The organism is Terrisporobacter othiniensis (assembly GCF_000808015.1).
Taxonomy (GTDB): Bacteria; Bacillota; Clostridia; order Peptostreptococcales; family Peptostreptococcaceae; genus Terrisporobacter; species Terrisporobacter muris.
This window is the reverse complement of the sequence record NZ_JWHR01000161.1, coordinates 1-57671: the sequence shown is the minus strand read 5'-3', so window position 1 is coordinate 57671 and position 57671 is coordinate 1. Positions and strand designations below refer to the sequence as shown.

Below are 57671 nucleotides of genomic sequence, written 5' to 3'. Positions count from 1 at the left end.
ACTTTAATAGCCCTTTTAAATAGTTTACAAATGGGATTCAAGACTTTAGCAATAGAAAGACATTCTAGTGAAGTATGGAAAGTTTTAGGCGCGGTTAAAACCGAGTTTTCTAAATTTGAAACAGTATTAAATGCTGCACAAAGTAAATTAAACCAAGCTAGTTCAGAAATAGATAAATTAGTAGGAACTAGAACTAGACAGATTAATAGAAAGCTAGAAAGTGTTGAAAAACTAAGCCATGACCAGGCTTATGAATATATAGCACCATCAAAAGATGATGAATTTTAAATAAATATTTAAGAGTGGTTAAAACTATAATAATAAAGTATGATTATACATAATTAAGTTAATATTTAATATTAAATCATGACTTTTTATGTTAAAATGTATAATAGTATAATAATACAATGAGGAGAGATGCATAGAATGGGTTTTTTAGATAGTTTATTTAACATGGCTGATAAAAAAGAATTAAAAAATTTCCAAAAGATTGCTGAAAAAATCGATGAGATGGAATCAAGGTTCGAGTCTATGAGAGACAAAGAACTTAAAAATATGACAAATGAATTTAAAGAAAGATTATCAAATGGTGAAACACTAGACGATATATTACCAGAAGCTTTTGCAGTAGTAAGAGAAGCATCTAAAAGAGTTTTAGGACTTAGACAATATGATGTTCAGCTTATAGGTGGTATGGTACTTCATCAAGGGAGAATAGCGGAAATGAAAACTGGTGAAGGTAAAACTTTAGTTGCTGCAGCACCAGTGTATTTAAATGCCCTTGAAGGTAAAGGTGTGCACGTTGTTACAGTAAATGACTACTTAGCAAAACGTGATAAAGAAGATATGGGTAAAGTTTATGAATTTTTAGGGCTTAGCGTAGGTGTTATAGTTCATGGACAAACTCCAGAAGTAAGAAGAGAACAATATAATTGTGATATTACATACGGAACTAATAATGAGTACGGATTCGATTATTTAAAGGATAACATGGTTATTCATAAAGAACAAAGAGTTCAAAGAGAATTAAACTATGCAATAGTGGATGAGGTTGACTCTATATTAATAGATGAAGCTAGAACTCCTCTTATAATATCTGGACCTGGGGATAAATCTACACATTTATATACAGATGCAAATACATTTGTATTAACATTAAAAGCTCCAAGTAAAACAGAACAAGAAAAAACTAAAGAAGAAAAAGAATCACATTTCTCAGACGGAGATTATGATATAGATGAAAAACAAAAAGCTGCATCTTTAACTGAATCAGGTATAAAGAAAGCAGAAATTTACTTTAATGTTGAAAATATAACTGATATAGAGCATACGGAACTATATCACCATATAACTCAAGCATTAAAAGCACATGCCATAATGAAAAAAGACGTAGATTATGTAGTTAAAGATGGCGAAATTATAATAGTTGATGAATTTACTGGACGTTTAATGTTTGGTAGAAGATATTCAGAAGGTTTACATCAAGCAATAGAAGCTAAAGAAGGATTACATGTGCAAAGAGAATCTAAAACTCTTGCAACTATAACATTCCAAAACTTCTTTAGAATGTATAAGAAACTTTCTGGTATGACTGGTACAGCAAAAACAGAAGAAGAAGAATTTAAATCAATATACAAAATGGATGTTGTTGTAATTCCTACAAATAAGCCAGTGCAAAGAGAAGATTTACCAGATGTAGTTTACAAAAACGAAAATGGTAAATTTAATGCAATAGCAGATGAAATATTAGAGAGAAATAAAAAACAACAACCAGTACTAGTTGGTACAGTATCAATAGATAAATCAGAAAAATTAGCTCAAATTCTTAAGAAAAGAGGAATAAAGCACGAGGTATTAAATGCTAAAAACCATGAAAAAGAAGCTGAAATAGTTGCTCAAGCTGGTAGACTAGGTGCTGTAACTATAGCGACTAACATGGCTGGTCGTGGAACTGACATTATGTTAGGTGGTAACCCTCTATTCTTAACTAAAAAAGAACTAAAGAGACAAGGATTTACTGAATCTGCGATAAAAAGAGTAGATACTCATATAGAAGAAAGTGAATTAGCAGAAAATGAAGAATTAGCAAAAGCTAAGCATACATTTGATGATTTATATGAAAAATATAAAGAACAAGCTAAAAAAGAGCAAGAAGCAGTTAGAGAAGCTGGTGGTTTAGCAATCATAGGTACAGAAAGACACGAATCTAGAAGAATAGATAACCAGTTAAGAGGACGTTCTGGACGTCAAGGTGATCCAGGTAGTTCAAGATTCTATATTGGATTAGACGATGAACTTATGAGATTATTTGGAAGTGAAAGAATACAAGGTGTAGTAGAAAAAATTGGATTAGAAGAAGATATGCCAGTTGAACATAAAATGCTAACTAGATCTATAGAAAATGCTCAAAAGAAAGTTGAAGGAAGAAACTTCGGTATAAGAAAGCACGTACTACAATATGACGATGTTATGAATAAACAAAGACAAGTTATATATGATGAAAGAGGAAGAGTTTTAGAGGGCGAAGATATAAATGAGCAAGTTCAAGGTATGATAAAAGAAATTATTAACTCTTCAGTTACTGCTTATGTAGGAGACAAGGGTATAGAATTAGAAAACTTAAAATCATATCTATATGGATTATTTATGCCAACGGATAGTTTAGAAGTAGAAGGGCTAGAAGAATTAAATACACAAGAACTAAGCGATAAAATTTATGAAATAGCTCATGATATATATAGAGAAAAAGAAGAGCTAATAGGTTCTGAAAGAATGAGAGAAGTAGAAAGAATTATACTTCTTCAATGTGTTGATAATCACTGGATAGATCATATAGATGCAATGGATCAATTACGTCAAGGTATAGGTCTTCGTGCTTTAGGACAACAAGATCCAGTTATAGCATACAAAATGGAAGGTTTTGATATGTTTGATGATATGGTTAAGCATATTCAAGAAGATACAGTAAGATATTTATTCAATATAACTATAGAGCAACAACCAAAAGAAAGAAAATCAGTTGTAGATGTTGATAAATTAGCATCACCAAGCGATTTAGCTGATAAATCTCCTGTAGTTAAAGAAAAAACTGTAGGAAGAAATGAACCTTGCCCTTGTGGAAGTGGTAAAAAGTTCAAACATTGTTGCGGAAAATAGTATGGAGGGTTCCAATGCTAAATGAACAAGAATATAGACAAGAATTACAACAAATGTCTTCAAATTTAAAAGATTTGAGGGTTTCTCTTTGACATAGATGGTTTGAATAAAGAAGTTGAGTCGTTAGAGAATGAAATATCAAAGCAAGAGTTTTGGAATGATAATGAAAGAGCTCAGAAAATATTACAAAAAAATAAATCTTTAAAAGATACTATAGAAGAATATGAAAGTTTACAAAATGGACTGGAAGAAATAGAGATATTGCTAGAGATGGCAATGGAAGAGGATGATGATTCTATTGAAAAAGAAATAGAATCATCTATCCAAAGTATTCAAAATGAATTAGATAAGGTAAGAATAAAGACTCTTTTAAATGGAGAATATGATTCAAATAATGCCATATTATCTATTAATGCAGGTACTGGTGGGTTAGATGCTCAAGATTGTGCACAAATTCTTCTTAGAATGTACACAAGATATGCAAATAACAAAGGATTTAAAGTTAAAACTTTAGATTACTTACCAGATACTGAGGCGGGAATTAAAAGTGTAACCTTATTGATAGAAGGTTTAAATGCTTATGGATATTTAAAAAGTGAAAAAGGTGTTCACAGAATTGTAAGGATATCGCCTTATGATACATCTGGAAAAAGACATACATCTTTTGTTTCAGTGGATATTACTCCAGAATTGGATGATGATATTGATATTGAATTAAATCCATCAGATTTAAAAATTGATACTTATAGAGCTTCTGGTGCCGGAGGTCAGCATGTAAATACTACAGATTCTGCAGTTAGGATAACTCATATACCTACAGGAGTAATTGTTCAGTGTCAAAATGAAAGATCTCAGCTAATGAACAGAGAGACAGCTATGAAAATGCTAAAAGGGAAATTAATTCACCTTAAAGAATTAGAACAAAAAGAAAGAATAGAAGATATACAAGGTAAATATTCTCAAATTACTTGGGGAAGCCAAATAAGATCCTATGTTTTTCAACCCTATAAATTAGTAAAAGATCACAGAACAAACTGCGAAGTGGGCAATGTGGATAGTGTACTAGATGGAAATATAGATTTATTTATAAATGAGTATTTAAAAATGAACAAAATTAATAAATAATTAAAACATAGGGCTTGAGAATGATAATATTCTTAAGCCTTATTTTTAGAAAGAAGGTTCAAATTGAATATTAATCAAATTTTAAAATCAGAGTTTAATCTAAGAGATGAACAGATTGAAAATACTATTAAACTTATAGATGAAGGAAATACAATACCTTTCATTGCTAGGTACAGAAAAGAGATAACAGGAGAAATGAGTGATGTTATCTTAAGACAGTTTAACGATAGATTAACTTATTTAAGAAATTTACAATCTAGAAAAGAAGATGTAAAAAGAATCATAGAAGAACAAGGAAAACTTACAGAAGAAATCCTAAAAAGCTTAGTAAAAGCGAATACTTTACAAGAGGTTGAAGATATATATGCTCCTTTTAAACAAAAAAAGAGAACAAGAGCAACAATAGCTAAGGAAAAAGGATTAGAAGACTTGGCTTTATTAATTTTAGAAAAAAATATAGTTGATATAGATTATGAGGCTGAAAAGTTTATAGATGAAGACAAAAAAGTTTTATCTGTAGAAGATGCACTTAAAGGTGCTAACGATATAATTGCAGAAATAATTTCTGATAATGCAGAAATAAGAAAGTATATAAGAGAAAATGCTTTAAAATATGGGGTTATAGTAACAAAAAATGCTAAGGATGAAAAATCTGTTTATGATATGTATTATGACTTTAGTGAGAGAGTAAGTAATATGGCCTCTCACAGGGTTCTAGCAATAAACAGAGGAGAAAAAGAAGAGTTCTTAAAAGTTAAGCTAGAAATAGATAATGAGAGAATTTTAAAATATATAGAAAACCAATATGTTAATAAAAATAACTTTAAGAATAAAGAAAAATTAGTTGCAGCCATAGAAGATGCTTATAAAAGATTAATTTTCCCATCCATAGAAAGAGAAGTTAGAAATCATTTAACTGAGTTAGCTCAAGAAAGAGCAATCAATGTATTTGGAGAAAATATAAAAAATCTTTTATTACAGCCACCTTTAAAAGGAAAGGTAGTTATGGGATTTGATCCTGGCTATGTAAATGGATGTAAGATAGCTGTAGTTGATGCAAGTGGAAAATTCTTAGATGAAGCTATAGTATATCCACACAAACCACAGGGTAAAGTAGAGCAAACTAAGAAAACATTAAAAAGATTAATAGAAACACATAAAATAGATGTTATAGCGATAGGAAATGGTACTGCTTCTAGAGAATCAGAAGGTCTAATATCTGATTTAATAAAAGAGTTAGGTGTAGATACTCAATATATTATAGTAAATGAAGCTGGAGCATCGATTTATTCTGCATCTGAACTTGCTGCTGAAGAACATCCGGATATAAATGTTTCCATAAGGGGAGCTATATCTATAGGTAGAAGACTTCAAGATCCTCTTGCAGAACTTGTTAAAATAGATCCAGAAAGCATTGGTGTTGGTCAATATCAGCATGATTTAAATAAAAAAAGACTAAAAGAAGTTTTAGACGGCGTAGTAGAAGATTCTGTAAATAAGGTAGGTCTAGACTTAAATACAGCTTCATACTCACTTTTAGAACATATAGCTGGAATAAGCAAAGCTGTAGCAAAAAATATAATTACTTATAGAGAAGAAAATGGTTCTTTTAAATCAAGAACAGAACTTAAAAAGGTAAAGAGATTAGGACCTTCAGCATTTGTTCAATGTGCTGGATTTATGAGAATAGAAGACGGTAAAAATCCATTGGATAATACAGGTGTCCATCCTGAAAGCTATGATACTTGCAAAAAAATGTTAGATATATTGGGATATTCTTTGGATGATGTAAAAAATAAAAATATATCTGATATAGAAGAAAGAGTAGAAAAAATAGGTTTAAAACAATTAAGTGAAAATCTAGGTACTGGAGAAGTTACTTTAAGAGATATCATTTTAGAAATTAAGAAACCAGGTAGAGACCCTAGAGAAGAAGATGGAATGAAACCTATACTTAGAACGGATGTATTAAAAATAGAAGATATAAAAGAAGGTATGATATTAAAAGGTACAGTTAGAAATGTTGTAGATTTTGGTGTTTTTGTTGACATAGGGATAAAAAATGATGGTTTGGTTCATAAATCACAAATGAGTAATAAATTTGTAAAAGACCCAATGGAAATTTGCTCTGTTGGAGATATAGTAGATGTTAAAGTAATTGGAATAGATTTAGATAAACAAAGAGTTGCTTTATCTATGAAGCTTTAATAATGGAGGAGAATAAGTGATATTCATAAAAAATGGAACAATAAATACAGTAACTAAAGGAATAATAAATAGTAATATTCTTATTGATAATAAAAAAATAGTAGAAATAGGAAATGAGATAGTAGCGCCTTTAGATGCTCAAATAATAGATGCTAAAGGATGCTTAGTATTCCCAGGATTTATAGATGCACATACTCATTTAGGACTTTGGGAAGATGGTATGGGGGCTGAAGGAGCTGATGGTAATGAAGAAACAGACCCTGTGACTCCTCATCTAAATCCTATTGATGGAATAAATCCAATGGATAGAAACTTTACAGAAGCAGTTCAAGGTGGAATAACAGCGGTTTGTACAACTCCTGGTAGTGCTAATGTAATGGGTGGACAATGCATAGCTATAAAAACTTTTGGTAGAATTATTGATAAAATGGTAATAAAAAATCCTGTAGCAGCTAAAATTGCTTTTGGAGAAAATCCAAAGAGTGTTTATGGTAGTGACGATAAAACTCCACAAACAAGAATGGCTATAGCGGCTTTAATTAGAGAAAATTTAAAAAAGGCAGAAGAGTATCTAGAAGAAGTTGAAAGATGCGAGTTGGAAGAAGATGATGAAAGTAAGCCAGAGTATGATATTAAATACGAAAGCTTAATACCTGTACTAAAAAGGCAAATTCCTCTTAAAGCTCATGCTCATAGATCCGATGATATGTTTACAGCAATAAGAATTGCGAAAGAGTTCAATTTAAGGTTGACTTTAGATCATTGTACAGAAGGGCATTTAGTATCAGAAGAATTGGTTGAGGAAGGATATCCAGTAATAGTAGGACCTTCACTTTCAGAAAGATCTAAAATAGAGCTACGTAACTTAACTTTTGAAACAGCAGGAATTCTTTCAAATGCAGGTTTAGAAGTTTGTTTGATGACAGATCATCCAGTTGTCCCTATACAATATCTTCCTATATGTGCAGGGATAGCAATAAAGCATGGAATGAAAGCAGAAAAAGCGTTGGAAGCTATAACAATAAATCCAGCGAGAGTGCTTGGAATAGATAATAAGGTTGGATCTATTGAAGTTGGAAAAGATGCAGATATAGTTATTTGGGACAATAATCCGTTTGAAATAAATAGTAATGTATTATACACAATAATAGATGGAAAAATAGTTTATAAGAAAAATAAATAAACTTAAGTCATACTTTGGATTTTGATGTCTAAAATATTATGTTGACATAATGAATTCATTTAATTATTATAATAATATAAGTGAGAAATTAAAAAAACAGAAGATCTTCGGGGCAGGGTGAAATTCCCTACCGGCGGTTATAGCCCGCGAGCTACTTAGGTAGCATGATTTGGTGAGATTCCAAAGCCGACAGTACAGTCTGGATGAGAGAAGAGAATTATGATATATACCATAATCCATTTTGAATATTCATAAGACTCGAAGGTTTTAATTCTTCGAGTTTTTTTAATTTCAAGAAAATATTTAAAATTGGAGGTTATATTATGCAAAATGCAGCTAGAAAACCAGGGTTATCATCTACTAAAACTATAGCAAAGGTTGGTATTTTATCAGCAATAGCTTATGTTCTTATGTTTATATCAGTACCCTTGCCCATATTCCCATCATTTCTAAAAATAGATGTATCGGATATACCAGCAATATTTGGTGGGATGTCTTTAGGTCCAATGGCAGGACTTGTAATAGTTGTAGTTAAAAATTTTCTTCAAGGAATAACAGCTAGTACTACTGGAGGAGTGGGAGAATTTGCAAATGTAGTAATAGGTGGATCTTATGTATTAATGATATGTCTATTTTATAGAAAATTTAAAAGTACAAAAGGTGTATTATTCGGAGGATTAATAGGTATAATAGCAATGACTATTGTGGGATGTATAGTGAACTATTATATAATGATGCCTTTATATGCAACAGTATATGGTATGCCATTAGAACAAATAGTACAAATGGGTACAGTAATAAATCCAAGAGTCACAGATTTATTTACTTTTGTAATATGGATGATTGCACCATTTAATATAGTAAAAGCTGGTCTAATGACAATAGTTACATTGCTGCTGTTTAAGAAAATGGAAAAATTACTTAGTAAATAATTAATTTTATAAAATAAAGAAGAGCTTATAAAGCTCTTTTTTTAATGTAAAAAAAGTAGAATATAGATAACCCCTTTATTATAAGGGAAGGTTATTATATAATAATATCTAGTTGTATAGGAAAGAAATGACTTAAATAATAGATAATTTGACAATAATAATTAATAAGATAAAATTTAAAGATACATAAATAAAGGATTTTAATGGTGATATAAATGAAAAAGATTTATTTAGATAGAGAAGATAAGACTAGAGCGATTGGAGAAAAGTTAGGTAAACTACTTTTTCCAGGTGCTATAATTTGTTTAATAGGAGATTTAGGAGCGGGAAAAACTACAATGACACAAAGTTTAGCTAAATCTTTAGAAGTAGAGGATTACATTACAAGTCCAACTTTTACTATAGTAAATGAGTATGAAGGTCGTATGCCTTTATATCATTTTGATGTGTACAGAATTGGATGCAGTGAAGAAATGTACGATATTGGATTTGATGAGTATATAGATTCAGAAGGTGTATGCATAATAGAATGGGCAAATATAATTGAAGATATACTACCAGAAGATTACTTAAAAATAGAGTTAAATTATAAAGAAAATGGAAGAGAAATGGTATTAACACCATTTGGCAAAAAATACGAAGAAATAGTTGAGGAGTTGACTAAATAATGAAAATATTAGGAATAGATACTTCTACTATGGCTGCAAATGTAGCAGTTTTAGAAGATGATAAATTAATTTGTGAATATACTATAAATACTAAAAAAACTCATTCACAAAAACTAATGCCTATGATAGAAAATATGTTGAAACTTAGTGATATAGAAGTAAGGGATATAGATGCTATAGCTATATGCGTTGGACCAGGTTCTTTCACGGGACTTAGGATAGGAATGGCTACGGCAAAAGCCATGGCTCATGTAAATAATATTCCTTTAATAGGTGTAAATTCTTTAGAAATACTAGGAGCTAATATGGACCTTTGTAATAAAAAGATATGTTCTATATTAGATGCACAGAGAAATCAAGTTTATACTTGTAAATACATAGTTGAAGGAAATAAAATCAAAGCATTAGAGGAAATAAACATTATCCCAATTGATGATTTGTTAGAAGAATTATCTAGTACAAATGAAGAATGGGTATTAGTAGGTGAAGCTGTATATAAATATAAAGAAAAAATACAGGCTATATCAAATATCACTATACCATGTCCATCAAATAACATAACGAAGGCAAGTAGTTTATGTGTTGTAGCAAGAGATAAATTTGAACAAAATATAGAAGTACATAATTGTTATGATATAAATCCAATGTATATAAGAAAATCTCAAGCAGAAGAACAATACGAAGAGAAGCAAAAGAGGTTAAGAGATGGAAAATAATATAATAATAAGATCTATGACAAAGGACGATGTGGACTCAGTTTACATAGTTGAAGAAAATTGTTTTACAGATCCTTGGTCAAAGGAATCAATTAGAAAAGAGTTAAAAAATGATTTAGCTAGGTATTTAGTAGCTGAATTGGACAATAAAATTGTAGGATATGTGGGCGTTTGGTTTGTAGTAGATGAAGGTCATATTACAAATGTGGCAGTACATAGTGACTATAGAGGAAAGAAAATCGGAGATAAGCTTGTAAAAGAAATGGTAAAACTATGTGAAGAAAGTAAATTAGTAGCTATGACTTTAGAAGTAAGATCATCTAATACAGTAGCCCAAAATTTATACAGAAAGTATGGATTTAAAATGGGTGGCATAAGAAAAGAATATTATAGTGATAATAAAGAAGATGCCATCATTATGTGGAACCAATTAAATGAGGTGTAAAAATGAAGGATATAATAACGTTATCGATGGAAAGTAGTTGTGATGAAACAGCAGTTGCAATCTTAAAAAATGGTAGAGAAGTATTAGCAAATATAGTATCTACTCAAATTGAATTACATAAAAAATTTGGAGGCGTTGTACCAGAGGTAGCTTCTAGAAAACATATAGAAAATATAGATGCAGTATTTCAAGAAGCGATAGATACAGCAAACATTAAATTAGAAGATATAGATCACATATCTGTTACGTATGGACCTGGACTTGTGGGAGCATTACTAGTTGGACTTTCTTATGCAAAAGCATTAGCATTTTCGCTAAATAAACCACTTGTAGGAGTTAATCATATGCAAGGTCATATATGTGCAAACTATATTGAACATAAAGACTTAAAGCCACCATTTATAACTTTAGTTGTATCTGGAGGGCATACTCATTTAGTACAAGTTAAAGATTATAATGATTATGAAATTCTAGGAAGAACAAGAGATGATGCATCAGGGGAAGCTTTTGATAAAATAGCAAGGGCTATGAATTTAGGATACCCAGGTGGACCAATAATAGATAAGTTATCCCAAATAGGAAATAAAAATGCTATAGATTTCCCAAGAGCTTATATAGATGATTCGTATGACTTCAGTTTTAGTGGACTAAAATCGGCAGTACTAAATTATTTAAATGGTCAAAAAATGAAAAATAAAGAAATAGTAGTAGAGGATGTGGCAGCATCTTTCCAAGAAGCTGTTGTAGAAGTACTTGCTACAAAAGCAATAAAAGCTGCTTTAGAAAAAAATTATAAAATAATTGCCTTGTCAGGTGGAGTTGCAGCTAACTCAGCACTTAGAGAAAAAATATCTGAAATGGCAAAAGAGCATAATATAGAAATTAAATATCCATCATTATCGTTATGTACAGATAACGCAGCCATGATAGGTTGTGCAGGATATTATAATTATATAAATGGCAAAAGAGATGATATGTCTTTAAATGCTGTACCAAATTTAAAAATTGACACAATTTAATTTTAGGAGGAAATTTATTATGAGTATTCAAAGATTTGAAGGTAATGGAAGAATGAGCAATGTTGTTATAAACAATGGAGTAATGTATTTATCAGGACAAGTATGTGCAGAGGGAGATATAAAAGAACAAACTGCTGGAGTTTTAGCTAAAATAGAAGACCTATTAAATAAATATGGTTCTGACAAAGAAAATATATTATCAATAACTATATACTTAAAAGATATAATAAAAGATTTCGCTGATATGAACTCTGTTTATGATGCATGGACAGTAGATGGGCATGAGCCAGCTAGAGCTTGTGTAGAAGCTAAAATGGCTAGAGAACAATTATTAGTAGAAATGTCAGTTGTTGCAGCTGTAAAATAGAAAAAGTCCCAAAAGGGACTTTTTTTATACTAACTCTTCCCAAGCTTCATAAAGGGAAGATAGCTTTTCTTCGAAATTAGTTTTTTCTAAGCTAACTTCTTTAGATTTAGACGGATTAGAATAGACCTCTTCTTGACATAAAAGATGATCTAATTCTTCTATTTTTGCTTCAGTTTCTTCTATTTCTTGCTCGATGTTTTTAATTTTATATCTATTTTTCTTTTCTTTTTCTCTTTGTTCTTTTTCTTTTCTTTTTTCATCTTTTAACTGAGTTTTAGTTTTTTCTTCAACTTCTACAATGGCAGACATTTCTTCAGTTTCTCTTTTTTTATTAATATAATAATCATAGTTTCCAAGATACTCTGTTATACCATCTTCACCTAAAACTAGTATTTTATTTACAACAGTATTCAAGAAATATCTATCATGAGAGATAGTAAATATAGTACCAGTATAGCTTTCTAGAGATTCCTCTAAAACTTCTTTAGAATCTATATCTAAATGGTTAGTAGGTTCATCTAATAGTAAGAAGTTTGCCTTAGATAATATTAACTTAAGGATGGCAATTCTAGCTCTCTCTCCACCACTTAAAGTAGAAATCTTTTTAAACACTTCTTCGTCTTCAAATAATAAAGAACCTAACATATTTCTTATTTCTGTTTGAGTTAATTTTTCATTACTATCCCAAATTTCATCTATAATAGTATTATCTAGATTTAGAGTTTTTTGTTCCTGATGGAAGTAAGAAACATTAACATTAGTTCCAAGCTTGAAATCACCACAAATAGGCGTAAGTTCTTTCATTATTATTTTAAATAATGTGGATTTTCCTATACCATTAGGACCTATAAGAGCAACTTTTTCGCCTCTATATATATCAAAATTTACACCTTTAAATAAAACTCTTTCATCATAAGCCATAGATAAATCTTCCACATGAAGAACATCATTACCACTAGATACAGCAGGGTTAAAGTGAATCTTGGCTTTTTTTCTATATGCCTCAGGCTTATCTAAAACATCTACTTTATCTAAAGCTTTTTCTTTACTACGAGCTCTTTTTAAATGTTTTTCCCTTCCATAGGCTTTTAACCGATCTATAGATTCTTCTTGTTTCTTTATATCTTTTTGTTGGTCTTCATATTTTTTTAACTCAAGTTCTTTTTCAACTTTAGATAATTCTATAAATTTAGAGTAATTACCATTGTAAGTTTTTAATTTTTTGTTATGAATCTCAAATACTCTATCAACAACTTGGTCTAAGAAATATCTATCATGGGATATTAGCATAACAGTTCCTTTATATTGTTTAAGGAATAACTCAAGCCATTCTATGGCTTCTGAATCTAAGTGGTTGGTAGGTTCATCCAATAGTAATAGAGTTGGTTTTTTAAGAAGTAGCTTTCCTAAAAGTACCCTAGTTTTTTCACCACCAGACAAAATATTTATGGGTTTGTCCATATCTTCATCCTTAAAACCTAACCCTTTAAGAACACCTTTCGCTTCTGATTTATATCCGTAACCATTTTTAGAAGCAAAATCCTCTAGAGTATGAGAATAATCATTCATAAGTTTTTCTAAAATAGGAGAGTTATCTTTGCTACCTTCTTCAGCAATTTTATGCTCCAACTCTCTTAAATAATTCTCCATATCTATTAATGGTTTGAAAACCTCTAAGACTTCTTCTAATATAGTATTATTAGAAAGGAAGTTAGTATTTTGTTGTAAATATCCGATCTCGCAATCTTTAGAAGTATATATATCCCCATCATCGTATCCATATTCCCCAGATATTATTTTCATCAATGTAGTTTTACCAGTACCATTTATACCGATAATACCAATTTTATCTCCTTCATTTACTGTAAAGCATATATTTTCTAAAATAGAATCTATTCCAAAACTCTTATATAAGTTATTACACGATAAAACAATCATAAATTTATACCTCCTTGAACTATCTAAAATTATAATGTTTTGATATAATATAATCAAGAGTGTTATACTATTAACAAGAATAAAAATAACTAAATAATTATACTGGGGGTGGACTAATGGCTAATAAAAATATTTCAATGGCCGTTATCAGAAGATTGCCTAAATATTATAGATATTTAGGAGACTTATTAAGTAAGGATATACAAAGAATCTCTTCTAAAGAGTTAAGTGATATAATTGGATTCACTGCCTCACAAATTAGACAAGATTTAAATAACTTTGGAGGATTTGGTCAACAAGGATACGGGTATAACATTGAAGACTTGCACAAAGAAATAGGAAAGATATTAGGTTTAGATACGTCATATAGTGCAGTGCTTATAGGTGCGGGAAACTTAGGTCAAGCTATAGCTAACTATTCAGGATTTAAAAATGCAGGATTCGAAATAAAAGCATTATTTGATGCTAATCCTAAAGTAATTGGATTAAAAATAAGAGATTTTGAAATATTAGATTCGGATTTTATAGAAGAATATATAAAGTCAAATAATATAGATATCGGAATTTTATGTGTTCCTAAAAATGGAGCTCAGCAATTAGCTGATAGATTAGTTAATGCAGGAGTAAAGGGGATTTGGAATTTTGCCCCAATTGATTTAAATGTTTCTAAAGAAGTAATAGTAGAGAATGTTAACTTAACTGAGAGTTTATTTACACTTTCATATTTAATGAAAGAAGACGAGCTATAAGAAAAATAATGATTTATAATTAAAAAAGCTATTCAAATTATTAAATAATTTGAATAGCTTTTTTATTAGTCTTGTTGTGGAGCTTCCACTGGACAAACACTATTACATGTACCACATTCGATACACTCATCTGCATTTATTACGTATATATCATCTCCAGCAGATATGCATTCTACTGGACATTCATCTGCACAAGCACCACAGCTTATGCAAGCGTCACCTATTTTGTAAGCCATTTATAGGTCCTCCTTGTTATGTAAAATTATAATGCAATACTATTATAACAAAGTTTACTAAAAAAGTGCAATGCTTAAAAATATATAAAAAAAACTATTCAAGACAATTTATTATCTTGAATAGTTTTTATGTAGATGCTACTCAGATACTATAGCGTCGTTTGGACATGCATCAGCACAAGAACCACAATCTAAGCATTCATCTGCATTTATTGAATATTTATCGTCCCCAGATATTATAGCATCATTTGGACACTCGTCAGCGCAAGATCCACAAGCTATACAATCATCAGTTATTTTATAAGCCATCGTAATACCCCTCCTTTACTATCTTATAATTAAGTTCATTATAGCAAAATTTACCAAATATAACAATAAAAACTTAGACTTGTCAGATTAGAATGGAAGGAAAGGAAATACCTTATTAAGCATGTTAAATAGATAATAAATAAAAATGAAATCTTAAAAATAACTTATTCAAAAAGTTATAAATTATATAAAAATTTAATTAAATTATAATTTAAATATATTTTTTTATAATTTAATTAAAAATTTTTTAAAAATTTTTATCGTTATAAAATATAAAATACTAGGTGGTTTGTGAAGAATAATAAATAAATATACTGATTATTTATAAAATGCTATATTATTTATACATAAATTCGACAAAAAATAAAAAATATGTATTATGAAATTTATTACTATATATAATTCAAATAATCTGAATATTGAAAAACTATAAGGAGTATGAATATATAGAAATTGAATAAAAATTAACTAAGTATTTGTTAGAATTGAGATCATAATTAAACTTAATAATATAGGCTTAAATAGGGGGTGAGTATTGGATTTAAAGTAAAATAAAAAAATATACTGGATAAGGTTTTCCTAATGAAGTTCATATATTATAAATAAATTATATATAACTACATAAAAATTTTGCTATGAATGAGTAAGAATTAACAATCTTATTCTTAATAATATAATAAATAAATATATTTAAAATAATAGTTATTATAGTTTTCAGCTTTAAAATAGTAAAAACAATATGGATAAGTGCAACAACAATTAAACAAAAATTAAATTATAAATTAAAGAAAAATTCAATTGCGCACAAAGATTTTACTATGCTACAATTCAAGTGAGAGTAGGGTGAATGTAAAATTCTACCAATTAAATAACAAACATAAATTAAAAATAAATTTACTTATTAATAAGGGGGCTTTACAAAATGTCTAATTACGTACAAGAGTGTATCGAACTTTGTAAGAAAAATAATCCAGGTGAAGTAGAATTCCACCAAACAGTTGAAGAAGTTTTATCTTCATTAGTACCAGTAATGGAAAAGCATCCAGAATATGAAAAAGCAGCAATATTAGAAAGATTAACAGAACCAGAAAGAGGGATAACTTTCAGAGTTGTTTGGACAGATGATAATGGTAATGTACAAGTAAATAAAGGATACAGATACCAATTTAATAGTGCAATAGGGCCATATAAAGGTGGTTTAAGATTTGCACCAAACGTTTACCCAGGAATAATAAAATTCTTAGGATTTGAACAAATATTCAAAAACAGCTTAACTGGTCTTCCAATAGGTGGAGGTAAAGGTGGAGCTGACTTTGATCCTAATGGTAAATCAGATGCTGAAATAATGAGATTCTGTCAAGCTTTCATGACTGAATTATATAGACATATAGGACCAGAAACTGACGTTCCAGCTGGAGACTTAGGTGTTGGTGCTAGAGAAGTTGGATATATGTTTGGACAATATAAGAGATTAGTAAATAGATTTGAAGGTGTTTTAACTGGTAAAGGACTTTCTTATGGTGGATTACAAGGAAGAACTGAAGCTACTGGATATGGAATAGTATTCTTTGCTAACGCTATGTTAGAAGCAAATGGAGAAAAATTAGCTGGTAAGGAAGTAGCTATATCAGGATTTGGTAATGTTGCTTGGGGTACTGCTCAAAAATTAAATGAATTAGGCGCTAAATTAGTTACAATATCTGGACCAGATGGATATATATATGATCCAGATGGAATAAGTGGAGAAAAAGTTGCATATATGCTTGAATTAAGAAACTCAGGTAAAAACGTATGTGCTCCATATGCTGATAAATTCCCAGGATCTAAATTTGTAGCTGGTAAAAAACCATGGGAAGTAAAAGCTGATTTATATATTCCATGTGCTACTCAAAATGAAATATTAATCGATGATGCAAAAAATATAGTTGCTAATGGATGTAAATTCGTATGTGAAGGATCAAACATGTCTTCAACTAACGAAGCTATAAAATATTTACAAGATAACGGAATAATAGTAGGACCTTCTAAAGCTGCTAATGCTGGTGGAGTTGCTTGCTCTTGTATAGAAATGGGTCAAAACTCTGGTAAAACTGTATTCACTCCAGAACAAGTATATGCTCAATTAGAAAATATCATGGTTGGAATACATGATGCTTGTGCTAATGCTTCTCAAACTTATGGATTTGGATATAACTTAGTTGCTGGAGCAAATATAGCAGGATTCTTAAAAGTTGCTGATGCTATGATGGCTCAAGGTTTAGTATAAAAATTTTATTGACAAAATAAGCATTTTCTTAAGGTAAGTATAAATTTTAATATAAAAATAAAAACAGAAGATAGAAATATCTTCTGTTTTTTAATTACTAAAAATGTTGACATGAAAATATAAAAGTGATAATCTACTAGAGATATGAAATACTTTTAAATTTAGTCCAGAGAGGCTAAAAAAGGAGGAAAATATGTTAAAATCAAGGAATTTAATCCAACCAGAAGACTTTTCTGTTAAAGAAATAGATGAAATTTTAAATTTAGCTGAGGATATTATGCAAAGTCCATCAGCATATTCTCGTGTTTGTGAAGGTAAATTAATGGCGACTTTATTTTATGAGCCATCAACAAGAACAAGATTAAGCTTTGAAGCAGCTATGAAACGTTTAGGAGGAGAAATAATAGGTTTCTCTGAACCAAACTCTTCATCAGTATCAAAAGGAGAATCATTAGGAGATACAATGAGAGTTGTATCTGGATATGTAGATCTTATTGTTATGAGACATCCTGTAGCTGGGGCGGCTGAAGAAGCAACTAAATACACGAGTGTACCATTCATTAATGCAGGAGACGGCGGAAATCAACACCCGACTCAAACCCTTACTGATTTACTCACAATAAAATCCCTAAAAGGAACTTTAAGTAATCACACAATAGGACTTTGTGGAGATTTAAAATATGGAAGAACGGTTCATTCATTAGTAAAAGCAATGACAAGATATGAAGATAATAGATTTGTGTTTATATCACCAGAAGAACTAAGTATGCCAGAATATATAAAAGAAAAAATTAAAAGCTATTCATATTGTGAAACTTCACATTTAGACGAATCTTTAAAAAAACTAGATTTACTTTATATGACTAGAATTCAAAGAGAAAGATTTGCAGATAGTGATGAGTATGAAAGATTAAAAGATAGCTATATATTAGATAAAGAGAAAATGGATAATGCAAAAGAAGATATGCTAGTTATGCATCCATTACCAAGAGTTAATGAAATATCTATAGATGTAGATGATGATGAAAGAGCAGTTTACTTTAAACAAGCTACTTATGGTATGTATGTACGAATGGCTTTAATTATTAAGCTTTTAGGCGTAGATATAAAGAATTAATAATTAGTAATATTGGAAAAGTAAATTTTGAGCAACGGAGTTACCTGAAGTGATTTCGTTGGCGACATGAAGCGTAGCGACAACACAGTGGCTTAAGCGAAGTGAATTTTATGGAGGATTTAAAATGTATAAAGTAATTAGAAATGAGTATATTGGGGAAGAAATGTACTTAATGGAAGTAGCAGGAAGTTTCAAAGGTGAAATGGGTCAATTCTACATGTTAAGAGCTTGGGATAATTATCCTTTATTATCAAGACCTATAAGCATTCATGATATAAATGAAAATAGTATAAGTTTCTTATATAAAGTTGTAGGAGAAGGAACAAAAATACTGAGTAAATTAAAAGTAGAAGATACTATTAAATTAGAAGGACCTTATGGACATGGTTACGAAAAGGTAGAAGGAAAAGTAGCGTTAGTAGGAGGAGGAATAGGTATTGCACCACTTTATTTAGTTGCAAAGAATATTCCAAACTGTGATGCTTACTTAGGTTTTAGAAATGAACCTATTTTAATAGACAAATATAATGAAGTTTGTAATGAGATAAATGTTGCTGTAGGTAATACATTTGTTACAGATATTTTAGATATAGAAAAATATGATTATATATTAACTTGTGGACCAACACCAATGATGGAAAAGCTAGTTAAAATGACAGAAGGAACAAATACAAAATTATTTGTTTCATTAGAAAATCATATGGCATGTGGCGTAGGTGCATGTCTAGTATGTACTTGTAAAACTAAATTTGGAAACAAGAAAACTTGTAAAGATGGCCCAGTATTCAGAGGAGAGGACGTGATTTTTAATGGCTAATTTAAATGTGAAATTTAAGGATCTTAATTTTAAAAATCCAGTAATAATGGCATCTGGAACTTTTGGATTTGGGAAAGAATACAACGAAATTTATGATATAGAAAAATTAGGTGGAATAAGTTCTAAAGGACTTACATTAAATCAAAAAGATGGAAACAATGGAATGAGAGTTTTTGAAACTCCATCTGGAATGATGAATAGTGTAGGTTTAGAAAATCCAGGGGTACAAGGATTTATAGATAAAGAGCTACCATTCTTTTCTGATTTAGATTTAGTAAGAATAGTTAACCTTGGTGGAGGAACATTAGATGACTACATAAAAGGTGCTGAATTACTAAGGGGAAAAGATGTGGATGTGATAGAGCTAAATATATCTTGTCCAAATGTAAAAGCTGGAGGAATGGCTTTTGGAATAAAAAATGAAGTTGCAAGAGAAATAGTAAGAGAAGTTAGAAAAGTTGTTGATAAACCTCTTGTAATAAAGTTATCACCAAATGCTGAAGATATAGTAGGTATGGCGAGAGTTTGTGAAGAAGAAGGAGCTGATGGAGTTTCTTTAGTAAACACATTTAAAGCTTTAGCAATAGATATAAACAGAAGAAAACCTGTATTTGAAAATGTATATGCAGGATTATCTGGACCAGCAATAAAACCAATAGCCCTTAGAATGGTTAATGAAGTTTCTAAAAACATAGAAATACCAGTATGGGGAATGGGTGGAATAACAACTGCCAATGATGCCATAGAATTTATAATGGCAGGTTCTTCTTGTATTCAAGTAGGAACAGCAAACTTTGTAAATCCCAAAATAGGACTTGAGATAATAGATGGAATAGAAAAGTTTATGAAACAAGAAGGAATTAAAACTCTTGATGAAATAAGAGGAATTATATAAATATAAGTAGTGATTTATTAAAAAACAAAGTTAAAAATAACTAATAAATATTAGTGAAAAAATAATTTACAATAAATATTAAACAATCGGAGGAGTAAACAAATGAGTAAAGTAGATGTAGTTGAAATATTAAAGAAAAGTGATGCATTATTAGAAGGACATTTCTTATTATCATCAGGAAAGCATAGTAATAGATATGTACAATGTGCAAAGGTATTAAGATTCCCAGAATATGCAGAGCAAGTATTAAGCACAGTTGTTGAGCAGATAAAAGATTTAGGAATAGATTTAGTAGTAGGACCAGCAATGGGTGGAGTAATAGTTTCTTACGAATTAGGAAGACAATTAGGAAAAGAATCAGTATTCACTGAGAGAAAAGACGGAGTAATGCAACTTAGAAGAGGATTTGAAGTTAAACCAGGAGCTAAAATAATAATAGCAGAGGATGTTGTTACAACTGGTAAATCAACTATAGAAACTAAGAAATGTTTAGAAGCTTTAGGTGGAGAAGTAATAGGAGTTGCTTGTATAGCAAACAGAACTAGTGAAGATATAGGAATGCCAATATATAGTGCTATAAAATTAGATATACAAGTTCATGAAGCTGATGAGTGTCCAATTTGTAAAGAAGGTAAGGTAGAGTTAGTTAAGCCAGGAAGTAGAGAGTTTAAAGAATTAGGAATGTAATTTGTAAACTGTATCCCATGGAATAGATGATAAAAGTCTATTCTATGGGATTTTTGTATTAAAATATCTATTAGTAAACATTTCACTTATTTAATAAATGTTTTTCTGTACTCAAAAGGAGTTATATTAAGTGTTTTCTTAAATACTTTTGAAAAGTATGCTTGAGATGAAAAACCAACTAAATCACTTATTCTACTAATAGAATAACTACTTTTTCTAAGCAGAGAACAGGCTTTTTTTATTCTAAATTCAATTATGTATTGTTGAGGAGTAGTCATCATACTTTCTTTAAATATTTTATAAAAATAGCTCCTATCAATAGTAAGGTAATTACTTACATCTGAAACTGTTATGCTTTTGTAGTAGTTATCTTTAATATAATCTAAAGCTTTATGAATATATTCATTAGAATTAGAATAACCATCTACAACTTCTTCATACTCATCAATCTTTAATAAAGAGAAAAATTGATACAAATAACCTAATGCCATATACAAATCATTATGACAACAGCATTCATAAATATTTCTAAAATAGTTGTCTAATTTATTATCTTTATCATATCTAAAAATAAAGTTATCATTTTTGAATCCACACATTGATAATAATTCTTTAGCTTTGATACCGTTTATTCCAATCCATCTATAAACCCAAGGATTATCTGCTAGAGCATAGTAATTGTTAGCAGTATCAGGAGGAATAAAAAATCCATCTCCTGCTTTTAAATGATAACACTGATCATTTATAAAAAATAATCCTTCTCCTTCTAGTATATAGTGAATTAAGTAATAATCAATAGGTTCATATTGATAAGGGTCTCTTGGTTCGCAATGTTCATATCCACATTCAAAAATATATAATTCATTACTAGGTTTTAATTCAGTTGAAAAAATACCTATTCTATTCATTAAATTCTCCTTTTAATTAAAATTTATATTAAAAATATAAAATAAATAGGGAATTTTGTCAAACTTATAAATATATAGACAACAATAGTATAAAATCTAGAAACATTAATGCATTGATAAATAAAATTATAGATGATATTATAATCCCAAGAAAACGTTTTTTGAGTACGATTTATATTTTATTAGGAGGATTATAGTATGAAAGAGGAAAGAGGAAGTCTAAGTTCTAAAGCACTAATGCTTATGACATTTACAGCAGTATTTTCATTTGGAAACATTATTGATAGTAGTGTAAATATTGGATTAGCTACAATACCATCATACATATTTGGAACTATATTTTATTTCTTCCCATTTGCGTTGATGATTGGGGAATTTGCATCAGCAAGTTCAGATTCGGAATCAGGGATAAATAGCTGGATAAAAAAATCTCTAGGTGCAAGATGGGCATTTTTAGGATCTTGGTCATATTTCTTTGTAAATTTATTTTTCTTTACATCATTATTACCAAAAGTATTAATATATGCGTCATTCACATTTACAGGGATAAATGTATTCGAGGGGAAAACCGTATTAATATCAATAATATCAATAATATTATTCTGGATAGTAACTTTTGTATCAACAAAAGGTGTATCTTGGATAGCTAAAATTACAAATCTTTCTGGAATAGCTAGAATTGTATTAGGATTAGGATTTATAGTTTTATCATTTGGGGTTATCATATTCTTTGGAAAAGCACCAGCTCAAGAATTTACTACTGAAGCGATTATGCCAAAGTTTAACTGGACTTACTTTATGGTTTTAGCTTGGGTATTACAAGCTGTTGGTGGAGCTGAAAGTATAGGAGTATATATTAAAGATGTAAAAGGTGGAAACAAAACATTTATAAGGACAATGTTAATATCTACTATAATTGTTGGAGGATTATATGCTTTAGGAGCAGTATCTGTAGGTTTAATTGTTCCAGCTGAAACTTTATCAGGAAACTTCTCTAACGGATTATTTGATGCATTTAAAATTTTAGGAGCTCACTATGGTTTAGGAAACATAGTTACAAATATTGTAGGATTTATAATGTTACTTGCAAGTTTAGGTTCATTAGTACTATGGACAGCTGCACCTGTAAAAGTATTATTCTCTGAAATACCAGAAGGTATATTTGGTAGTTGGGTTGCAAAGACAGATAATAATGGAAATCCTGTAAATGCACTATATCTTCAAGCTATAATAGTAACAATATTATTAATAATACCAGCTTTAGGAATAGGTTCTATAGATAATTTACTAGAAATGTTAATAAACATGACAGCATCTACTTCATTAATACCAGTATTATTCTTCCTAGTTGGATACATAGTATTAAGAGCTAAAAAAGATGACATGGAAAGAAGTTTTAAAGTTGGATCTAGAGGACTTGGAATAAGTTTAGGAGTTTTATTATTAGTATTATTTACATTTGTGTTTATAATATCTTCAATTCCATCACCAGATACATTTGCTGCATACTTCAATGGAACGTTAGAGGCAGGAGCAACTAATCCAGTATTTGTACTACTTTATAATGTATTAGGATTGGTTGTATTCCTAGGGTTTGCGGAAATATGTTGGAGAAAATATGAGAAAAAAGTTGGTAAAGATATAGCAAATGAAAGAATAAAAACTAGTGCTTAATGATATGTAATTTATGATTAGCTTATAAAACTCAGTAAAATACATTAAAAACTAGATATAAAAAATATAAAAATACAATCAACAAAGTAGATTGGTGAATTTTCCTAAATACTTTGTTGATTAGTTAAAATATGGGGGGATTATTTTGAAAAATTTTGGACCAATAAGCTCGAAAATAGATAAAATGCTTCATGGAGCAGATTATAACCCAGAACAATGGATTGATGTGCCGGGTATATGGGGAGAAGATGTTAGATTAATGAAACTATCTCATTCTAATGTGGTAGCAGTAGGTATATTCTCATGGACTATGCTAGAACCACAAGAAGGAGTTTTCCAATTTGAATGGTTAGATGAAATAATGGATTTAATGCACAAAAACGGAAATTATGTTATTCTTGCCACTCCAAGTGGAGCTAAACCAGCGTGGATGGCTCACAAATATCCAGAAACTTTAAGAGTAACACCAAATAGAGTGAGAAACTTATATGGGGAGCGTCATAATCACTGTTATACATCTCCTATATATAGAGAAAAAATCGCAATAATAGATAGATTATTAGCAGAGAGATATAAGGACCATCCAGCATTAATTATGTGGCATATCTCAAATGAGTTTGAAGGACAATGTAACTGTTCTTTATGTGAAGAAGCATTTAGAGAGTATTTAAAAGAAAAATATGACAATGATTTAGACAAATTAAACCATGCATGGTGGAGTAAATTCTGGAGTCATACATTTAATGATTGGAGTGAAATAGAAGCACCAGCTCCACACGGAGAGCCAGCGCTACATGGATTGAACTTAGATTGGATGAGATTTGTAACTCACCAAACTCTAGATTACTATAAGCATGAAAGAAGTATTTTAAAAGAAATATGTCCAGATATTCCTGTAACTACAAACTTCCATGATTATATATCACTTGAAAGAGGAATTGATTACTGGAAATTTGCACCTTACTTAGATGTAGTATCTTGGGATAACTATCCTTACTGGCATGGTGAGAGATCAGATGCTCATGAAGGTAGTAGAATTGGATTTGTTCATGACTTAAATAGATCAATATTAAATGGTAAACCATTTATGATGATGGAAAGTTCTCCAAGTTCAACAAACTGGCAACCAGTGGCTAAATTAAGAAGACCAGGTATGCATGTATTATCTTCTCTTCAAGCAGTAGCACATGGATCTGATACTGTACAGTATTTCCAATGGAGAAAAAGTAGAGGATCATCAGAAAAGTTCCATGGAGCTGTAGTTGACCATTGTGGACATGAAAATACTAGAGTATTTAGAGATGTAACAAGGGTTGGTGAGATATTAAGTAATCTTACAGATGTAATAGGAACATCTGTAGAACCAGAAGTAGCAGTTATTTACGATTGGGAAAACTTCTGGGCTGTAAATGATGCTCAAGGTCCAAGAATAGAGAAAAAGGATTATCATGATACAGTTCAAAAGCACTACAAAGCATTTTGGGATATGTCAATTCCAGTAGATGTTATAAACATGGACTGTGAATTCTCTAAATATAAGGTTGTGGTAGCACCAATGCTTTATATGGTAAGACCAGGTGTTGGAGAAAGACTAGAAGAGTTTGTAAAAAATGGAGGAACTCTAGTAACTACTTACTGGAGTGGAATAGTTGATGAAAATGACTTATGTTTCTTAGGAGGATTCCCAGGTCCACTTAGAAAAGTTACAGGTATATGGTCTGAAGAGTTAGATGCTCTTTATGATGAAGATGTAAACTATGTAACTATAGAAGACAATAATAGTCTTTCTATGAAAGGTGAATATAAGGCAAAAATATTCTGTGATTTAATACATTCAGAAGGTGCAGAAGTTCTTGCAACTTACAAAACAGATTTCTATAAAGGTATGCCTGCGTTAACTTGCAATAAGTTTGGACAAGGTGAAGCTTACTATATAGCATTTAGAAATAATGATGAGTTCTTAACAGATTTCTATAGAAGTGTTGCGAAGAAGATACAATTACAAAGAGCTATAGAATTAGACTTACCTACAGGTATTAATGCTCAAGTTCGTAGAGATGAAAATAATGAATTTGTATTCTTTATGAACTTCACAGATGAAGATAAGACTATTGATATTAAAGACTTTAACTTAATAGATATGGAAAATAATGATAAAATAGAGGCAACTTTAGAGTTAGAACCTTATGGTGTAAGAATAGTTAGAGTTAAATAGTATTTAAAAGCTGTAGTACTTATAGGTGCTACAGCTTTTTAGGTATGGTTTAATATTTTGTACATGTGGTCAAGGAATATTTAAATATAAGCTCTAAATTATAGGAAACTTTCTAAAGTGAAGTAGTGATTTTTACTTATAAAATATAATAGAATTTGTGTATTATAAATATATAAAGGAAAATATTCTAGCCATCGTAATATTTGGAAGTTATGGTACTGAAAAGAAGACTTTGGAAAGTGATATAGACATAGCAGAGTTTGAAGAAACATATGAACTATTCATACAAAATTAAGTGTTTATTTTAGATAGAAATCTAGTATAATAATTATATAAAAAATACCTTTACCATAGAAAAATTCAAAAAATTATATAATATTGCGTAAAAGCGGGCAGTGATTTTTCACTGGCCGCTAAATTTATATATCATACCATGTGTAAATTAATTAAAATAAGGTATATATAATAAAGAATATAATTGTAAAAATTTAGATTTTATAAAATAAGGATATATTATAGAAAAATCAAAAATAATATAAATAGATATAAATAGGAAAGGAAATAAAAAATGAACATTATAGAAAAAGATAACCAAATTATACTAGAAGGAATAAATGAAGATTTTGAACCACAACATGTTTTTGATTGTGGCCAATGTTTTAGATGGATTAGACAAGAAGATGGTTCATATACAGGGGTAGTTCAAGGAAAAGTTATAAATGTAAAAAAAGAAAATGATTTAATTATTTTTGATAATACTAATAAGGAAGACTTTGAAAATATATGGTTTGATTATTTTGATTTAGGAAGAGACTACGGCAAAATAAAAAATCAATTGAGAATAATGGATGAATATTTAGAAAAAGCAACAGAATTTGGACAAGGGATAAGAATACTACAGCAAGATGGATGGGAAATGCTTATATCTTTTATTATATCTGCAAATAATAGAATACCGATGATTCAAAGAGCAATAAATAATTTATCAGAAAAATATGGTAAATTTATAGGTGAATATAGAGGTAAAAAGTATTATGCCTTTCCAACACCTGAGGAGTTAAGTAGGGCATCTGTTGAAGAAATCAGAGCTTGTCAAACAGGATTTAGAGATAAGTATATCAAAAGTGTAGTTGATTATGTTAGTGAAAATAATGTTGATGTTTTATCTTATAGAAAGTTAAATACAGATGAGTGTATAAAAGAATTAGTCAAATTTAATGGAGTAGGTCCAAAGGTCGCAGACTGTATTACACTATTTGGAATGCAAAAATATGATACATTCCCAGTGGATGTTTGGGTAAAGAGAGTTATGGAAGAATTTTATGTGGAAGATAATTTAAGTTTGCCTAAAATAAGAAAATTTGCATTAGATAAATTTGGAAATTTGGCGGGGTTTGCTCAACAATATTTATTCTACTATGCAAGAGAATTAGGAATAGGTAGATAAATCCTAAGGAGATGAAAATGATGGGATGGTTTTAAAGGTCATTTTAGCACTCTTTTATATACTAAGTGCTATTGTTTCTATAAAACTTATATTAGAAAATAGGGATCCTTCGAAAACACTGATATGGATTTTGATTTTTATGTTATTTCCAGTAGTAGGAATATTGATTTATGCTGTACTAGGAAGAAATATTAGAAAAATAAAAATGAAAAAAACATATAAGATGGCAAATAATATGAAAAAAGAGAATCTTTTATTTAATTTGGATGAGATGAAGGAATTAGCCAAAGGTCAAAGTATCATGATAAAAGAAGGAAAATTGCCATACAGTGAAAATATAGATTTTAGAGTGTTAAGAGTAGTTAGTTTACTGCTTAATACAGGTATTTTTCCATTTACGATTAATAATAATGTGGAAATTTATGTAGATGGAAATGAAAAATTTAAAAATTTAGTAAAAGACATACGAAATGCAAAAGATCATATTCATTTAGAATATTTTATAATTAAAGATAGTGAAATTGGAGAACAGATAAAAAAAGAACTAATAGAAAAAGCAAAAGCTGGAGTGAAAATAAGAATAATTTATGATGATGTAGGTTGTTGGAGGTTTTGGTTCCATAGGAAATTTTTTAACGAAATGAGAACGCATGGTATAGAAATAATACCATACTTAAAGGGAAAGATTACTATACCAATAGGAGGACAGATTAATTACAGAAATCATAGAAAAATTGTAATTATAGATGGAAAAATAGGATATACAGGTGGAATAAATATTGGTGATGAATATATAGGAAAAAATAAAAAGTTTGGATACTGGAGGGACACTCATATAAGGATAGAAGGAACTTCTGTTTATATGTTACAGATGATTTTCTTAACCGACTGGTATTACAATACTAAAGAAGTATTATTAGAAGAAAAATTATTTCCTAAGTTAAATATCAAAGGAAACTCTATGATGCAAATTGTAGCTAGTGGTCCAGATTCAGATTGGGAATCTATGCATTATGCATATTTTTATGCAATATGCCAGGCGAAAAAGAGTATATATATAGAAACTCCATATTTTATACCAGATGAAAGCTTGCTTAAGGCTCTAAAATGTGCAGCATTAAGTGGTGTAGAACTTATAATTCTGTTTCCTAAAATTGCAGATCATAAAATTGTAAATACTGCATCATACTCTTACTTCCAAGAAATATTGGAGTCTGGTGGAAAAGTATACTTGTACAATAAAGGATTTTTACATTCAAAGGTTATAATTATAGATGATTTTATGGCTTCCACAGGGTCTGCAAATATGGATTTGAGAAGTTTCAAATTGAATTTTGAAGTTAATGCTTTCATATATGATAGGAAAATTATTGAAGAAATAAAAAAAGACTTCATGGCGGATTTAGATAATAGTGAAGAATTAGAAAGAATGAAGTTTGAAAGTAGAAATACATTTATGAAAGTTAAAGAGTCTATATCAAGACTTTTTTCCCCATTATTATAAAAGGCATGTTATTTTTAATATTAAATATCATGCTTTTTAATTTATTAAAATTTATTATAAATATTCTTTATTAGAAAATAAGGTTTTATAATTGAAAGTCATTATTTAATCTGCTAACATAAAATTAGTAATTAATTGGTATAAAAAGGTAAAATATGTAGAGATTTTATAATATCAGGGGAGAATATTATGGACAGATTTATTAATGATTTTAAAAAATATTATAAGTATGCCATATATTCAGCTAAATCAGAACTAAAAGCGGAGGTGGCTAGCTCTTATTTAAACTGGGTATGGTGGATATTGGAACCATTATGTTTTATGCTAATATATTCTTTTATATTTGGTGTAGTCTTTGATGCAAGGGAAGAAAACTTTCCGATTTTTATTTTTATAGGTATAATGGCTTGGGATTTTTTTAATAGAAATATGAAAAATAGTGTTAAGATGGTGAAAGCTAATAAGTCTATTGTATCTAAAGTTTATATACCTAAGTTTGTATTGATTTTCTCTAAAATGTTAGTTAATGGATTTAAAATGATGATTTGCTTTGGAATAGTAGTTCTTATGATGATTGTTTCTAGGGTTTCAATAACATGGAACGTACTGTATATAATACCTGTAATGATAACTCTTTGGATTATAAATTTTGGTTTTATGACGATTTTACTACACTTTGGTGTATTCATAGAGGATTTGTCAAATATAGTAAATATAGTATTAAGGGCGGTATTTTATATGACTGGGATTTTTTATTCTATAGAAAGTCGTATAGCATCACCTTATTCGGATATTTTATTGAAATGTAATCCAATTGCATTTTTATTATCTTCTTTTAGAAAGTGCTTATTGTATGGTGATAGACCTTCTTTAAAGGTTCTTTTATTATGGATAGTAGTGGGATTAATTATATCAATAGTAGGTGTGAAAACAATATATAAAAATGAAAATAGTTATGTGAAGGTGATATAATGAGGGACAAAAATTTAGCTATAGAAGTGAATAATTTAAGTATAACTTATAAAAGTATGAAAGCTTATTCTATAAAAAAGAATTTATTAAAATTGAAAAAAGCAAAAGTTACAGAATTTAAAGCTGTAAAAAACGTATCATTTAATTTAAAAGAGGGTCAGATTTTAGGTATAATAGGTAAAAATGGAAGTGGAAAATCTACAATGTTAAAGGCATTGGCTGGAATATTTTCACCAGATGAAGGAAATATAGACTTACATGACAAGTCAGTGTCATTATTATCTATAGGAGTTGGATTTAATAAAAGTTTAACTGGTAGAGAAAATATTCTTTTATCAGGAATGCTACTTGGATTTTCAGAAGAAGAAATAAGAAGTAAAATGGATGAAATAATAGAATTTGCTGAATTAGGTAAATTTATAGATATGCCTGTTAAAACATATTCTAGTGGAATGTTTTCGAAGTTAGCATTTTCTATCACAGCTATATTGGAAACAGATATAATGCTTATTGATGAAGTATTAAGTGTAGGTGACCAAAAATTTAAAAAGAAAAGCTATAAAAAAATGAAAAAGCTAATTTCTGATAAAAAAAGAACAGTGGTTATAGTTTCTCATAATATTTCTACTTTAAAAGAACTTTGTGATACTGTAATGTGGATGCATGATGGTGTAATTAAAATGATAGGAAATCCTGAAGAAGTTCTTGATAAGTACACAGAATTTATGAATTAATTAAGCTTACTCTTTCTAATATTGAAAGTGTAAGCTTTTTTCAAAATAATTATGGTATAAAATTAAACTTTAATGATAAATATTTATATAGAAATAAAGGTTCAAAAATAAGTTGAAAATTTTATAAAAATGGTTTATTATTATCTTGTTAGCACTCTAAGATATAGAGTGATAAAAAATAATAATAACTAAATTTTATAATATAATTCTATTTTAGGAGGGATAAATTATGAAAATAAGACCTTTAGCAGACAGAGTAGTAATCAAGAAAGTTGAAGCAGAAGAAAAAACTGCAAGTGGTATTATTTTACCAGGTTCAGCAAAAGAACAACCTCAAATGGCACAAGTAATAGAAGTTGGGCCAGGAGGATTTGTAGATGGAAATGAAGTTAAAATGGAAGTTGAAGTTGGAGATAAAGTAATATACTCAAAATATGCAGGAAATGAAGTTAAGATAGACTCAGAAGAATACATAATTTTAAGACAAAGCGATATATTAGCTGTTATTGAGTAAAATTTAGGAGGGTATGAAGATGGCAAAGGATATTAGATTTGCGCAAGATACAAGAAAAGCATTAGAAATTGGAGTAAATAAATTAGCAGATACAGTTAAGGTTACTCTTGGACCAAAAGGAAGAAATGTTATACTAGACAAGATGTTTGGAGTACCTCTAATAACGAATGACGGTGTTACTATAGCAAAAGAAATAGAATTAGAAGATAGATTTGAAAATATGGGAGCTCAGCTTGTTAAGCAAGTTGCTACTAAAACAAATGATGTAGCTGGAGATGGTACAACAACAGCTACAGTCTTAGCACAAGCAATAATAAGAGAAGGTTTAAAAAATGTTACAGCAGGAGCTAATCCAATAATAATTAGAAAAGGTATACAAAAAGCTGTAGAAGCTTCAGTTGAAGAATTAAAGAAACAATCAAGAACAATAGAAAGTCAAGAAGAAATAGCTCAAGTTGGTGCTGTATCTTCAGGAGATGATGAAATAGGTAAATTAATAGCTGAAGCTATGAAAGTAGTAGGAAAAGAAGGTGTTATAACTGTAGAAGAATCTAAGACTATGAATACAGAATTAGAAACTGTTGAAGGTATGCAATTTGACAGAGGATTTGTTTCTGCATATATGGTTACAGATGTGGATAAAATGGAAGCAGTTTTAAATGATCCTTATATATTAATAACTGATAAGAAAATATCTAATATACAAGAGTTACTTCCTATCTTAAATAAAATAGTTGAACAAGGTAAGAGACTATTAATAATAGCAGAGGATGTGGAAGGTGAAGCATTATCTACATTAGTACTTAACAAATTAAGAGGAGTTTGTGAAATAGTTGCAGTTAAAGCTCCAGGATTTGGTGACAGAAGAAAAGAAATGCTTCAAGATATAGCTACTCTTACTGGTGGTGTTGTAATATCAGAAGAAGTAGGATATGACTTAAAAGAGGCTGACTTAGGAATGTTAGGTAGAGCTTCTTCAGTTAAAGTAGTAAAAGATAGTACTACTATAGTTGGTGGTCATGGAGAAAAAGAAGATATACAAAATAGAGTTAATCAAATAAAACATTTAGTAGAAGTTACAACTTCTGATTTCGATAAAGAAAAATTATTAGAAAGATTAGCTAAGTTATCTGGTGGAGTTGCAGTAGTTAAAGTTGGTGCAGCTACAGAAGTAGAAATGAAAGAAAAGAAATTAAGAATAGAAGATGCTTTAAATGCAACTAGAGCTGCTGTTGAAGAAGGTATAGTTGCCGGTGGTGGTACTGCTTTAGTTAGTACAATACCAGTTTTAGATAAACTAGTTGAAACTCTAGAAGGAGAAGAACAACTAGGAGCTAAAATAGTAAGAAAAGCATTAGAAGAACCATTAAGACAAATTGCAATAAATGCAGGTCTTGAAGGTGCTGTAATAGTTCAAAATGTAATAGCTGAAGATCCAGAAGTAGGATTTGATGCATTAAATGAAAAATATGTAAACATGATAGAAGCTGGTATAGTTGATCCAACTAAGGTTACTAGAAGTGCTCTTCAAAATGCTGCATCTATAGCAGGAGTATTCTTGACAACAGAAGCTGCTGTTGCTGATATTCCAGAAAAAGAAGATAAAGCTGCGGCTATGGGAGCAGGAATGCCAGGAATGATGTAGTATAATTAATAATTTAAAATAAGAGAGAACTCTATGAGTTCTCTTTTTTTGTATATATAACATGATTATTTTTAATTTTCCAAATAATATGATAAAATATGTTTTTATATAAAAATTATTGAGTAGTTTTTCGGAAGTTGATATTTTAGGAGGACATCATGTTAAAATTTAATAAAATTTTTGCAATAATATTATGTATAACGATAGTAATGACATTTTCTACAGGTTGCAACAATGATGATAAAGTTGAAAGAAATCAAATAAAGACTAATGAAATAAAAATAGAAGAAATAGAAAAAGAATCTACAGGTGTGGTATCTGATAATAGTGGATGGAAACTTTGGGATGATGAAAATCATCTAACTAAAGAAGGAAGAAGCGCCACAGGTAAAGGAGCTGTAGTTTCCTCAGGAAAATACGAGGCTTCTCAAGCTGGGTTAGAAATTATTAAAGCTGGAGGTAATGCAGTTGATGCGGCTATTGCAACAGGATTTGCTTTATGTGTTGTAGAGCCAAATGCTACAGGAATAGCGGGCGGTGGATGCATGATTATAAGAAACAAAGAGGGAAAAAATGTGTATATAGACTTTAGAGAAACTGCACCATCAGCAGCGAATCCATATATGTGGAATTTAGACTCTAAAGGGAAAGTAGCTAATGGTGAAAATAAAAGTGGTGGAAAGTCAGTAGCAGTACCAGGACAGGTGGCTGGATTAATATATGCTTTCGAAAAGTATGGATCGGGAAATCTTACATTAGAAGAAGTTATGACACCTGCTATTAATTTGGCTCAAAATGGATTCTATGTCACGCCAACACTTCTAAAAGACATGAAAAGTGTAAAAGACATGATGGGGAAATACCCAGAATTAAAAAATTTAATTCTTAATAAAGATGGGAATTATTACAATGTTGGAGATTTATATAAGAATAAAGATCTAGCTAATACTTTGAAACTAATATCTAAAGAGGGTAAGGATGGATTTTATACAGGAGATATGGCCAAATCTATAGTAGAAACAGCAAAAAAATATGGTGGAATAATTACTTTAGAAGATTTGGCGAACTATAAAGTTGAAGAGTCAGAACCTTTACAAGGCACTTATCGAGGTAAAACTATAATATCGTCACCGTTACCGTCATCTGGTGGAACTCATGTTATTCAATCTTTAAATATATTGGAGAATTTTGATATTTCAAAGTATGGAATATATTCACCGGAAAGATATCATCTATTGTCTGAGACATTCAAAATGGTATACGAAGATAGAGCTAAATATATGGGAGACCAAGAGTTTATTGATGTACCAACTTTTGGATTGCTAAATAAATATTATGCCAAGGCGTTAGCTGATAAAATTGATATGAATTATTCTCAAGAATATAAAGCGGATGACCCATGGATTTATGAACATGAAGATACAACTCATTATTCAGTAGCAGATAAAGATGGTAATATGGTTGCTGTAACTCAAACTATAAACTGGACTTTTGGGTCAGGATTAGTAGTGGATGATTATGGTTTTGTATTAAATAATGAGATAAGTGATTTTTCTCCAGAATCAGATTCACCAAACTCTGTTGATGGTGGAAAGAAACCTTTAAGTTCTATGAGCCCAACAATAGTATTAAATGAAGATAGTACTCCTCTTATGGTTCTTGGTTCTCCTGGAGGGTCTAGGATTATTCCTACTATAACGCAAGTTATTAGTAATGTTATAGACTATGATATGGATATACAAGAGGCTATAGATACTTATAGAATGTATGATAACACTAAAGATAAAATTGTTTATGAAGGTGGAATAAGTGATGAAACTATAAATAAACTTGAAGCTATGGGTCATAAGATTGAAAAATATGAAGACGGTTATGATAAACATTTTGGCGGGGTACAGGGCGTTCAATATAAAAATGGTAAACTAATAGGTGGAGCAGATTCGAGAAGAGATGGGAAAGCTCTAGGTAATTAATAAATAGTTATGATTTAAATAAAATAATAAGGTATAATTATATATAAAAAAGAATATCAAAGAGGGGAATTATGGATTTAAAAAAATTATTAGAGGATGTTAAGAATAATAACTTAAAAATAGAAGATGCTTTAGAAAAATTAAAAGACTTACCCTATGAAGATATAGGATATGCTCATATTGATCATCACAGGAGTATAAGAAATGGATATCCAGAGGTAATATACTGCAAGGGTAAAAGTGATGAGCATATACTGGGGATTATAGAAAAGATGAATGAAAAAGGTAGTAATATACTTGGAACTAGATGTGAGAAAACTACTTTTGATAAAATTTCAAAATTATATCCCCATGCAAAATATGATTTATTATCTAAAATATTAAGAATAGAAAATGAAGAAATAGAAGATAAGGGTAAGGGAACGATTTTAATTGTTACAGGTGGCACATCGGATATACCTGTGGCAGATGAAGCATATTATACGGCTTTATTCTTTGGAAATAAAGTTGAAAGATTATATGATGTGGGAGTTGCTGGAATTCATAGATTACTTAATAATAGAGAGATAATTGAAAAGGCTAGAGTAATTGTGGCAGTTGCAGGTATGGAAGGAGCTCTTCCTAGCGTAGTAGGGGGTCTAGTAGATGTGCCAGTTATTGCGGTACCTACATCAGTAGGGTATGGAGCAAATTTTGATGGATTAGCTCCACTTCTAGCTATGCTTAATAGTTGTGCTTCTGGTATTTCTGTAGTAAACATTGACAATGGTTTTGGGGCAGGATATTTAGCATCTACTATTAATAAATTAAAATAATAATAGGTATGACTTAGATATAGATAACATATATAGAAAAATATCTAGCATATAAAACATTATATTAAAAAATGCAATTTCTGTATCGATAAAAGTTAAGTATCTATATTATAACAGTAAATTAATTAAAGTATAAAACTGATATTAATGATATTAAATTATAGTAATTAACCCAAATATGTAGATTAAATAAGTTTATTAGAGTATAAATATAATAGTTGATGAAGAAAATAGTAAAAATTTGTTGACATAAGCGAATTATTTTGGTAAATTATTATTCAAACATAAGGCAAATAACGAAAATTTTAAAAACAAAATCACTCGTATATACTCAGAAATAAGGTCTGAGAGTTTCTACCGAGATACCGTAAAAATCTTGACTATGAGTGAAATTATTATACATATTTAAAATTTACTAACTGCTTAATTTTAGGCAGTTTTGTAGCATATTTTTAAAACCTGTATAGTGATTTCACTTTTTAGTAAAAAAGGTGGAAACTATACAGGTTTTTTTATATAAAAAATTTGAAATATTTAAATATAAAGTGGGCTAAATTGAAAGGAGAATTAGTATGGCTAAAATAATAAAAGAAGGATTAACTTTTGATGATGTTTTATTAATACCTCAAAAATCTGAAATATTACCAAAAGAGATAAATACACAAACATACTTAACTAAGACAATACAATTAAATATACCATTAATGAGTGCTGGTATGGATACTGTTACAGAATCAAAAATGGCAATATCTATGGCTAGACAAGGTGGTATAGGTATAATTCACAAGAATATGTCTATTGCAGAACAAGCTTCAGAAGTTGATAGAGTAAAAAGAAGCGAAAGTGGAGTAATTGTGGATCCATTTTACTTAACAAAAGACCATACAATTCAAGATGCTGACAATATAATGGGGAAATTTAGAATATCAGGAGTTCCAATAATAGATGAAGATAAAAAACTTATTGGAATAATAACAAACAGGGATATAAAGTTTGAAAAAGATATGTCTAAAAGAATAGAAGATGCTATGACTAAAGATAATTTAGTAACAGCTAGAGAAGGTGTTACTTTAGAAGAAGCTGAGCAAATTCTTAAAAAACATAAAATTGAAAAATTACCAATAGTAGATGAAGAAAATCATTTAAAAGGTTTAATAACAATAAAAGATATAGAGAAGAAAATCCAATATCCAAACTCTGCAAAAGATAAAGGGGGAAGACTTTTATGTGGTGCAGCAGTTGGTATAACTGGAGATTTATTAGATAGAGTAAAAGCATTATACGAATCAAAAGTAGATGTAATTGTTTTAGATAGTGCTCATGGACACTCAAAAGGTGTTATAGAAGCTGTTAAAAAGATAAAATCTGTTTATCCAGACTTACAAGTTATAGCTGGAAATGTTGCAACTGCTAAAGGTTGTGAAGCATTAATAGAAGCTGGAGCTGACTGCGTAAAAGTAGGGATAGGACCTGGATCGATATGTACAACAAGAGTTGTCGCAGGTATAGGTGTTCCTCAAGTAACAGCAGTTATGGATTGTGCTGAAGCTGCTGCTAAGTATGGCATACCAGTAATAGCAGATGGTGGAATAAAATACTCTGGAGATATAGTTAAAGCATTAGCTGCTGGAGCAAATGTATGTATGATGGGATCGATGTTCGCTGGAACTGATGAAAGTCCAGGAGAAACAGTTCTTTATAGAGGAAGATCATACAAAACTTATAGAGGAATGGGATCTATAGCAGCTATGGAAGATGGTTCAAAAGATAGATACTTCCAAGATGGAGCTAAGAAATTAGTTCCAGAAGGTGTTGAAGGAATGGTTGCTTATAAAGGTAAAGCAGAAGATATAACATACCAAATGATAGGTGGTCTAAGATCTGGAATGGGATATTGTGGAGCGCCTACTATAAAAGACTTACAAGAAACAGCGGAATTTGTTAAAATAACAGCAGCTTCATTAAAAGAAAGTCATCCGCATGATATAACAATAACAAAAGAAGCACCAAACTACAGTATGCAAGGAGATATGATGTAATGAAACATGAATTAGTATTAGTTATTGACTTTGGAGGTCAATACAACCAATTAATTGCTAGAAGAGTAAGAGAGAACAATGTTTACTGTGAGATATTACCTTACAGTACAGACATAGAAGTAATAAAAGCTAAAAACCCAAAAGGAATAATATTTACTGGAGGACCTAATAGTGCATACTTACCAGACTCTCCATCTATATCAAAAGAAATATTTGAAATAGGTGTACCAATACTTGGTATATGTTATGGACATCAAATAATGTCTCATGTACTAGGTGGAGTTGTTAGAAAAGGTAACACAGCTGAAAAAGAATATGGAAAAACATCTATAACATATCATGAGTCAAAATTATTTGAAGGAATATCTACAAATACAGTTTGGATGAGTCATACTGACTTAGTTGATGCAGTAGCTCCTGGATTTGAAGTTATAGCTCATACAGCAGATTGTCCAGTTGCAGCTATAGAAAATAAAGAAAAAAATCTTTATGGAGTCCAATTCCATCCAGAAGTTGAACATTGTTTAGAAGGAGATAAAATACTTAGAAACTTCTTATACAATATTTGTAATGTTAGTGGAGACTGGACTACAGATTCATTTATAAACGATAAAATAAAACAATTAAAAGAAACTATAGGAGATAAAAAAGTACTTTGTGCACTAAGTGGTGGAGTTGATTCATCAGTTGCTGCAGTACTTGTTCATAAGGCTATAGGTGATAACTTAACATGTGTATTCGTTGATCATGGTTTACTTAGAAAAAATGAAGGAAATGATGTAGAAAGAATATTCAGAGATAAGTTTGATATGAACTTAATCAGAGTTAACTGTGAAGATAGATTCTTAGGTAAGTTAAAGGGAGTGACTGAACCTGAGGCTAAGAGAAAAATCATAGGTGAAGAATTTATAAGAGTATTTGAAGAAGAATCAAATAAACTTGGAAAAATGGACTTCTTAGTTCAAGGAACTATATATCCAGATGTTGTAGAAAGTGGACATGGTGGAGAATCTGCTACAATAAAATCTCACCACAATGTTGGCGGAATACCAGAAGATATAGAATTCCAAATAGTAGAGCCTTTAAGAGAATTATTTAAAGATGAGGTTAGAAAAATAGGTTTAGAGCTTGGTATAGAAGAAGGATTAATATTTAGACATCCATTCCCAGGACCAGGATTAGGGATAAGAGTAATAGGAGAAGTTACAAAAGAAAGATGTGATATCTTAAGAGAAGCTGATGCTATATATATGGAAGAGCTTAAAAAAGCTGGTCTTTACAAAAAAATATGGCAAGCATTTGCTACATTACCAGATGTTAAGACAGTTGGAGTTATGGGAGACGAAAGAACTTATGCTTATTTAGTAGGTTTAAGAGCTGTAACATCTTCTGACGGAATGACTTCAGATTGGTACAAAATGCCTTATGATGTTTTAGAAAAGATATCAAATAGAATAGTTAATGAAGTGGACGGAGCTAATAGAGTAGTTTATGATATAACTTCAAAACCACCAGGAACTATTGAATGGGAATAATATAAATTGGGGAGCAAAAGAATTTTTTCTTTTGCTCCTTAATTTTTATTTAATAAACACACACATATACATTCAATATAATGACACTGGAGGAATAAATATGAAATTAAATAAGACAATAGCTTTAAGTACAGTAATAATTTTAGGAGCTTTAAATCTAGTTGGCTGTAATAATAGCAAAGCAGATACAAATGAAAAAACAAATATAAAAGTAGGTATGGTATCTGATGTTGGAGGTATAAATGATGAATCATTTAATCAATCTGCATATGAAGGTCTTCAACAAGCTGAAAAAGATTTAGGAATTGAAATAAAAGTAATAGAATCAAAACAAGCATCAGAATATCTTGGAAATATAGAAACTTTAGCAGATGAAGGTATGGACCTAATTATAGGTGTAGGTAATACTATGGCGGCAGATATAAAAACTCAAGCAGAAAATTATCCAGAACAACAATTTGCAATAATAGATGAAACTTATGATGAGATACCTGAAAATGTAACACCAATTTTATTTAAAGAAAATGAAGCTTCTTATTTAACTGGACTTATAGCAGGAAAAATGACTGAAACTAATAATGTTGGATTTATAGGTGGTATGGATAATACTGTTATATCAAGGTTCTTATATGGATATATGGCAGGAGTAAAAGAAGCTAACAAAGATGCTGAAATTAATGTTCAATATGCAGGAACTTTTGCAGATGCAGCTAAAGGAAAATCTATAGCAAACCAAATGTACTCTAAGGGTGTGGATATAATATTCTCTGCAGCTGGAGGAACAGGACTTGGAGCTATAGAATCATCAAAAGAGCAAAATAAATATGCAATAGGTGTAGATAAAGATCAAAGCGATTTAGCACCAAAAAATGTAATAACATCAGCTTTAAAGAAGGTAAATGTGGGTGTATATGATACGGTTAAAGAATTAGTTAATGGAAATTTAGATGGTGGGGAAGCTAAAGTTTACGGTTTAAAACAAAATGGTGTTGGTATACCTGAAACTACTAAAAATTTAGTATCTCAAGAAATAATAGATTATGTAAATGATATAATTGAAAAAATAAAAAATGGAGATATAGAAGTTCCAGAAACAAAAGAAGAATATGATGCAATGAATGCATAAAATAAATAAGGGATAAGAAAATTTTATTTTCTTGTCCCTTATTTATTTTATGTATTGGAAACTAAAAGAGTTAAGTTTTTACTTTTTTAGTTTTTGTAATTAATTTATGAATTTATTGAAATAATAAAATTAGGAATGCTAAAACCTTATAAATTATAAATACATAAATTCTTAAAATAATAGGAGGCATAATATGAATTATAAAAAAATAGTAGTATTGAGTTCAGCTATATTAATAGCTTCTATGAGCTTGATAGGGTGTACCAATAAAAAAGAGAATACAAAATCGAATAATAATGTTATAAAAGTAGGAATGGTTGCAGATGTAGGTGGTATTAACGATGAGTCTTTTAACCAAAGTGCATGGGAAGGATTGCAAAAAGCTCAAAAAGAATTAGGAGTTGAAGTAAAAGTTATAGAATCAAAACAAGCATCAGAATACCTAGGAAATATAGAAACATTAGCAGATGAAGGTATGGATTTAATTATAGGTGTAGGTAATACTATGGCAGAAGATATAAAAACTCAATCAAAAAATTATCCAGAACAACAATTTGCAATAATAGATGAAACTTATGATGAGATACCTAAAAATGTAACCCCTATATTATTTAAAGAAAATGAAGCATCATTTTTAACAGGGTTAATAGCAGGTAAAATGACTAAAACAAATGAAGTTGGTTTTATAGGTGGAATGGAAAATAAAGTTATATATAGATTCTTATATGGCTATGAGTATGGTGTAGACCAAGCTAACGATGAGGCTGATGTACAAGTTCAATTTGCAGGAACTTTTGCAGATGCTGCTAAAGGTAAGTCAATAGCTAATCAAATGTATTCAAATAAAGTGGATATAATACTTTCAGCAGCAGGAGGTACAGGATTAGGAGCAATAGAATCTGCAAAAGAACAAAATAAATATGCTATAGGGGTAGATAAAGATCAAAGCAATTTAGCTCCAGATAACGTATTAACATCAGCTTTAAAGAAAGTAAATGTTGGTGTGTATGATACAGTTAAAGAGCTTAAAAATGGAAAATTAGCTGGAGGAAAAGAAAAAGTATACGGTCTAAAAGAAGATGGAGTTGGTATACCAGATTCCACTAAAAAACTAGTACCGCAAGATATAATTGATTATGTAAATACTATGGCTGATAAAGTTAAAAATGGAGAAATTAAGGTTCCTGAAACTGAAGTTGAGTATGATTCAGTAGATTAATAAAATATTAGAGATAAGATATATTCTTATCTCTTTTTATATTGTAGGAAATTATATTGTTCTTAAATTTCTGTAAATCTTATGAAATTAAGTAATATCAACAAATATTGAAATGTAAAAAAGTTGTTTTTTGAGCAAGGTCGTTGGCTAAAATTTCATAGCGCCACGCAGTGGCTTAAGCAAAGTGGATTTTTTATAAAATGTTGAAACTTAGTCACATAAATAATAAAATTACAATTGTATAGTGAAAATAATAGTTAAAAGGGGATTTAAAAGAGATATATGATAGAAATAATAGGAATGACTGTAGAGGATGCAAAACTATAGAAGTATGTGGAGGAGATAGAATTGAGCTTGTAAGTGCGTTAACTGAAGGTGGACTTACACCAAGTTATGGACTTATGGAAAGTATAATGAAAAATGTAGATATACCTGTAAATGTTATGATAAGACCACATGCTAATGGATTTGTATATACTGAAGAAGATTTGAAAATAATGAAAAGAGACATACAGGTAGCGAAGAGTTTGGGTGCTAATTGTATTGTTTTAGGCATTTTGGAACTGCAATAAGAGAGGATAATAATCCTTTTAAAAGTATAGATGAAGAAAAACTAAAAAAATTAGTAAGCTTATTAAAAGCTTAGTTAAAAAGGAGAAAGTATATTACTTTCTCTTTTTTTATGCATATTATTAGCAGAAAGAATAAAAAGTTCGTGTTTACACCATAAAAGACTATAATAATGACATAGGAATTAAAAAATGTTCGTGAAAAATTGGTATTAATATTGACATAGAAAATGTGAAATGTTATTCTATTAAAGTATTTAAGGAACACGAATTATTAAAAGGAATTATCAAGAAAAAATAAGTTTTATACGGAACATTAACGAAAAATATATGGGATAAGGTGATTAAAATTATGGAAATGATATCAAGTTCAAAAAAAGAAAATTTATTACAAAAAGTTTTTAAATTAGAAGAACATAATACAGATACAAAAACAGAAGTAATGGCAGGTATAACTACATTTATGACAATGGCATATATATTAGTAGTTAATCCATCAATATTATCTCAAACAGGTATGGATCAAGGTGCAGTATTTGTTGCTACAGCTTTATCAGCAGCAATAGCAACATTTTTTATGGGGATTATGGCAAATTATCCAATTGCATTAGCTCCAGGTATGGGACTAAATGTATTCTTTGCCAATACAATAGTTTTACAAATGGGATACTCTTGGCAATTTGCCCTTATGGCAGTATTTATAGAAGGAATAATATTTATTTTACTAACAGTAACAAACTTAAGAGAAAAAATAATTGAATGTATACCAATGAACTTAAAGTATGCTGTAACAGCAGGTGTTGGTTTATTTATAGCTTATATAGGTTTAAAAAATGCAAGTATAATAGTAGATGGTGGATTAGGAAATATGCATGATCCACTAGTTATATTAACTTTATTTGGATTAGCAGTGACAGGAGTGTTAGTTGCTAAAAATAAAAAAGGTGCATTATTAATTTCAATAGTATTAATATCAATTATAGGTATGGCACTTAAATTAGTTGCTTTACCAGGAGGAATAATGTCATTTGATATACCTTCTTTAAAACCAGTATTTTTACAAGCATTTTCAGTTGATAAAAGTGAAGTATTCAGTTTAAATATGGTGATTGTAGTATTTACGCTATTATTTGTAGATTTATTTGATACAGTAGGTTGTTTAGTAGGAGTTGCAGAAAAAGGAAATATTTTAGATGAAAATGGTAATATACCAAAAGCTAAGGAAGCTATGCTAGCAGATGCTATAGGGACTACTACAGGAGCTTTACTTGGAACATCAACAGTAACTTCATTTATAGAAAGTGCTTCAGGAATTGGTGAAGGCGGTAGAACAGGTTTAACAGCTATAACAACAGGAATATTATTTATTTTATCATTATTATTTGCTCCTTTATTTGTAGCTATACCAACTCAAGCTACATCAGCGGTATTAATAATTGTTGGTGTTATGATGGCTGGATCACTTAATAAAATTGACTTTGATGATTTTACAAATGCTATACCAGCATTTATAACTTTTGTATTTATGCCTCTTACAAACAGTATAGGTGATGGGATAATATTCGGAATACTATCTTATACAATATTAAAATTAGCTACAAATAAAAAAGATGAAGTAAACTTATCTATGATAATTTTATCAATCTTATTCATTATAAAATTCATACTTTTAGGATAAATTTAAAAAAGAGTTACTTAATTGTTAAATAATTAAGTAACTCTTTTTTCTTTAATAAATAAGTTTTTAGGATAAGATTAAACTAAAAAACTTTAGTATTTAATGAGAAAATGAAAAATACGATTAATTTATAAATAAATGTCGAAAATATTCGTAATAATACATATATTTTAACATAAAAACTATGTAAAAAAATGTGAAATTCTCTTGATTAAAACTTAATATTATTATAATATAATCATATAATAGTTCGTATAATATAACGAATAATAATATAATAATATTCGTTATTATAAATAGAGGAGGAATATAATGAGAGTAGCAGTAGTTATGGGGTCTAAATCAGACTATCCTAAATTAGAAGAAGGTATAAACTTTTTAAAAAAATACGACGTGGAAGTAATTGTTCGTGTTTTATCAGCTCATAGAACACCGAGGGAGTTAGAGGAATTTATACAAAAGATAGATAATGAAGTTGATGTAATAATAGCAGCGGCAGGAAAAGCTGCACATCTACCAGGAGTAATTGCAGCAAATACATTAATTCCAGTAGTAGGATTACCAATAAAATCTTCTACAATGGATGGGCTAGATTCACTTTTATCAATGGTACAAATGCCAAGTGGAATACCAGTAGCAACTGTTACAATCGATTCTGGATTAAATGCAGTATTAATGGCAATGCAAATAATGAGTATAAAATATCCTAAGTTAAAAAAGGATTTAAAAGCATATAGAAAAGAAATGGCAGATAAAGTTTTAAATGATGATGAAAATTTAAGGGGGTAATTAACATGTTATTATACGAAGGAAAAGCAAAAAAAATATTTAGTACAGAGAATGAGAATGAGTTTGTAGTTTACTACAAAGATGATGCTACAGCATTCAATGGAGAGAAAAGGGCAGAAATAGCTTCAAAGGGAATATTAAATAATAAAATTTCAACTATTATGTTTGAAGAATTAGCAAAAGAAGGAATTGAGTCGCATTTCATAAAAAGCCTATCAGATAGAGAGATGCTTGTTAAAAAGGTTGAAATACTACCATTAGAAGTAATAGTAAGAAATATTACAGCAGGTTCTTTCTGCAAGAGATATGGAGTAGAAGAAGGTATAGTACTAGACACACCTATATTCGAAATGTCATATAAAAACGATGAATTCGGAGACCCACTATTAAATGATGATCATGCAGTTGCATTAAAATTAGCAACTAGAGAAGAAATAGATTTTTTAAGAAGTCAAACTTTAAAAATAAATGAAATAATGAAGAAGTTCTTCTTAAAAATGGATTTAAAATTAGTTGATTTTAAACTTGAGTTTGGAAAAGATGTAAATGGAAAAGTAATATTAGCAGATGAAATCTCACCTGATACTTGTAGACTTTGGGATGTAAACACTAATGAAAAATTAGATAAAGATAGATTTAGAAGAGATCTTGGTGATTTAGTTCAAGGTTATGAAGAAGTTTTAGCAAGGTTAAATAAATAATTTAGGAGGATTTCATATGTGCGGAGTTGTAGGTATCTACTCTAAAGACAAAGATATATCAAAGCAGTTATATTACTCATTATATTCTATACAACACAGGGGGCAAGAAAGTTGTGGTATGGCAATATCAAATGGAGAAGAAATAAATTATTACAAAGATATGGGCCTTGTAGGTGATGTTTTTACACCTAAAAAATTGGAAAAATTACAAGGAAATATGGGAATTGCTCATGTTAGATATTCTACAGCAGGAGGAAGTAATTTTGCAAACTGCCAACCATTAGTAGGAAGTGTAAGAAAAAGAAGAATTGCATTAGCTCATAATGGAAACTTAGTAAATGCTCAAACATTAAAAGATATGCTTGAAGAAGATGGGTACATGTTTACAAGTAATACTGATACAGAAGTTATTCTTTATATACTTGCTAGATACTATAAGGGGAATATAGTAGAAAGTTTAAAACTTACAATGGATTATATAAAAGGAGCATACTCACTTGTAATTATGAGTGATGATGAATTAATTGGAGTAAGAGATTCATTTGGATTTAGACCTTTAATATTAGGAAAAAAAGATGACCAATATATTTTAGCATCAGAAAACTGTGCTATAGATATCCTGGGTGGAGAAGTAATTAGAGATGTAGAACCAGGGGAAATAGTAGTAATTAAGGATGGAGAATTGAAATCGTATAATTTCAGTAAAAATTATAAGCCAATGAAGAAAAGTTGCATATTTGAACACATTTACTTTGCTAGAAATGATGCAACTATAGATGATGTAAATGCCTATGAATTTAGAGTTAAGTCAGGAGAAATATTAGCTCAGAATGATGAAATAAATGCTGATATGGTAGTTCCAGTACCTGATTCAGGATGGCCAGGTGCAATAGGATATTCAAATGCTAGTAATATTCAAGTGGCAGAAGCACTTGTAAAAAATAGATATGTGGGAAGAACATTTATAAAACCTACTCAAGAAGAAAGAGAGTTGGGTGTTAAGATAAAACTTAATCCTTTATCTAGAATGATAAAAGGTAAATCAATAGTTTTAGTGGATGACTCTATAGTTAGAGGTACAACATCTAGACTATTAGTAAAATCACTTAGAGAAGCTGGGGCAAAAGAAATACATTTAAGAATAACATCACCTCCGGTTAAATATTCTTGTTATTACGGAATAGATACACCAAATAGATCTAAACTAATAGCATCAAACATGAGCGTGGAAGAAATGAGAGGGTTCATAGGATGTGACTCTTTAAAATTTTTAGATATAGAAGGAATGCTAGAAGCAGTTGAAGAGCCATTTAATTTCTGTAAGGCTTGTTTTGATGGAGATTATCCAGTTAAGAAAATAGACAAGGGGGAAATAACATCATGCTAACTTATGAACAATCAGGTGTAAATATAGATGAAGGAAATAGAGCTGTAAGCTTAATAAAAAATAAAATAAAAGGAACTTATGATAAAAACGTAATAGGTGACTTAGGAAACTTCAGTGGATTATATAGTTTAAAAGACTTTTTAACTATGAAAGAGCCAGTTTTACTTGCAGCAACAGACGGTGTTGGAACAAAACTTAAATTAGCTCAAATGATGGATAAACATGATACAGTAGGTATCGATTTAGTTGCTATGAGTGTTAACGATTTAATATGCCAAGGGGCTAAGCCATTATTATTTTTAGATTATATAGCAATAGGAAAGTTAGTTCCTGAGCATATAGATGAAATAGTTAAAGGTGTTGCTGATGGATGTAAGATGTCTGGATGTGCATTAATAGGTGGAGAGACAGCTGAAATGCCAGGAATGTACACAGAAGATGAGTATGACTTAGCAGGGTTTGCTGTTGGTATAGCAGATAAAGACAAAATAGTATCTGGAAAAGATGTTAAAGAGGGAGATGTATTAATAGGAATATCATCAAGTGGAGTACATAGTAACGGATTCTCTTTTGTAAGAAAAATTTTCTTAGATACTTTAAAATGGGACTTAAATGATTATAAAGATGAGTTAGGAATGACTTTAGGAGAAGCGCTTTTAACTCCAACAAAAATATATGTTAAGTTAGTTTTAGATTTATTACAAAAGCAAAACATAAAAGCTATAGCTCACATCACTGGTGGTGGAGTAATAGAAAATATAACTAGAGTTATACCAGAAGGGCTTGGATTAAACATAAAAACTGATGCTTGGGAAAAGCCACCTATATTTAAAATGATAGAAGAACTTGATATGGTTGATAAGAAAGAACTTCATAAATCTTTCAACATGGGTGTAGGTATAGTTTTAGTAGTAAATAAAGATGAAGCACAAAGTGTTGTTGATTATATCAATAATAATAATTTACAAAATGAAGTTGAAATTGATGAAAAATACTCTACATTAATGAAAGATAAAGCTTATATAATAGGTGAAGTAGTAGATGATCACGAAGGTGTAGAACTATGGTAAAAATAGGCGTTTTAATTTCTGGTGGAGGAACTAATTTACAAGCTATTATAGATGGATGTAAAAATAAATCTATAAATGGTGAAGTGAAGGTGGTTATTTCAAATAAAGCAGAAGCTTATGGACTTGAAAGGGCTAAAAAAAATAATATAAAAGCAATTTGTGAAAAAGAAGAAGATAGAATAATTGAAATTTTAAAAGAAAATGAAGTTGAACTAGTAATTCTGGCTGGCTATTTAAAAATAGTCAGTCCTAAATTAGTAGATGCATATAGAAATAAAATAATAAATATTCATCCATCATTAATACCTGCGTTCTGTGGTAAAGGGTATTATGGAGAGAAAGTACATCAAGGAGTAATTGATTATGGGGCAAAAGTAACTGGAGCTACAGTTCACTTTGTTGATGAAGGAGCAGACACAGGTCCGATAATTATGCAAAAAACGGTGGAAGTAAAACGAGACGATGATGCAAAAAAATTAGCAGCAAGAGTACTTGAAGTTGAACATGAAATACTTACAAAAAGTATAAGTATGTTTTGTGAAAATAAGATAACTGTTCAAGGTAGGAGGGTTTATATAAATGATTAAGAGAGCATTAGTAAGTGTAACTGATAAAACTGGAGTAGTTGAGTTTTGTACAGAATTAAATAAATTAGGATATGAAGTAATATCTACAGGTAATACTTTTAAAATATTAAAAGAAAATGGTGTAAAAGCTATACAAATAGATGAAGTCACTAAATTCCCTGAAATATTAGATGGAAGAGTAAAAACTTTAAACCCATATATACATGGTGGGATTTTATATAAAAGAGATGACGAAAATCATGTGGCAACTGTAAAGGAACATGAAATTAATCCAATAGACTTAGTTGTTGTAAATTTATATGACTTTGAAGGAACTTTAAAAGCAGGAAAATCTCATGAAGAAATTATTGAAAATATAGATATAGGTGGACCATCTATGATACGCTCTGCTGCTAAAAACTATAAAGATGTGGCAGTTATAGTAGATGTAGATGATTACTCTATGATAATAGAAAAATTACAAAATGATTCTTTAACTTTAGAAGATAGAAAAAATTTAGCTTACAAAGCATTCTCTACAACAGGTAGATATGATGCTCTTATATCAAGTTACTTTGCAGGAGAAGTTGGAGATGAATATCCAGAAATATTAAACTTAACTTTCCAAAAAGAACAGACATTAAGATATGGGGAAAATCCACATCAAGCAGGTGTTTTATATAGCCAATCTAATGCTAAAAACCCAATATTAAACTTTGAACAATTAAACGGAAAAGAATTATCTTTCAATAATATAAATGATTTACATGGTTGTTTAGAATTAATGAGAGAATTTAAAGATAGTGAAGAAGTAGTTTCAGTAGCAATTAAACATACTAACCCATGTGGCGTAGGTATTGGAAAAGATGCTTACGAAGCTTATACAAAATGTTATGAAGCAGATAAAGTTTCTATATTTGGTGGGATTTTAGGAATAACATCAACTATAGATGTTGAAACTGCAAAAAAATTAAATGAAATATTCTTAGAAATAGTTGTAGCTTATGACTTTACAAAAGAAGCTTTAGAAGTATTAAGAACTAAGAAAAATTTAAGAGTATTAAAGTTGGCTAAGATAGAAGACAGTTTACAACCTTACGATATGAAATACTTAGATGGAAAATTATTAATCCAAGATAAAAATACTACTTTAGCAGAAAAATATGAAACAGTTACAACTGTTGAACCAACTAAGGAACAATTAGCTGACATGGAATTTGGAATGAAAGTAGTTAAAAATATGAAATCAAATGCGATAGCTATAGTAAAAGACGGAGAAACTTTAGCTCTAGGGTGTGGTCAAACATCAAGAATATGGGCATTAAAAAATGCAATCGAAAACAACCAAGATAAAAACTTTGAAGGTGCAGTACTGGCTTCAGATGCTTTCTTCCCATTTGAAGATTGTGTAACTCTTGCTCATAAAGTTGGCATAAAAGCAGTAGTTCAGCCTGGTGGATCTATAAATGACAAAAAATCTATAGATGCATGTAATGAATTTGGAATGACAATGGTGTGTACTGGAATAAGACACTTTAAACACTAGGAGGTATAGATAATGAATATTTTAGTTGTTGGTGGTGGCGGAAGAGAACACGCTATTTGTTGGAAATTGAGTAATGAAGCTGACGTTGAAAAAATATACTGTGCACCAGGTAATGCTGGGATTTCTAATGTGGCAGAATGTGTAAGTATTGGAGATAGTGATATAGAAGCTTTATTACAATTTGCTAAAGAAAATGAAATAGATTTAACTATAGTAGGACCAGAAGTACCTCTAGTTGCAGGAATTGTAGATGAGTTTGAAAAAGAGAACTTAAAAGTATTTGGACCAAATAAAAAATGTGCTCAGTTAGAAGGAAGTAAGGCTTTCTCTAAAGATTTTATGATAAGACATAATCTTCCTACTGCAAAATATAAGGAATATACAGATTTATATAAAGCAATAGCTGAAATAGATGAGTTTGGATATCCAGTAGTTATAAAAGCAGATGGATTAGCAGCTGGTAAAGGTGTTGTTATTCCTGAAAATAGAGAAGACGCAATAGAAACTTTAAAGGAAATGATGGCTGATCATAAGTTTGGTCATGCTGGAGACAAAATAGTAATAGAAGAATTTTTAACTGGTGTGGAAACTTCGATTCTTGCCTTTGTAGACAATAATACTATAGTTCCTATGGTAAGTGCAAAAGACCACAAGAAAGTGTTTGAAGGAGAAACTGGATTAAATACTGGAGGAATGGGAACATTCTCTCCAAGTGAAATATATACAGATGAACTAGCTAAAGAAATCCAAGAAAAAATCTTAGATAAAACTTTAGAAGGATTTAAAAAAGATAATTTAGAGTACAAGGGAATTCTATTCGTTGGTCTTATGATAACTGAAGAAGGACCTAAAGTTTTAGAATACAATGTAAGATTTGGGGACCCAGAAACTCAGTCAGTATTATTTAGACTAAATACTGATTTAAGCAAAATAATGACAGCAATCATAGATAACAATCTTAAAAATATAGAAATAAATTACTCAAAAGAAGAAGCAATATGTGTAATGCTTACTTCAGGAGGATATCCTGAAGCTTATGAAAAAGGGAAAGTAATAACAGGGCTTGAAAATTTAGATTCAGATATAGTTGTTTTCCACAGCGGAACTAAGTTTAACGGAGAAGACATAGTTACAAATGGTGGAAGAGTAATAGGGATAACTGCAAAGGGAAGTTCCGTTAAAGAAGCATCTGATAAAGTTTATGATAATATTAAAAAAATAAACTTTGAAGGAATGCATTATAGAAAAGATATATGGAAATAAATTTTCGAAATTTGGAGGAATATTTTAATGAATACTATAGCTTTACAAAGTACTGTAAGAAGAGTTTTAGTTGAGAAAAGACAAGGGTTTGACTTAGAAGCTCAAAGCTTAAAAAGAGATTTAGTAGAAAGTTTACACATAGATACAATAGAAAATATAAGAGTTTTAAATAGATATGATGTGGAAGATTTAAGTGAAGAAGTTTTTGAAAACGCAGCAAAAACTATATTCTCAGAAACTAACTTAGACATAGTTTCTTATGGCAAAGTAGAAGATATAAATGAAAATGATAGAGTATTTGCTATAGAGTACTTACCAGGTCAATACGATCAAAGAGGTGACTGGGCAGCTCAATGTATACAAATAGTTAATGATGGGAAAAGACCTAACATAAGTACAGCTAAAGTATATATATTAAGTGGAAATATAAGTGATGAAGATTTCGAAAGAATAAAAGCATACTGCATAAACCCAGTTGATAGTAGAGAAGCTGAATTATCAATACCAAACACTTTAGCAATGGAAGTTGAAGTACCAACAGCTGTGGAAATTTTAGATGGTTTTGTGGATTATTCAACAGAAGAATTAGAAGAATTTTTAAATGAGCAAGGATTGGCTATGACTTTAGCTGATTTACAACATATTCAAAACTACTTTAAAAACGAAGAAAGAAGAAATCCTACTATAACAGAAATAAAGGTTCTTGATACTTATTGGTCAGATCACTGTAGACACACTACTTTCATGACTAAGATAGAAGATGTTAAAATAGAAGATGGTAAATATAATGACATAATAAAAGAAGCTTATGATATGTATTTACAATCAAGAAGCAAAGTTTATGTTGATAGAGACAAAGATATTTGTTTAATGGATATAGCTACTATAGCTATGAAACAATTAAGAAAAGAAGGCAAGTTAGAAGATTTAGATGAAAGTGAAGAAATAAATGCTTGTTCTATAAATGTTGATGTTAATGTTGATGGAAAAATTGAAAAATACTTGGTAATGTTCAAAAATGAAACTCATAACCATCCAACTGAAATAGAGCCATTTGGTGGAGCTGCTACTTGTTTAGGTGGGGCTATAAGAGATCCACTTTCAGGAAGAAGTTACGTATATCAAGCAATGCGTGTTACAGGTAGTGCAGACCCTAGAACATCTTTAGAAGATACATTGCCAGGTAAGTTAATGCAAAAGAAAATAACTACAGAAGCGGCTAATGGATACTGTTCTTATGGTAACCAAATAGGTTTAACTACTGGTCAAGTTGCTGAAGTTTATGATGAAGACTTCGTAGCAAAAAGAATGGAAGTTGGAGCAGTAATAGCTGCAGCACCAAAAGAAAACGTAGTAAGAGTTAGACCAGAGGCTGGAGATATAATCATTCTTCTTGGTGGAAAAACAGGAAGAGATGGTTGTGGAGGAGCTACTGGTTCATCAAAAGAACATAGTGAAGAATCAATAAAAACTTGTTCAGCAGAAGTTCAAAAAGGTGATGCTCCTAATGAAAGAAAAATCCAAAGATTCTTTAGAAATAAAGAAGTTGCACAAATGATAAAAAGATGTAACGACTTTGGAGCAGGTGGAGTAAGTGTTGCCATAGGAGAAATAGCTGACAGTTTAGATATAAACTTAGATTTAGTTCCTAAAAAATACGATGGCTTAGATGGAACAGAACTTGCTATATCTGAATCACAAGAAAGAATGGCAGTGGCTATAGATCCAGCAAACAAAGAAAAGTTCATAGCATTAGCTGGTGAAGAAAACTTAGAAGCAACTCATGTTGCAACAGTAACTGATACTGGATACTTAAGAATGACTTGGAAAGATCAAACAATAGTTAATTTAAAAAGAGAATTCTTAGATACAAATGGAATAAAACAAACAACTGATATTTATGTTAATAAAGTAAATGAAGAAGAAACATTCTTTACAAAAGATAATGTTTCATGTGAATCAAACTCTATGAAACAAAAATTTGAAAAAGCTTTAGCAGATTTAAATATATGCTCACAAAAAGGTTTGGTTGAAAAGTTTGATAATACAATAGGTGGAAACACTGTATTAATGCCTTTTGGTGGTAAATATCAAGCAACTCCTTCTCAAGGCATGGTTGCTAAGATACCAGTACTTGGCGGAGAAACAACTACTTCGACTATAATGACATTTGGATATAATCCTAAAATAGGAAAATGGAGTCCATTCCACGGTGCATTATATGCAGTAGTAGAGTCGATTTGTAAATTAGTTGCAATAGGTGGTAACTATCAAACAACTAGACTTACTCTACAGGAGTATTTCGAAAAACTAGGAAAAGATGCTACTAGATGGGGTAAACCATTTGCTGCATTACTTGGAGCATATTATGTTCAAAATAAACTAGAAATACCTGCAATAGGTGGAAAAGACAGTATGTCAGGTACTTTTAAAAATATAGATGTACCTCCAACATTAGTTTCATTTGCAGTTGATACAGTAGATGCTGATTATGTAGTATCTCCTGAATTTAAGAAAGCTAATTCAACAGTTGTTGAAATAATAACTAACAAATTAGAAAATGATGTATTAGACTTTGATGAGTTAAAAAGAAATTTAGATAAAGTAAGAACTTTAATTCAAGATAAAAAAGTTTTAGCATCTTATGCTTTAGGTTATGGTGGATTAGGTGAAGCTATAGCTAAAATGTCATTTGGTAATAGAATAGGTTTCAAAGTAGATGAAGAAGTATGCTCTGAAAGTTTATTTAATGCTGCTTATGGAAACATGTTAATAGAAGTAAATGAAGAAGATTTAGCTTTATTAGATGGATATAACTACAAAGTAGTAGGAAAAACTTTAGAAGGACCAAGTATATTAGTTAAAGATGAAAGAATATCTTTAAATGAATTATATAAAACTTTCGAAAGTACTTTAGAACCAATATTTCCAACAAAAGCTAAAGAAATAAAAGATAAAATAGAAACTATAAGTTTTGTAACAACTGGTGAAAGAGTAAAATCTGCTTCTTCAATAGCTACTCCAAAAGTTTTTATACCAGCATTCCCTGGTACAAACTGTGAGTACGATTCAGCAAGAGCTTTCGAAAGAGCAGGAGCTAAAGCTAGTGTAAAAGTATTTAAGAACTTAACTTACAAAGATATAGAAGAGTCTATAGAAACTATAGTAAATGAAATAAAAACTTCTCAAATAATAATGTTGCCAGGAGGATTCAGTGCTGGTGATGAGCCAGATGGATCAGGTAAATTTATAGCAACTGTATTTAGAAATTCTAAAATAGCAGAAGCTTTAAAGGAATTTTTAACTAAGCAAGATGGCTTAATGTTAGGTGTTTGTAATGGATTCCAAGCATTAATCAAGTTAGGACTTGTACCTTATGGAGAAATAAGAGAAACTTCAGTAGATGCTCCTACATTAACTTACAATAACATAGGTCGTCACCAAGCTAAAGTTGTAAGAACTAGAATATCTTCTAATAAATCACCTTGGCTAGCAGGAACAGAAGTAGGAGATATACACAACGTAGCAGTATCTCATGGAGAAGGTAAATTCGTTGCTAATGAAGAAGTATTCAAGCAATTACTTGAAAATGGTCAAATAGCAACTCAATATGTTGACTTAAATGGAGAAGCAACTTACGATATAGAATACAATCCAAATGGTTCATACTTTGCAGTTGAAGGTATAACTAGTGCTGATGGTAGGGTATTTGGTAAGATGGGACATTCTGAGAGAATTGGTGAGCATGTAATGAAAAATATAATAGGTGAAAAGGATCAAAAAATATTTGAATCTGGAGTAAACTATTTTAAATAGGATATAAAAATAGGGAGTTAGCTATTTAGTTAACTTCCTATTTTGTTTTAGATACTGTCTGGTCTGTATTGTACGACTTAAAACGTAAGCAAATTTGGAGAGTAGAAGGAAATCCAGGGCGTAAGAAATTTAAGGCAGATAGCCGATTTAAAATCAAGTAGAAGTCAGAATGAAATTATGTTTATTTAAATAAATATTGAAAACAAGCTAATTCTATTGAATGTCGCATTAGCTTGTTTGGTATATTATATAAAAAGGAATATTATTTTTATATAATAAAATAAATTTAAGAGAAAAAATAAAAAAAATTAGCACTCATCACTTGACAGTGCTAACAAAAAGACTATAATAATAAGTAAGAAAACAAATAAAGAACAAATCAGAATACATAAAAAATAAAATTAAATATTATCTTTGTACTTAATTAAAGTATGAAGACAATTGTAAGGAGGAATTAATTATGAAATTAGTACCAATGAATAACAATAGTTTAGGATTTAGTTTGTTTGACAATATGTTTGATGATATGTTCAGAGATCCATTTTTTACAAACAGCAACACTACAAAACTTATGAAAACAGATATACAAGAAAAAGATAATAATTATATCTTAGACATGGATTTGCCAGGGTATGAAAAAGAGGATGTAAAAGCTCAACTTAAAGATGGATATTTAACAATAACAGCTCAAAAAAATACATCTAATGAAGAAAAAGATAAAAAAGGTAACTATATAAGAAAAGAAAGATATTGTGGCAAATGCTCAAGAAGCTTTTATGTAGGAGATAGTGTAAGAGAAGAAGATATAAAAGCAAGCTTTAACAATGGAATATTACAATTAACATTCCCTAAAGAGGTTACTGGAAAAGAAGATACAAAATATATTACTATTGATTAAAAATTTAGATTTTTTAGCACTCAATGCTTGACAGTGCTAACAAGATAGTTCTATAATTAAAATGGGAATAAATAGTAAATATTAAAATTAAATTAAAGCCCTTAAAATGCAAGGTTATTTATTCCCCCACCTTGCATTTTGTGATTTAGAATAAAACAAATTTTATAAATGTGCAAGTTTAAGGAGGTAAATATGGAAGTAACAAAAGGTAGTATTTCAATTGATACAGAAAATATTTTTCCAATAATTAAGAAATGGTTATACTCAGACAAAGACATTTTTATAAGAGAATTAATAAGTAATGGCTGTGATGCAGTAAGTAAATATAAAAGACTTGTTTCTCTTGGCGAAGTTAAGCCTTCACAAGATGAAGAATATAAAATTACAGTATCAGTAAGCAAGAAAAATAAAACTATAAAATTCAGTGATAACGGTATAGGTATGACAGCAGAAGAAGTAGATAAATACATAAATCAAGTTGCTTTTTCTGGTGCGGAGGACTTCTTTAATAAATACAAAGATAGAATGGAAGAAACGGATATTATAGGTCATTTTGGTTTAGGATTCTATTCAGCATTTATGGTATCTACAAAGGTTGAAATAGATACATTATCTTTCCAAGAGGGAGCAGACCCTGTAAGATGGATATCAGAAGGTGGAACTGAATTTGAAATAAGTCCATCAGGAACAAGAGCTACAAGAGGAACTACAATAACATTATTCTTAGCTGAAGATAGTGAAGAATTTTTAAATGAATATGAAGTAAGAAGTATAATAAACAAATACTGCTCTTTCTTACCTGTTGAAATATATGTGGAAGATGAAGATGCAGAAGTTAAAGAAGATGAAGAAAAAATTGAACCAACACCATTAAATGATACTAATCCATTATGGTTAAAATCACCTAAAGATTGTACAGATGAAGAATATAAAGAATTCTATAGAAAAGTATTTAATGTATTTGATGAACCATTATTCTGGATTCATTTAAATGTGGATTATCCGTTTAACTTAAAAGGAATTCTTTACTTCCCTAAATTAAATAATGAGTTTGAACTAGTAGAAGGTAAGGTAAAACTTTATAATAATCAAGTATTCGTAGCAGATAATATAAAAGAAGTTATACCAGAATTCTTATTATTACTAAAAGGTGTAATAGACTGTCCAGACTTACCATTAAATGTGTCTAGAAGTTTCTTACAAAATGACAGAGATGTAAGTAAAATATCTAAACATATAGTTAAAAAGGTTGCAGATAAACTTAAATCTTTATGTAAAAATAGTAGAGAAGAGTATGAAAAATTCTGGGATGACATACAAATATTCATCAAATTTGGTTGTTTAAAAGATGAAGGTTTCTATGACAAAGTAAAAGATTATATATTATATAAAGATATAGATGGTAAATATATTACATTAACAGATTACTTAGAGGCAGCAAAAGAAAAACATGAAAACAAAGTATTCTATGTAAACAATGTGGATCAACAATCTCAATATGTTAAACTATTTAAAGATTATGGATTAAATGCAGTTGTATTAGATAGCACAATAGACAACAACTTTATTTCGTTTATAGAATATAAAGAAATGGGAACTAAGTTTAATAGAATAGACTCAGATTTATCAGACGTACTAAAAGACAAAGATAGTGAAGAAAATAAAGAAGAAGATGAAAAAATAACTTCATTATTCAAGTGTGTTATAAATGAAAGAGTAGAAAAATATTCAGTGGAAAGTCTTAAAAATGAAGAAACACCAGCTATGATTTTAGTATCAGAAGAATCTAGAAGAATGATGGAAATGCAATCTAGATTTGCTGGAATGAACTTTGGTATGGATTTAAAAGAAGAAAAAACTTTAGTTATAAATAAGAGTAACCCATTAGTAAAAAAATTAGTGTCACTAAAAGACAATGAAGATAAAAAAGAAGAAATAGATGTGATTTGTAATCAAATAGTAGATTTAGCTCTACTTGCTAATAAAGAATTAAATGCAGATGAATTAGATTCATTTATAAAAAGAAGTAACTCATTAATGAGTAAAGTTATATCTCTATAAAGTATTATCAATATAAAATGTAAATAATAAAAATACCCCTTAGAATTTGAACTGCACCCTTCATGTGGAACAATATAAAACAACCTAGGCTACCTTTTTCTTGTATTTTACAGGAGAAAGGTAGTTTAATTTTGCCTGTATTCTTTCTTTGTTATAATAATCTATATATTGAGA

The 57671-nt window shown here is 29.7% G+C and carries 49 protein-coding genes and 2 riboswitches (1 of these 51 running past the window's edge); of the genes, 44 read left to right on the top strand and 5 right to left on the bottom strand.

From position 1 onward, the window contains the following. The 11 genes from QX51_RS18625 to QX51_RS18575 all read left to right on the top strand — a co-directional run. On the top strand, window positions 1-288 hold the end of the coding sequence (locus tag QX51_RS18625; protein ID WP_039681400.1) for a DNA recombination protein RmuC. It extends 1065 nt beyond the left edge of the window; the window shows 288 of its 1353 coding nt (coding positions 1066-1353); its start codon lies off the left edge, out of view; it ends in the stop codon at window positions 286-288. A gap of 138 nt (window positions 289-426) precedes the next feature. Beyond that, window positions 427-3156: a preprotein translocase subunit SecA gene (gene secA / locus QX51_RS18620; protein ID WP_039681399.1), complete on the top strand. Its 2730-nt coding sequence runs from the start codon at window positions 427-429 to the stop codon at window positions 3154-3156. 14 nt (window positions 3157-3170) lie between these two features. Beyond that, window positions 3171-4281, top strand: a protein-coding gene (gene prfB / locus QX51_RS18615) for a peptide chain release factor 2 (RefSeq protein ID WP_139045098.1) whose coding sequence is annotated in 2 segments (ribosomal slippage) — window positions 3171-3245 and window positions 3247-4281 — 1110 coding nt in all. Because the reading frame shifts where the segments join, the coding sequence is not laid out codon by codon here. A gap of 63 nt (window positions 4282-4344) precedes the next feature. Next, the gene (locus QX51_RS18610) at window positions 4345-6489 is read left to right on the top strand and encodes a Tex family protein (protein ID WP_039681398.1); all 2145 of its coding nucleotides are present in this window, start codon (window positions 4345-4347) and stop codon (window positions 6487-6489) included. 16 nt (window positions 6490-6505) lie between these two features. Continuing rightward, window positions 6506-7672 (top strand): amidohydrolase, encoded by a 1167-nt coding sequence (locus QX51_RS18605; protein ID WP_039681397.1) that lies wholly within the window; start codon window positions 6506-6508, stop codon window positions 7670-7672. 99 nt (window positions 7673-7771) lie between these two features. Then, window positions 7772-7891: riboswitch (FMN riboswitch) on the top strand. A 104-nt stretch (window positions 7892-7995) separates the two neighbouring features. Then, window positions 7996-8604: an ECF transporter S component gene (locus QX51_RS18600; RefSeq protein WP_039681396.1), complete on the top strand. Its 609-nt coding sequence runs from the start codon at window positions 7996-7998 to the stop codon at window positions 8602-8604. Between the two features lie 215 nt (window positions 8605-8819). Beyond that, on the top strand, window positions 8820-9272 hold the full coding sequence (gene tsaE / locus QX51_RS18595) for a tRNA (adenosine(37)-N6)-threonylcarbamoyltransferase complex ATPase subunit type 1 TsaE (RefSeq protein WP_039681395.1): 453 nt from the start codon (window positions 8820-8822) through the stop codon (window positions 9270-9272). Beyond that, window positions 9272-9988, top strand: a complete 717-nt coding sequence (gene tsaB / locus QX51_RS18590; RefSeq protein WP_039681394.1) for a tRNA (adenosine(37)-N6)-threonylcarbamoyltransferase complex dimerization subunit type 1 TsaB — start codon at window positions 9272-9274, stop codon at window positions 9986-9988. Before tsaE ends, tsaB begins: the two co-directional genes overlap by 1 nt. Continuing rightward, entirely contained in the window at window positions 9978-10433 is a 456-nt protein-coding gene (rimI, locus tag QX51_RS18585) for a ribosomal protein S18-alanine N-acetyltransferase (protein WP_052233172.1), read from the top strand. Before tsaB ends, rimI begins: the two co-directional genes overlap by 11 nt. A 2-nt stretch (window positions 10434-10435) precedes the next feature. Beyond that, entirely contained in the window at window positions 10436-11452 is a 1017-nt protein-coding gene (tsaD, locus tag QX51_RS18580; protein WP_039681393.1) for a tRNA (adenosine(37)-N6)-threonylcarbamoyltransferase complex transferase subunit TsaD, read from the top strand. A gap of 19 nt (window positions 11453-11471) precedes the next feature. Continuing rightward, on the top strand, window positions 11472-11819 hold the full coding sequence (locus QX51_RS18575; protein WP_039681392.1) for a RidA family protein: 348 nt from the start codon (window positions 11472-11474) through the stop codon (window positions 11817-11819). A 24-nt stretch (window positions 11820-11843) separates the two neighbouring features. Here QX51_RS18575 and abc-f read toward each other — a convergent pair whose 3' ends face one another. Beyond that, on the bottom strand, window positions 11844-13757 hold the full coding sequence (gene abc-f / locus QX51_RS18570) for a ribosomal protection-like ABC-F family protein (RefSeq protein WP_039681391.1): 1914 nt from the start codon (window positions 13755-13757) through the stop codon (window positions 11844-11846). 116 nt (window positions 13758-13873) lie between these two features. On the opposite strand from abc-f, the gene QX51_RS18565 reads away from it, so the two are divergent. After that, window positions 13874-14506 carry a redox-sensing transcriptional repressor Rex gene (locus QX51_RS18565; protein ID WP_039681390.1) on the top strand — a complete coding sequence of 211 codons (633 nt, stop codon included), beginning with the start codon at window positions 13874-13876 and terminating at the stop codon, window positions 14504-14506. Between the two features lie 65 nt (window positions 14507-14571). Here QX51_RS18565 and QX51_RS18560 read toward each other — a convergent pair whose 3' ends face one another. Further along, window positions 14572-14742 (bottom strand): 4Fe-4S ferredoxin, encoded by a 171-nt coding sequence (locus QX51_RS18560; RefSeq protein WP_039681389.1) that lies wholly within the window; start codon window positions 14740-14742, stop codon window positions 14572-14574. Between the two features lie 138 nt (window positions 14743-14880). Beyond that, window positions 14881-15051 carry a 4Fe-4S ferredoxin gene (locus QX51_RS18555; protein WP_039681388.1) on the bottom strand — a complete coding sequence of 57 codons (171 nt, stop codon included), beginning with the start codon at window positions 15049-15051 and terminating at the stop codon, window positions 14881-14883. A 922-nt stretch (window positions 15052-15973) separates the two neighbouring features. On the opposite strand from QX51_RS18555, the gene gdhA reads away from it, so the two are divergent. The 5 genes from gdhA to pyrE all read left to right on the top strand — a co-directional run bounded on the left by gdhA (window position 15974) and on the right by pyrE (window position 20833). Continuing rightward, window positions 15974-17317, top strand: coding sequence for an NADP-specific glutamate dehydrogenase (gene gdhA, locus QX51_RS18550; RefSeq protein WP_039681387.1), 1344 nt, complete (start codon window positions 15974-15976; stop codon window positions 17315-17317). A gap of 193 nt (window positions 17318-17510) precedes the next feature. Then, complete coding sequence (pyrB, locus tag QX51_RS18545; protein ID WP_039681386.1) at window positions 17511-18434, top strand: aspartate carbamoyltransferase; 924 nt, start codon at window positions 17511-17513, stop codon at window positions 18432-18434. Window positions 18435-18558: 124 nt separating this feature from the next. Continuing rightward, entirely contained in the window at window positions 18559-19251 is a 693-nt protein-coding gene (locus QX51_RS18540) for a dihydroorotate dehydrogenase electron transfer subunit (RefSeq protein WP_039681385.1), read from the top strand. Then, a complete protein-coding gene (locus QX51_RS18535) occupies window positions 19244-20146 on the top strand; it encodes a dihydroorotate dehydrogenase (RefSeq protein ID WP_039681384.1) in 903 nt (300 codons plus the stop codon). The genes QX51_RS18540 and QX51_RS18535 overlap by 8 nt, the downstream gene beginning before the upstream one ends. A gap of 102 nt (window positions 20147-20248) precedes the next feature. After that, window positions 20249-20833, top strand: coding sequence for an orotate phosphoribosyltransferase (gene pyrE / locus QX51_RS18530; protein WP_039681383.1), 585 nt, complete (start codon window positions 20249-20251; stop codon window positions 20831-20833). An 86-nt stretch (window positions 20834-20919) separates the two neighbouring features. On the opposite strand, the gene QX51_RS18525 is transcribed toward pyrE, so the two are convergent. Continuing rightward, on the bottom strand, window positions 20920-21741 hold the full coding sequence (locus QX51_RS18525; RefSeq protein ID WP_039681382.1) for an AraC family transcriptional regulator: 822 nt from the start codon (window positions 21739-21741) through the stop codon (window positions 20920-20922). A 198-nt stretch (window positions 21742-21939) separates the two neighbouring features. On the opposite strand from QX51_RS18525, the gene QX51_RS18520 reads away from it, so the two are divergent. The 27 genes from QX51_RS18520 to htpG all read left to right on the top strand — a co-directional run bounded on the left by QX51_RS18520 (window position 21940) and on the right by htpG (window position 57497). Beyond that, entirely contained in the window at window positions 21940-23415 is a 1476-nt protein-coding gene (locus tag QX51_RS18520) for an amino acid permease (RefSeq protein ID WP_039681381.1), read from the top strand. A 145-nt stretch (window positions 23416-23560) separates the two neighbouring features. Continuing rightward, window positions 23561-25630 (top strand): beta-galactosidase, encoded by a 2070-nt coding sequence (locus QX51_RS18515; RefSeq protein ID WP_079764878.1) that lies wholly within the window; start codon window positions 23561-23563, stop codon window positions 25628-25630. 157 nt (window positions 25631-25787) lie between these two features. After that, window positions 25788-25925, top strand: a complete 138-nt coding sequence (locus tag QX51_RS20470) for a nucleotidyltransferase domain-containing protein (RefSeq protein WP_242842781.1) — start codon at window positions 25788-25790, stop codon at window positions 25923-25925. A 273-nt stretch (window positions 25926-26198) separates the two neighbouring features. Further along, window positions 26199-27077 carry a DNA-3-methyladenine glycosylase family protein gene (locus tag QX51_RS18510; RefSeq protein WP_039681379.1) on the top strand — a complete coding sequence of 293 codons (879 nt, stop codon included), beginning with the start codon at window positions 26199-26201 and terminating at the stop codon, window positions 27075-27077. Window positions 27078-27102: 25 nt separating this feature from the next. After that, on the top strand, window positions 27103-28581 hold the full coding sequence (gene cls, locus QX51_RS18505) for a cardiolipin synthase (protein WP_039681378.1): 1479 nt from the start codon (window positions 27103-27105) through the stop codon (window positions 28579-28581). Between the two features lie 189 nt (window positions 28582-28770). Then, the gene (locus tag QX51_RS18500; protein ID WP_039681377.1) at window positions 28771-29553 is read left to right on the top strand and encodes an ABC transporter permease; all 783 of its coding nucleotides are present in this window, start codon (window positions 28771-28773) and stop codon (window positions 29551-29553) included. Further along, complete coding sequence (locus QX51_RS18495) at window positions 29553-30287, top strand: ABC transporter ATP-binding protein (RefSeq protein ID WP_039681376.1); 735 nt, start codon at window positions 29553-29555, stop codon at window positions 30285-30287. The genes QX51_RS18500 and QX51_RS18495 overlap by 1 nt, the downstream gene beginning before the upstream one ends. Window positions 30288-30516: 229 nt before the next feature. Further along, the gene (locus tag QX51_RS18490) at window positions 30517-30801 is read left to right on the top strand and encodes a co-chaperone GroES (protein ID WP_039681375.1); all 285 of its coding nucleotides are present in this window, start codon (window positions 30517-30519) and stop codon (window positions 30799-30801) included. Window positions 30802-30820: 19 nt separating this feature from the next. Then, window positions 30821-32446: a chaperonin GroEL gene (gene groL, locus QX51_RS18485; protein WP_039681374.1), complete on the top strand. Its 1626-nt coding sequence runs from the start codon at window positions 30821-30823 to the stop codon at window positions 32444-32446. A gap of 158 nt (window positions 32447-32604) precedes the next feature. Then, complete coding sequence (gene ggt / locus QX51_RS18480; protein ID WP_039681373.1) at window positions 32605-34419, top strand: gamma-glutamyltransferase; 1815 nt, start codon at window positions 32605-32607, stop codon at window positions 34417-34419. Between the two features lie 71 nt (window positions 34420-34490). Beyond that, a complete protein-coding gene (gene larB, locus QX51_RS18475) occupies window positions 34491-35234 on the top strand; it encodes a nickel pincer cofactor biosynthesis protein LarB (RefSeq protein ID WP_039681372.1) in 744 nt (247 codons plus the stop codon). 301 nt (window positions 35235-35535) lie between these two features. After that, window positions 35536-35637, top strand: a riboswitch (purine riboswitch). Between the two features lie 169 nt (window positions 35638-35806). Then, on the top strand, window positions 35807-37273 hold the full coding sequence (guaB, locus tag QX51_RS18470; protein WP_039681371.1) for an IMP dehydrogenase: 1467 nt from the start codon (window positions 35807-35809) through the stop codon (window positions 37271-37273). Then, window positions 37273-38808: a glutamine-hydrolyzing GMP synthase gene (guaA, locus tag QX51_RS18465; protein ID WP_039681370.1), complete on the top strand. Its 1536-nt coding sequence runs from the start codon at window positions 37273-37275 to the stop codon at window positions 38806-38808. The genes guaB and guaA overlap by 1 nt, the downstream gene beginning before the upstream one ends. Window positions 38809-38908: 100 nt before the next feature. After that, window positions 38909-39934 (top strand): BMP family lipoprotein, encoded by a 1026-nt coding sequence (locus tag QX51_RS18460; protein WP_039681369.1) that lies wholly within the window; start codon window positions 38909-38911, stop codon window positions 39932-39934. Between the two features lie 193 nt (window positions 39935-40127). Continuing rightward, the gene (locus QX51_RS18455) at window positions 40128-41153 is read left to right on the top strand and encodes a BMP family lipoprotein (RefSeq protein WP_039681368.1); all 1026 of its coding nucleotides are present in this window, start codon (window positions 40128-40130) and stop codon (window positions 41151-41153) included. 278 nt (window positions 41154-41431) lie between these two features. Further along, a complete protein-coding gene (locus QX51_RS20215) occupies window positions 41432-41725 on the top strand; it encodes a copper homeostasis protein CutC (RefSeq protein WP_320649311.1) in 294 nt (97 codons plus the stop codon). Between the two features lie 349 nt (window positions 41726-42074). Then, on the top strand, window positions 42075-43400 hold the full coding sequence (locus tag QX51_RS18445) for an NCS2 family permease (RefSeq protein ID WP_052233171.1): 1326 nt from the start codon (window positions 42075-42077) through the stop codon (window positions 43398-43400). Window positions 43401-43712: 312 nt separating this feature from the next. Then, window positions 43713-44189, top strand: coding sequence for a 5-(carboxyamino)imidazole ribonucleotide mutase (purE, locus tag QX51_RS18440; RefSeq protein WP_039681367.1), 477 nt, complete (start codon window positions 43713-43715; stop codon window positions 44187-44189). 5 nt (window positions 44190-44194) lie between these two features. After that, window positions 44195-44890, top strand: a complete 696-nt coding sequence (gene purC / locus QX51_RS18435) for a phosphoribosylaminoimidazolesuccinocarboxamide synthase (RefSeq protein WP_039681366.1) — start codon at window positions 44195-44197, stop codon at window positions 44888-44890. A gap of 16 nt (window positions 44891-44906) precedes the next feature. Continuing rightward, window positions 44907-46277 carry an amidophosphoribosyltransferase gene (gene purF / locus QX51_RS18430; protein WP_039681365.1) on the top strand — a complete coding sequence of 457 codons (1371 nt, stop codon included), beginning with the start codon at window positions 44907-44909 and terminating at the stop codon, window positions 46275-46277. Continuing rightward, window positions 46271-47347, top strand: coding sequence for a phosphoribosylformylglycinamidine cyclo-ligase (gene purM, locus QX51_RS18425; protein ID WP_039681364.1), 1077 nt, complete (start codon window positions 46271-46273; stop codon window positions 47345-47347). Before purF ends, purM begins: the two co-directional genes overlap by 7 nt. Then, entirely contained in the window at window positions 47341-47934 is a 594-nt protein-coding gene (gene purN, locus QX51_RS18420) for a phosphoribosylglycinamide formyltransferase (protein ID WP_039681363.1), read from the top strand. Before purM ends, purN begins: the two co-directional genes overlap by 7 nt. Beyond that, window positions 47927-49459, top strand: a complete 1533-nt coding sequence (gene purH, locus QX51_RS18415) for a bifunctional phosphoribosylaminoimidazolecarboxamide formyltransferase/IMP cyclohydrolase (protein ID WP_139045111.1) — start codon at window positions 47927-47929, stop codon at window positions 49457-49459. The genes purN and purH overlap by 8 nt, the downstream gene beginning before the upstream one ends. 12 nt (window positions 49460-49471) lie before the next feature. Beyond that, on the top strand, window positions 49472-50722 hold the full coding sequence (purD, locus tag QX51_RS21360) for a phosphoribosylamine--glycine ligase (RefSeq protein WP_039681362.1): 1251 nt from the start codon (window positions 49472-49474) through the stop codon (window positions 50720-50722). A gap of 27 nt (window positions 50723-50749) precedes the next feature. Beyond that, entirely contained in the window at window positions 50750-54538 is a 3789-nt protein-coding gene (locus tag QX51_RS18405; RefSeq protein WP_039681361.1) for a phosphoribosylformylglycinamidine synthase, read from the top strand. A 460-nt stretch (window positions 54539-54998) separates the two neighbouring features. Then, on the top strand, window positions 54999-55436 hold the full coding sequence (locus QX51_RS18400; RefSeq protein ID WP_079764882.1) for an Hsp20/alpha crystallin family protein: 438 nt from the start codon (window positions 54999-55001) through the stop codon (window positions 55434-55436). A 192-nt stretch (window positions 55437-55628) separates the two neighbouring features. Next, window positions 55629-57497, top strand: a complete 1869-nt coding sequence (htpG, locus tag QX51_RS18395; protein ID WP_039681360.1) for a molecular chaperone HtpG — start codon at window positions 55629-55631, stop codon at window positions 57495-57497. A gap of 84 nt (window positions 57498-57581) precedes the next feature. Here the strand turns inward: htpG and QX51_RS21890 are convergent, their stop codons facing one another. After that, window positions 57582-57662, bottom strand: a complete 81-nt coding sequence (locus QX51_RS21890) for an IS3 family transposase (RefSeq protein ID WP_408645542.1) — start codon at window positions 57660-57662, stop codon at window positions 57582-57584. Window positions 57663-57671 lie beyond the last annotated feature (9 nt).

Coding starts and splice junctions, on each gene's coding strand:
- QX51_RS18495 (WP_039681376.1), top strand. CDS start 29,553: ATGAGGGACAAAAATTTAGCTATAGAAGTGAATAATTTAAGTATAACT.
- purN (WP_039681363.1), top strand. CDS start 47,341: ATGGTAAAAATAGGCGTTTTAATTTCTGGTGGAGGAACTAATTTACAA.
- QX51_RS18555 (WP_039681388.1), bottom strand. CDS start 15,051: ATGGCTTATAAAATAACTGATGATTGTATAGCTTGTGGATCTTGCGCT.
- QX51_RS18405 (WP_039681361.1), top strand. CDS start 50,750: ATGAATACTATAGCTTTACAAAGTACTGTAAGAAGAGTTTTAGTTGAG.
- groL (WP_039681374.1), top strand. CDS start 30,821: ATGGCAAAGGATATTAGATTTGCGCAAGATACAAGAAAAGCATTAGAA.
- purC (WP_039681366.1), top strand. CDS start 44,195: ATGTTATTATACGAAGGAAAAGCAAAAAAAATATTTAGTACAGAGAAT.
- QX51_RS18445 (WP_052233171.1), top strand. CDS start 42,075: ATGGAAATGATATCAAGTTCAAAAAAAGAAAATTTATTACAAAAAGTT.
- tsaD (WP_039681393.1), top strand. CDS start 10,436: ATGAAGGATATAATAACGTTATCGATGGAAAGTAGTTGTGATGAAACA.
- QX51_RS18575 (WP_039681392.1), top strand. CDS start 11,472: ATGAGTATTCAAAGATTTGAAGGTAATGGAAGAATGAGCAATGTTGTT.
- ggt (WP_039681373.1), top strand. CDS start 32,605: ATGTTAAAATTTAATAAAATTTTTGCAATAATATTATGTATAACGATA.
- QX51_RS18460 (WP_039681369.1), top strand. CDS start 38,909: ATGAAATTAAATAAGACAATAGCTTTAAGTACAGTAATAATTTTAGGA.
- pyrB (WP_039681386.1), top strand. CDS start 17,511: ATGTTAAAATCAAGGAATTTAATCCAACCAGAAGACTTTTCTGTTAAA.
- QX51_RS18455 (WP_039681368.1), top strand. CDS start 40,128: ATGAATTATAAAAAAATAGTAGTATTGAGTTCAGCTATATTAATAGCT.
- abc-f (WP_039681391.1), bottom strand. CDS start 13,757: ATGATTGTTTTATCGTGTAATAACTTATATAAGAGTTTTGGAATAGAT.
- QX51_RS18490 (WP_039681375.1), top strand. CDS start 30,517: ATGAAAATAAGACCTTTAGCAGACAGAGTAGTAATCAAGAAAGTTGAA.
- QX51_RS18510 (WP_039681379.1), top strand. CDS start 26,199: ATGAACATTATAGAAAAAGATAACCAAATTATACTAGAAGGAATAAAT.
- purH (WP_139045111.1), top strand. CDS start 47,927: ATGATTAAGAGAGCATTAGTAAGTGTAACTGATAAAACTGGAGTAGTT.
- rimI (WP_052233172.1), top strand. CDS start 9,978: ATGGAAAATAATATAATAATAAGATCTATGACAAAGGACGATGTGGAC.
- tsaE (WP_039681395.1), top strand. CDS start 8,820: ATGAAAAAGATTTATTTAGATAGAGAAGATAAGACTAGAGCGATTGGA.
- QX51_RS18540 (WP_039681385.1), top strand. CDS start 18,559: ATGTATAAAGTAATTAGAAATGAGTATATTGGGGAAGAAATGTACTTA.
- cls (WP_039681378.1), top strand. CDS start 27,103: ATGGTTTTAAAGGTCATTTTAGCACTCTTTTATATACTAAGTGCTATT.
- gdhA (WP_039681387.1), top strand. CDS start 15,974: ATGTCTAATTACGTACAAGAGTGTATCGAACTTTGTAAGAAAAATAAT.
- guaB (WP_039681371.1), top strand. CDS start 35,807: ATGGCTAAAATAATAAAAGAAGGATTAACTTTTGATGATGTTTTATTA.
- htpG (WP_039681360.1), top strand. CDS start 55,629: ATGGAAGTAACAAAAGGTAGTATTTCAATTGATACAGAAAATATTTTT.
- purF (WP_039681365.1), top strand. CDS start 44,907: ATGTGCGGAGTTGTAGGTATCTACTCTAAAGACAAAGATATATCAAAG.
- QX51_RS18525 (WP_039681382.1), bottom strand. CDS start 21,741: ATGAATAGAATAGGTATTTTTTCAACTGAATTAAAACCTAGTAATGAA.
- QX51_RS18600 (WP_039681396.1), top strand. CDS start 7,996: ATGCAAAATGCAGCTAGAAAACCAGGGTTATCATCTACTAAAACTATA.
- purE (WP_039681367.1), top strand. CDS start 43,713: ATGAGAGTAGCAGTAGTTATGGGGTCTAAATCAGACTATCCTAAATTA.
- secA (WP_039681399.1), top strand. CDS start 427: ATGGGTTTTTTAGATAGTTTATTTAACATGGCTGATAAAAAAGAATTA.
- purM (WP_039681364.1), top strand. CDS start 46,271: ATGCTAACTTATGAACAATCAGGTGTAAATATAGATGAAGGAAATAGA.
- larB (WP_039681372.1), top strand. CDS start 34,491: ATGGATTTAAAAAAATTATTAGAGGATGTTAAGAATAATAACTTAAAA.
- QX51_RS18565 (WP_039681390.1), top strand. CDS start 13,874: ATGGCTAATAAAAATATTTCAATGGCCGTTATCAGAAGATTGCCTAAA.
- QX51_RS18400 (WP_079764882.1), top strand. CDS start 54,999: ATGAAATTAGTACCAATGAATAACAATAGTTTAGGATTTAGTTTGTTT.
- QX51_RS18500 (WP_039681377.1), top strand. CDS start 28,771: ATGGACAGATTTATTAATGATTTTAAAAAATATTATAAGTATGCCATA.
- purD (WP_039681362.1), top strand. CDS start 49,472: ATGAATATTTTAGTTGTTGGTGGTGGCGGAAGAGAACACGCTATTTGT.
- QX51_RS18520 (WP_039681381.1), top strand. CDS start 21,940: ATGAAAGAGGAAAGAGGAAGTCTAAGTTCTAAAGCACTAATGCTTATG.
- pyrE (WP_039681383.1), top strand. CDS start 20,249: ATGAGTAAAGTAGATGTAGTTGAAATATTAAAGAAAAGTGATGCATTA.
- QX51_RS18560 (WP_039681389.1), bottom strand. CDS start 14,742: ATGGCTTACAAAATAGGTGACGCTTGCATAAGCTGTGGTGCTTGTGCA.
- guaA (WP_039681370.1), top strand. CDS start 37,273: ATGAAACATGAATTAGTATTAGTTATTGACTTTGGAGGTCAATACAAC.
- tsaB (WP_039681394.1), top strand. CDS start 9,272: ATGAAAATATTAGGAATAGATACTTCTACTATGGCTGCAAATGTAGCA.
- QX51_RS18535 (WP_039681384.1), top strand. CDS start 19,244: ATGGCTAATTTAAATGTGAAATTTAAGGATCTTAATTTTAAAAATCCA.